The organism is Maribellus sp. CM-23 (genome assembly GCF_021354595.1).
GTDB lineage: Bacteria > Bacteroidota > Bacteroidia > Bacteroidales > Prolixibacteraceae > Draconibacterium.
The window spans coordinates 461,374-519,044 of the sequence record NZ_JADWYJ010000005.1; the positions used below are offsets into that span (position 1 = coordinate 461,374).

The 57,671-nt window shown below is 44.6% G+C and carries 43 protein-coding genes and 1 tRNA gene (2 of these 44 only partly in view); 30 read left to right on the forward strand and 14 right to left on the reverse strand.

The features are described 5' to 3' along the window. The 12 genes from argC to INQ51_RS18235 all read left to right on the forward strand — a co-directional run. Positions 1-541, forward strand: the 3' portion of a protein-coding gene (argC, locus tag INQ51_RS18185; RefSeq protein WP_233379380.1) for an N-acetyl-gamma-glutamyl-phosphate reductase. The gene continues 428 nt to the left of window position 1, outside the view; 541 of the gene's 969 nt are visible here — the last part of the coding sequence; its start codon lies off the left edge, out of view; it ends in the stop codon at positions 539-541. A gap of 87 nt (positions 542-628) precedes the next feature. Then, the gene (locus INQ51_RS18190; protein ID WP_233379381.1) at positions 629-1,783 is read left to right on the forward strand and encodes an aspartate aminotransferase family protein; all 1,155 of its coding nucleotides are present in this window, start codon (positions 629-631) and stop codon (positions 1,781-1,783) included. A 32-nt stretch (positions 1,784-1,815) separates the two neighbouring features. Further along, positions 1,816-2,616 (forward strand): pyrroline-5-carboxylate reductase, encoded by an 801-nt coding sequence (gene proC / locus INQ51_RS18195; protein WP_233379382.1) that lies wholly within the window; start codon positions 1,816-1,818, stop codon positions 2,614-2,616. Between the two features lie 83 nt (positions 2,617-2,699). After that, positions 2,700-3,803 carry a glutamate 5-kinase gene (proB, locus tag INQ51_RS18200; protein ID WP_233379383.1) on the forward strand — a complete coding sequence of 368 codons (1,104 nt, stop codon included), beginning with the start codon at positions 2,700-2,702 and terminating at the stop codon, positions 3,801-3,803. 195 nt (positions 3,804-3,998) lie between these two features. Continuing rightward, positions 3,999-5,249 carry a glutamate-5-semialdehyde dehydrogenase gene (locus INQ51_RS18205; protein ID WP_233379384.1) on the forward strand — a complete coding sequence of 417 codons (1,251 nt, stop codon included), beginning with the start codon at positions 3,999-4,001 and terminating at the stop codon, positions 5,247-5,249. Between the two features lie 30 nt (positions 5,250-5,279). Then, positions 5,280-5,516, forward strand: a complete 237-nt coding sequence (locus tag INQ51_RS18210) for a hypothetical protein (RefSeq protein WP_233379385.1) — start codon at positions 5,280-5,282, stop codon at positions 5,514-5,516. Continuing rightward, a complete protein-coding gene (locus INQ51_RS22760) occupies positions 5,498-5,791 on the forward strand; it encodes a type II toxin-antitoxin system RelE/ParE family toxin (RefSeq protein WP_410796470.1) in 294 nt (97 codons plus the stop codon). The genes INQ51_RS18210 and INQ51_RS22760 overlap by 19 nt, the downstream gene beginning before the upstream one ends. A gap of 95 nt (positions 5,792-5,886) precedes the next feature. Beyond that, positions 5,887-6,834 carry an N-acetylornithine carbamoyltransferase gene (locus INQ51_RS18215; protein WP_233379386.1) on the forward strand — a complete coding sequence of 316 codons (948 nt, stop codon included), beginning with the start codon at positions 5,887-5,889 and terminating at the stop codon, positions 6,832-6,834. 37 nt (positions 6,835-6,871) lie between these two features. Beyond that, entirely contained in the window at positions 6,872-7,603 is a 732-nt protein-coding gene (gene hisA, locus INQ51_RS18220; RefSeq protein WP_233379387.1) for a 1-(5-phosphoribosyl)-5-[(5-phosphoribosylamino)methylideneamino]imidazole-4-carboxamide isomerase, read from the forward strand. Between the two features lie 29 nt (positions 7,604-7,632). Beyond that, a complete protein-coding gene (gene hisF / locus INQ51_RS18225) occupies positions 7,633-8,388 on the forward strand; it encodes an imidazole glycerol phosphate synthase subunit HisF (protein WP_233379493.1) in 756 nt (251 codons plus the stop codon). 36 nt (positions 8,389-8,424) lie between these two features. After that, positions 8,425-9,042: a bifunctional phosphoribosyl-AMP cyclohydrolase/phosphoribosyl-ATP diphosphatase HisIE gene (hisIE, locus tag INQ51_RS18230; protein WP_233379388.1), complete on the forward strand. Its 618-nt coding sequence runs from the start codon at positions 8,425-8,427 to the stop codon at positions 9,040-9,042. Between the two features lie 192 nt (positions 9,043-9,234). Beyond that, entirely contained in the window at positions 9,235-9,915 is a 681-nt protein-coding gene (locus INQ51_RS18235) for a hypothetical protein (protein ID WP_233379389.1), read from the forward strand. An 83-nt stretch (positions 9,916-9,998) separates the two neighbouring features. Here the strand turns inward: INQ51_RS18235 and queA are convergent, their stop codons facing one another. The 5 genes from queA to INQ51_RS18260 form a co-directional block, all read right to left on the reverse strand. Then, complete coding sequence (gene queA, locus INQ51_RS18240; RefSeq protein ID WP_233379390.1) at positions 9,999-11,048, reverse strand: tRNA preQ1(34) S-adenosylmethionine ribosyltransferase-isomerase QueA; 1,050 nt, start codon at positions 11,046-11,048, stop codon at positions 9,999-10,001. A gap of 97 nt (positions 11,049-11,145) precedes the next feature. After that, on the reverse strand, positions 11,146-11,859 hold the full coding sequence (truB, locus tag INQ51_RS18245; protein ID WP_233379391.1) for a tRNA pseudouridine(55) synthase TruB: 714 nt from the start codon (positions 11,857-11,859) through the stop codon (positions 11,146-11,148). Between the two features lie 46 nt (positions 11,860-11,905). Then, on the reverse strand, positions 11,906-12,685 hold the full coding sequence (locus INQ51_RS18250; RefSeq protein WP_233379392.1) for an undecaprenyl-diphosphate phosphatase: 780 nt from the start codon (positions 12,683-12,685) through the stop codon (positions 11,906-11,908). Positions 12,686-12,693: 8 nt separating this feature from the next. Next, the gene (locus tag INQ51_RS18255; protein WP_119436765.1) at positions 12,694-12,951 is read right to left on the reverse strand and encodes a DUF3098 domain-containing protein; all 258 of its coding nucleotides are present in this window, start codon (positions 12,949-12,951) and stop codon (positions 12,694-12,696) included. 29 nt (positions 12,952-12,980) lie between these two features. Then, positions 12,981-13,859, reverse strand: coding sequence for a cell division protein FtsX (locus INQ51_RS18260; protein ID WP_233379393.1), 879 nt, complete (start codon positions 13,857-13,859; stop codon positions 12,981-12,983). Positions 13,860-14,338: 479 nt separating this feature from the next. Between INQ51_RS18260 and rplM the strand changes: the two genes are divergently transcribed. From rplM to tsf, 4 genes are all read left to right on the forward strand, one after another. Next, entirely contained in the window at positions 14,339-14,791 is a 453-nt protein-coding gene (rplM, locus tag INQ51_RS18265) for a 50S ribosomal protein L13 (protein WP_119436767.1), read from the forward strand. Positions 14,792-14,796: 5 nt separating this feature from the next. Further along, positions 14,797-15,183 carry a 30S ribosomal protein S9 gene (rpsI, locus tag INQ51_RS18270; RefSeq protein WP_233379394.1) on the forward strand — a complete coding sequence of 129 codons (387 nt, stop codon included), beginning with the start codon at positions 14,797-14,799 and terminating at the stop codon, positions 15,181-15,183. A gap of 102 nt (positions 15,184-15,285) precedes the next feature. Further along, the gene (gene rpsB, locus INQ51_RS18275) at positions 15,286-16,092 is read left to right on the forward strand and encodes a 30S ribosomal protein S2 (protein WP_233379395.1); all 807 of its coding nucleotides are present in this window, start codon (positions 15,286-15,288) and stop codon (positions 16,090-16,092) included. Positions 16,093-16,129: 37 nt separating this feature from the next. Continuing rightward, on the forward strand, positions 16,130-16,954 hold the full coding sequence (gene tsf / locus INQ51_RS18280) for a translation elongation factor Ts (protein WP_233379396.1): 825 nt from the start codon (positions 16,130-16,132) through the stop codon (positions 16,952-16,954). Between the two features lie 128 nt (positions 16,955-17,082). Here the strand turns inward: tsf and INQ51_RS18285 are convergent, their stop codons facing one another. The 4 genes from INQ51_RS18285 to lysS form a co-directional block, all read right to left on the reverse strand. Continuing rightward, a complete protein-coding gene (locus INQ51_RS18285; RefSeq protein WP_233379397.1) occupies positions 17,083-18,849 on the reverse strand; it encodes a FlgD immunoglobulin-like domain containing protein in 1,767 nt (588 codons plus the stop codon). Between the two features lie 786 nt (positions 18,850-19,635). Continuing rightward, a tRNA-Thr gene (locus tag INQ51_RS18290) sits at positions 19,636-19,708 on the reverse strand. Between the two features lie 115 nt (positions 19,709-19,823). Next, complete coding sequence (locus INQ51_RS18295) at positions 19,824-20,189, reverse strand: lipocalin family protein (RefSeq protein ID WP_233379398.1); 366 nt, start codon at positions 20,187-20,189, stop codon at positions 19,824-19,826. A 673-nt stretch (positions 20,190-20,862) separates the two neighbouring features. Then, positions 20,863-22,569, reverse strand: coding sequence for a lysine--tRNA ligase (lysS, locus tag INQ51_RS18300; protein ID WP_233379399.1), 1,707 nt, complete (start codon positions 22,567-22,569; stop codon positions 20,863-20,865). Between the two features lie 354 nt (positions 22,570-22,923). Here lysS and recJ point away from each other — a divergent pair, with 354 nt between their 5' ends. Then, a complete protein-coding gene (gene recJ / locus INQ51_RS18305; protein ID WP_233379400.1) occupies positions 22,924-24,654 on the forward strand; it encodes a single-stranded-DNA-specific exonuclease RecJ in 1,731 nt (576 codons plus the stop codon). A gap of 1 nt (position 24,655) precedes the next feature. Here the strand turns inward: recJ and INQ51_RS18310 are convergent, their stop codons facing one another. The 5 genes from INQ51_RS18310 to purE form a co-directional block, all read right to left on the reverse strand. Next, a complete protein-coding gene (locus INQ51_RS18310) occupies positions 24,656-25,303 on the reverse strand; it encodes an HAD family hydrolase (protein WP_233379401.1) in 648 nt (215 codons plus the stop codon). Position 25,304: 1 nt separating this feature from the next. Next, positions 25,305-26,447: a 1-acyl-sn-glycerol-3-phosphate acyltransferase gene (locus tag INQ51_RS18315; RefSeq protein ID WP_233379402.1), complete on the reverse strand. Its 1,143-nt coding sequence runs from the start codon at positions 26,445-26,447 to the stop codon at positions 25,305-25,307. A 38-nt stretch (positions 26,448-26,485) separates the two neighbouring features. Then, entirely contained in the window at positions 26,486-28,528 is a 2,043-nt protein-coding gene (locus tag INQ51_RS18320) for a helix-hairpin-helix domain-containing protein (RefSeq protein ID WP_233379403.1), read from the reverse strand. Then, the gene (locus tag INQ51_RS18325) at positions 28,525-29,343 is read right to left on the reverse strand and encodes a hypothetical protein (RefSeq protein WP_233379404.1); all 819 of its coding nucleotides are present in this window, start codon (positions 29,341-29,343) and stop codon (positions 28,525-28,527) included. Before INQ51_RS18325 ends, INQ51_RS18320 begins: the two co-directional genes overlap by 4 nt. 66 nt (positions 29,344-29,409) lie before the next feature. Continuing rightward, on the reverse strand, positions 29,410-29,916 hold the full coding sequence (gene purE / locus INQ51_RS18330; protein WP_233379405.1) for a 5-(carboxyamino)imidazole ribonucleotide mutase: 507 nt from the start codon (positions 29,914-29,916) through the stop codon (positions 29,410-29,412). Positions 29,917-30,023: 107 nt separating this feature from the next. On the opposite strand from purE, the gene hpt reads away from it, so the two are divergent. The 13 genes from hpt to INQ51_RS22655 all read left to right on the forward strand — a co-directional run. After that, entirely contained in the window at positions 30,024-30,566 is a 543-nt protein-coding gene (gene hpt, locus INQ51_RS18335; RefSeq protein WP_119436781.1) for a hypoxanthine phosphoribosyltransferase, read from the forward strand. A gap of 23 nt (positions 30,567-30,589) precedes the next feature. Beyond that, complete coding sequence (locus INQ51_RS18340) at positions 30,590-31,162, forward strand: adenylate kinase (RefSeq protein WP_233379406.1); 573 nt, start codon at positions 30,590-30,592, stop codon at positions 31,160-31,162. Positions 31,163-31,259: 97 nt separating this feature from the next. Next, a complete protein-coding gene (gene obgE / locus INQ51_RS18345) occupies positions 31,260-32,249 on the forward strand; it encodes a GTPase ObgE (protein ID WP_233379407.1) in 990 nt (329 codons plus the stop codon). Continuing rightward, the gene (locus INQ51_RS18350; RefSeq protein WP_233379408.1) at positions 32,249-32,941 is read left to right on the forward strand and encodes a phosphatase PAP2 family protein; all 693 of its coding nucleotides are present in this window, start codon (positions 32,249-32,251) and stop codon (positions 32,939-32,941) included. The genes obgE and INQ51_RS18350 overlap by 1 nt, the downstream gene beginning before the upstream one ends. Beyond that, positions 32,942-34,720: a MutS-related protein gene (locus INQ51_RS18355; RefSeq protein WP_233379409.1), complete on the forward strand. Its 1,779-nt coding sequence runs from the start codon at positions 32,942-32,944 to the stop codon at positions 34,718-34,720. Positions 34,721-35,104: 384 nt separating this feature from the next. Then, positions 35,105-36,940 (forward strand): DNA topoisomerase IV subunit B, encoded by a 1,836-nt coding sequence (locus INQ51_RS18360; RefSeq protein WP_233379410.1) that lies wholly within the window; start codon positions 35,105-35,107, stop codon positions 36,938-36,940. A 49-nt stretch (positions 36,941-36,989) separates the two neighbouring features. Further along, on the forward strand, positions 36,990-39,611 hold the full coding sequence (locus tag INQ51_RS18365) for a DNA gyrase/topoisomerase IV subunit A (protein ID WP_233379411.1): 2,622 nt from the start codon (positions 36,990-36,992) through the stop codon (positions 39,609-39,611). 19 nt (positions 39,612-39,630) lie between these two features. Next, the gene (locus INQ51_RS18370) at positions 39,631-40,131 is read left to right on the forward strand and encodes a shikimate kinase (protein WP_233379412.1); all 501 of its coding nucleotides are present in this window, start codon (positions 39,631-39,633) and stop codon (positions 40,129-40,131) included. A 172-nt stretch (positions 40,132-40,303) separates the two neighbouring features. Continuing rightward, on the forward strand, positions 40,304-41,938 hold the full coding sequence (locus tag INQ51_RS18375) for a thiamine pyrophosphate-binding protein (RefSeq protein WP_233379413.1): 1,635 nt from the start codon (positions 40,304-40,306) through the stop codon (positions 41,936-41,938). Between the two features lie 580 nt (positions 41,939-42,518). Then, positions 42,519-48,269 carry a T9SS type A sorting domain-containing protein gene (locus INQ51_RS18380; protein ID WP_233379414.1) on the forward strand — a complete coding sequence of 1,917 codons (5,751 nt, stop codon included), beginning with the start codon at positions 42,519-42,521 and terminating at the stop codon, positions 48,267-48,269. Between the two features lie 537 nt (positions 48,270-48,806). After that, entirely contained in the window at positions 48,807-49,439 is a 633-nt protein-coding gene (locus INQ51_RS18385; RefSeq protein ID WP_233379415.1) for a response regulator transcription factor, read from the forward strand. Between the two features lie 250 nt (positions 49,440-49,689). After that, entirely contained in the window at positions 49,690-55,374 is a 5,685-nt protein-coding gene (locus INQ51_RS18390) for a T9SS type A sorting domain-containing protein (protein ID WP_233379416.1), read from the forward strand. 168 nt (positions 55,375-55,542) lie between these two features. Continuing rightward, on the forward strand, positions 55,543-57,671 hold the 5' portion of the coding sequence (locus tag INQ51_RS22655) for a helix-turn-helix domain-containing protein (protein ID WP_317207971.1). It continues 322 nt past the right edge of the window; the window shows 2,129 of its 2,451 coding nt (coding positions 1-2,129); the start codon lies at positions 55,543-55,545; the stop codon falls past the right edge of the window.

The following is a 57,671-nucleotide window of genomic DNA, read 5'->3' on the forward strand; positions in this document are numbered from 1 at the left end:
TTTGGCCGAGAGAGGTTTGTTAAAAGACGAAGTACATGTTCAGGCCATTACCGGTTCAACCGGCGCCGGACAAAAGCCTACTTCCACGTCGCATTTTAGCTGGCGTAACAACAACCTGTCGGCCTATAAAATTTTTGAACACCAGCACGAAGGCGAAATTCTTCAAAGCTGGAAACAGTTGCAACCCGGTTTTGAGAGCGGTTTTAATTTTGTTCCGATTCGCGGAAACCATACGCGTGGTATTTTTGTTGCCGCTTATACCAATTACAATGGTTCGCTCGAAGAGGCAACCGAGATTTACAAAAACTATTACGCCGGTCATCCGTTTGTTTTTGTGGTAGACGAAAATCCATCCGTAAAACAGGTGGTGAATACCAATAAAGCCGTTGTTTATCTCGAAAAACACGGTGATAAACTGGTGGTGATTACGGTAACCGATAACCTTTTGAAAGGTGCTTCCGGGCAGGCGGTTCAGAATATGAACCTGATGTTCGGACTGGATGAAAAAGCAGGACTGGGTTTAAAACCTGTTGCTTTTTAGTAAAAAAATGAGAATTAGAAATTAATAATTGGAGGAAGAACTGTTCCGGCTTTGTGCTTTCAGCTTTGTACTTCCAACTTGAAGAATATGAAACTATTTGATGTATACCCGCTTTTTGACATTACCCCGGTAAAAGCCGAAGGGTGTTATGTTTGGGACAAGGATGGAAACAAGTACCTCGATTTGTACGGAGGACATGCGGTAATTTCCATTGGCCACAGCCATCCGGCCTATGTACAAAAAATTTCGGATCAGTTGTCGCAGATCGGATTTTATTCCAACTCTGTTCAGAATCCGTTGCAACACGAGTTGGCGGATAAACTGGGCAAGGTTTCCGGATGCGATGAATACAGTCTTTTCCTTTGTAACTCGGGTGCTGAAGCCAACGAAAATGCCTTGAAGCTGGCGTCGTTTATCACCGGTAAGAAAAAGATTATCAGTTATAAAAAAGGGTTTCACGGCCGGACTTCGGCAGCGGTAGCGATTACCGATAACCCGAAGATTGTGGCACCGGTAAACGAGAGCCCCAACGCGGTAATTCTTCCGTTTAACGATATTGAAGCCACTGAGGAAGTTTTGAAAAACGGCGATGTAGCGGCTGTAATTGTGGAAGGGATCCAGGGAATCGGCGGAATTCGCCTGCCGGATATCGCCTTTTTGCAACAGCTGAAAAAGCTTACCGAAAAATACGTGGCTGCCTTAATTCTGGATGAAATTCAGTCGGGTTACGGACGTAGCGGGCGTTTCTTTGCCTTTCAGTATGCCGGAATCAAACCGGATATCATTACCCTCGCAAAAGGAATGGGCAACGGTTTTCCGATTGGTGGTGTGCTGATTCAGCCCGAAATTGAACCCTGGTACGGAATGTTGGGAACCACTTTTGGGGGGAACCACCTGGCTTGTGCAGCAGCCATTGCTGTGCTGGATGTAATTCAGAACGAAAGTCTGGTAGAGAATGCCGAGAAAACAGGGAACTACCTGATGGAAAGCCTGACGGCGATGGACGGCGATTTTGAAGTGCGTGGAAAAGGTTTGATGATTGGGATGGAGTTTCCGTTCCCGATCGCTGAAATTCGTAAAAAGCTTTTGTTTGACTATGGCATTTTTACGGGTGTTTCGGGGCAAAACATCATCCGTTTGTTGCCGCCGCTTGGGTTAACAATTGCGCAGGCCGACGAATTTTTGGCCGCCTTTGAAGCCGTTTACGCAGATGTTTCAGCTACGTTTGCTGAAAAGAAATAGAATGTAAAACATGAACGACTAATTTGCCGGTTATGAACAACAAAAAAATAGCAATAATAGGTGTAGGAAACATGGGGGGCGCTATCGCCATTGGTCTCGTGAAGTCCGGTTTTGTGCCCGCTTCCGACATCTCGGTTTCCGACCGAAAAGAAAGCACACTCGCTAAATTAGCTGAGTTGGGCGTCAACACTTTTACCGATAACCTGGAGGCAGCCAAAAATGCCGAGGTGGTGATTGTGGCTGTAAAACCGTATCATATCGAAGGCGTGCTCAAAGAAATCAAAGGAGCACTTTCGGCAGAAAAGATCTTGATTTCAATTGTTTCCGGAGTAGGAATGAACGAACTGGCAGAAATGGCCGGGACCGACATCCCGATTTTCAGGGTAATGCCCAATACAGCGATCGCACTGCGCGAGTCGCTGACCTGTATTTCAGCCAACGGAAACACGGCTCCGCATAAAGATTTTGTGGTGGAGATGTTTAACAATATGGGTAAAACGGTTGAAATTCCGGAAGAGTTGATGGCGGCTGCAACCGTTCTTTCTTCCTGCGGAATTGCTTACGCATTGCGTTACATTCGTGCTGCCATGCAGGGAGGAATCGAGATTGGCTTTGGGGCAGAAATGGCCCAGTTTATTACGGCTCAAACCGTAAAAGGAGCTACCGAACTGCTTTTGCAATCGGGTCATCACCCGGAAAGGGAGATCGATAAAGTTACAACCCCGATGGGCGTGACCATTACCGGGTTGAACGAAATGGAGCACAAAGGTTTCAGCGCCTCGCTGATACAGGGAGTACTGGCATCGTACAAAAAAATTGCTCCAACAAAGTAAAGAACAAGGCAGCGGTTCGGTAGAATTGCCGGCCGCCGATAAATAAAATTGGTACCCCTACACCAATTTGGAGATGAAGAAAAATGCAATTTCGATATAAAAAAATAACCATAAAAGTTGGCAGCAATGTATTGGCCAAATCCGACGGGACATTGAATGTGTCTCGCATCGCGCATTTGGTTGATCAGATTGCTTTTCTGCACAAAAATGGAGTGGAGGTTGTGTTGGTGTCTTCCGGGGCGGTGGCTGCCGGACGCGCCGTGATGCAGCCTTGCAAAAAAACAGACGCCGTATCGCAACGCCAGTTGTGGGCTGCCCTGGGACAGGTGAAACTGATCTCACGTTATTCTGATTTTTTTCAGGAAGACGGCCTGGTTTGTGCCCAGGTGCTTACCACCAAAGAGAATTTTTCGAGCCGTGGGCATTACCTGAACATGAAAAACTGTTTCAGCACGTTGCTTGAAAACAAAGTGATCCCGATTGTAAACGAGAACGATACAATTTCGGTTACCGAGCTGATGTTTACCGACAACGATGAGCTCTCGGGACTGATCGCTTCAATGGTGGATTCCGAAGCCCTGATCATTCTGAGTAACATCGACGGAGTTTATAATGCCCACCCCAAAAGTGAGGATGCAAAGCTGATCGAACGAATTGAAATTACAGACAACGAAGCTCAAAATGCGATTTCTTCCGAGCGTTCGAATTTTGGCCGCGGCGGAATGCTGACCAAGTTCAGAATAGCCAAAAAAGTGGCCGGCGACGGAATTGGAGTACACGTGGCCAACGGTACCCGCGATAATGTACTGATTGATTTACTTGACGTTCAGCAATCGTTAAAGCATACCTTTTTTGTTCCCAACGAAAAGCCATCGAGTGGCGTAAAAAAATGGATCGCTTATTCGGATGGCTTTGCAAAAGGACAGATTGTAGTGAATGCTGGTGCGGTTAATGCACTGACTTCGGAAAAGGCAGTTAGCTTGCTGCCGGTGGGTGTGGTGCGTATAGATACCGAATTTAAAAAAGGCGACCTGATCAAAATTCTTGACGAGAAAGGAGAAACGGTGGGACTTGGGAAGGCCGCTTACCATTCAGAAAAATTAGAAAAGGAAAAACTGTCGGAGAAACAACGACCGGTAGTTCATTACGATTATTTGTACCTCGAAAATAAGAACGGGGCAAGTTAAAACTGAATTATAAAAGGACAGATTATATGTAAAAACAGCTCAGGGTAACTTTCAACAAAAGCCGGTTCAACGGCAATCATTCATTCTCCCTTTTTTTGATGCCCTAATTGATAACGTATTCTGAGCTCCCTCTCCCTCCCCCGGGAGAGGGTTATTTCGAAACCAGTGCTTTTTAAAGCCATAATAAATAAAGAAATGAAGATCGAACAACAACTGAAGAAAGTCCTTGAAGCATCGCGTCAGCTCAATCTGGTTGAGAACGATCGCGTGAAGGAAGTGTTGCTGGAAGTAGCCGCTCAGGCCCGGGCAAATACCGCTTATATTCTGGAAGAAAACCAGAAAGATCTAAGCAGGATGGACCCCGAAGATCCCAAATACGACCGCCTGAAACTTACGAAGGAAAGGATTGAAGGAATTGCCTCCGACATGGAGAACGTGGCTTTGCTGGATAGCCCGGTTGGAATAACGCTGAAAGAAATGGATCGTCCGAATGGCTTGAAAATCAAAAAAGTGACGGTTCCGTTTGGGGTGATCGGTATTATTTATGAAGCGCGTCCGAATGTTACGTTCGATGTGTTTGCGCTTTGCCTGAAGTCGGGTAACGCTTGTGTGCTGAAAGGTGGAAGCGACGCCATTGATTCGAACCAGGCCATTGTTTCGATCATTCAGGATGTTCTGAAGAAATTCGGATTAAACGAAAATACAGTTGCTTTGCTGCCGGCGGGCCGCGAAGAAACCAACGAAATGTTACGTGCACATGGTTACATCGACCTGATCATTCCGCGGGGAAGCCAAGGACTGATCAATTTTGTGCGCGAAAATGCCACTATCCCGGTAATTGAAACAGGGGCCGGAATTTGCCATACCTATTTTGATGAGTTTGGAGATGCTGAAAAGGGTCGCGAAATTATTTTCAATGCAAAAACACGCCGTCCGTCGGTTTGTAATGCCTTGGATTGTTTGGTGATTCATGAAAGCAGGTTGAATGAACTTCCGGCTTTTGGTACAAAGTTGCTCGAAGAGAAAGTAGTGATTTATGCCGATGAGCGCTCGTACGAAGTATTGAGAGGAAAGTATCCCCAGGATTTGCTTTTTCAGGCTACTCCCGAAAGTTATGGTACGGAGTTCCTGTCGCTGAAAATGTCGGTAAAAACCGTGGATAGTTTTGACGAGGCCGTTTCGCATATCAGTCAGTACAGTTCAAAACACAGCGAAGCCATTGTAAGCGAAAACGCTGAGCGTATCGGCACTTTCCGAAAACTGGTGGATGCATCGGCAGTGTATTCCAACGCATCAACTGCTTACACCGACGGAGCTCAGTTTGGGCTGGGGGCAGAGATCGGGATCAGTACGCAAAAGCTGCACGCACGGGGCCCGATGGCCCTGGAAGAATTAACCAGTTATAAATGGATTGTTGAAGGAAACGGGCAGGTAAGGCCCACTTAGTTGTAAATAATTTCGTAGTAAAAGTTAAGTATGAGCACATTGGAAATACGACATAATATTGTTGAACAGCTGTTGCGGATTGAAGATGAATCGTTTTTATCAGCTATAAAAACAATTTTAGAAAACAAAACTACGGAAGATAAACGCCAGCTGAACGATTACCAAAAGGAACGGATTAAGGTGGCACGAGAACAGCTGAGACTGAACGGGACGATTTCGCACTACGAACTGCAAAAGGAGGTTGGGAAATGGCTGCACGGGAGATAATCTGGTCAAGAGAGGCAAAAGTCGATTTGTATACCATTCTTGATTATTACAAAAAGAAAGGTTCGACGGCTTATGGTAGTGAATTGAATTCACGGGTTAGCAAATCTCTGCAGAAAATTGCTAAACATCCTTTAAAGGGAAATGAAACAGCTTTACCTACGGTTCGTACTATGACATCGAAGGACTGTCAGATTATTTATGAAATATTTGACAAGCAGATACTGGTGGTTATGCTATGCGATCATTGCCGGAACAATAATGAAGACTGTTGGTAAACAGAAGTAGAAATTGAAAATAAAGACCAAATCATAAGATAGGTAAACACCGTAATTTTAAGTGTTTCCTCAATAAACAAAACAATTTTAAGCACGTGAAAAAGTTTATCTCTGTAAAAGACCTGCCCAGCATTGAGAAAGCGATTGAAACCGCATTTGAAGTCAAGAAAAACCCATACGGATTTCAGCACCTCGGGAAAAATAAAACCATGGTGTTGGTGTTCTTTAATTCCAGTTTACGTACGCGTTTAAGTACACAAAAAGCTGCCATGAACATGGGAATGAATACCATGGTGCTGAATGTTACCGAAGACAGCTGGCAGCTGGAGTCGGAAATGGGAGTTGTGATGGATGGTAAGAATGCGGAACATTTACGCGAGGCAATTCCGGTAATCGGAAGATATTGCGATGTGATTGGGGTAAGGGCTTTTGCGAAGTTCGAAGATAAAGAGGCCGACTATTCGGAGCGGATTCTGAATCAGTTTGTTGATTATGCCGGAGTTCCGGTAGTTAGCATGGAAGGTGCTACCCGTCACCCGCTGCAAAGTTATGCCGACCTGGTGACCATTGAAGAGTTTAAAAAAGTGGATCGCCCCAAAGTGGTGCTTACCTGGGCACCGCATCCGCGGGCATTGCCCCAGGCGGTAGCCAACTCGTTTGTGGAATGGATGCGCGAAACCGACTACGAACTGGTGGTGACGCATCCCGAAGGTTATGAACTGGCGCCCGAGTTTATGGGAGATGTAAAGGTTGAGTACGATCAGAAAAAAGCATTTGAAGGGGCTGATTTTGTGTATGCCAAAAACTGGGCGTCGTACACGCATTACGGGCAAATTCTCTCAAAAGACTTTGGCTGGACGGTTGATGAGGCCAAAATGGCTTTAACCAACGAGGCCAAATTTATGCACTGTTTGCCGGTTCGCCGCAATGTGGTGGTGACCGACGGAGTGATTGACAGCCCCAATTCAATTGTGGTGGAAGAAGCCTACAACCGCCAGGTAACGGCGCAAGCTGTTTTAAAAATGATTTTGGAAGATTTATAAAAAGAAACCTCGCATCTTTGTGGCTTACGAAAAACTAATGAGTAAAAAAATAGAAATCATCCCGGCCATTGACCTGATAGAAGGGAAATGTGTGCGGCTTTCGCAGGGAGATTACAACCAGAAAACGGTGTACAACGAAAATCCCCTGGAGGTGGCGCAGATGTTTGAAGACGTCGGTGTTTCGCGTTTACACCTGGTAGACCTCGATGGGGCAAAAGCCCAGCATATTGTGAACTACAAAGTGCTGGAGACCATTGCCACCAAAACAAAACTGGTGATTGATTTTGGCGGAGGATTAAAAGCCGATAAGGACCTGGAGATTGCCTTTAACTCGGGTGCCACAATGGTTACCGGTGGAAGTATTGCTGTAAAGCAGAAAGAAACATTTTTGATCTGGCTGGAAAAATACGGCAGCGAAAAAATTATCCTGGGAGCCGATGCAAAAGATGGCAAAATAGCAGTTAGTGGCTGGCTGGAGTCAACAGAACTTCCGGTTGTCGGGTTTATAAAAGAGTACCATCAGCAAGGGATTTCAAAAGTAATCTCGACCGATATCAGCCGCGACGGAATGTTGAGTGGGCCGGCTTTTGACCTTTATGAGCAGATAATGAAGGAGCTTCCCAAGGTTGAAATTATAGCCAGCGGAGGCATTGCTTCCATGGACGATATATTAAAATTGGATGAAATGGGCGTGCCGGGTGTGATAACCGGTAAGGCAATCTACGAGAATCGGATAACTTTGAAGGAAATAGAAAGGTTTATACTTTAAACTTTAAACCTTCTTCTTTGAAATTAAGTATGCTGGCAAAAAGAATTATACCATGTTTGGACATCCGCAACGGGCAAACCGTTAAAGGTGTCAATTTTGTGAATATTCAGGAGGTGGGCGACCCCGTGGAGTTGGGAGCAAAATACGCTGCCGAAGGCGCCGATGAATTGTGTTTTCTGGATATTACAGCCACGCATGAAGGTCGAAAAACTTTTGTGGAACTGGTGAAACGCATTGCAGCACATTTGAATATCCCGTTTACCGTTGGGGGAGGAATCAGTGAACTTGCCGATGCCGAAAAATTGCTAAGTGCTGGGGCCGATAAAATTTCCATCAACTCGTCAGCAGTGCGTAATCCGAAACTGATTGACGAACTGGCTTTAAATTTTGGAAGCCAGTTTGTGGTGGTAGCGATCGATGCACGGGGCGATGAGAACGACCACTGGACTGTTACTGTGAACGGCGGTCGTATTCCAACCGACAAGGAGCTTTTCTCGTGGGCCAAAGAAGCGGAAGACCGCGGGGCAGGAGAGATCCTGTTCACCTCGATGAACCACGACGGAACCAAAAATGGTTTTGCCAATCAGCAGCTTTCGCGCATGGCCGACTTGTTGAAAATACCGATTATCGCGTCGGGAGGAGCAGGTAAAAAAGAGCATTTCGTGGATGTTTTTACCGAAGGGAAAGCGGATGCCGGCTTGGCTGCCAGTATTTTTCACTACAACGAGATACCGATCCCTGTACTTAAGAAATATTTAAAAGAAAAAGGAATTGTGGTTCGTTAGGCTTACGATGCTTAACTTCGCAGTAAATATGAATCAATGAAGACGTTAACAGCAGTATCAGCTATCGATTTTAATAAAATGGACGGACTTATTCCGGCCATCATTCAGGATGCCGAAACCCAAAAAGTTCTTATGCTGGGTTTTATGAATGAAGAGGCCCTTTCAAAAACAAAGGAAATTGGGAAAGTGACTTTTTTCAGCCGTACCAAAAATCGTTTGTGGACCAAAGGAGAAGAATCGGGAAACTTTCTGAAGGTGGTTTCCATTGCAATAGATTGCGATAACGATACCTTACTGATAAAGGTAGACCCTGTTGGCCCGGTTTGCCATACCGGCGCTGATACTTGTTTCGAGGAAACCAACACCGGAAACGATATTCAGTTTTTAAGCTATCTCCAGGATTTTATCGATAAGCGCAAGGCCGAAATGCCCGAAGGTTCTTACACCACTTCCTTGTTTCAGAAAGGAACGCGTAAAATTACCCAGAAGGTAGGGGAAGAAGCGGTGGAAACTATCATCGGAGCCATGGCCAACGACGATGAAAACTTTATTTACGAGGCAGGTGATCTGCTCTATCACCTGATTGTTCTGCTTACCCACAAGGGATACCGGATCGAAGATATTGTAAGAGAGTTAAAGAAACGGCATAAATAGAACCGAGCTAACTCTGTCTTTTTATCGGTATTTACCCTGTGTATTTTAGTACCATATGTTCAAATGAAGATGTTGCGTAACATAGTTAAGCAACATAGTTGCAAAACATTGAAAATAAAGGTTTTGTGATTTGGTGTAATTGTTTTGTAGTCCGTAGCTTTGTTATATCTACTAACTACAAAATAACTTTTTATGGAAATTCTAACCGTTTGCCCAACCAGTACGGCCACGATTTTAGCGTGTCAGAGAATTGCCCGAACCTTCAGAGAGAACATTTACGAACTAAGCATTTTGCGGAAAGAATGGGATCCTGAATATGCCACTTCGCTGAATATTTGGATAGATGATACGATCGACAAGCACTATTCAGATAGTCTGGATTCTATTGAAGACGAGCACTACAAACATTGGCACGAAGTAATGGTGGAGGGGCTTCAACATCTGAAAGTGCTTCGTGCTTCCATGAAAGTCGATTTTAAGAAAGACAAGGAGTTCCTGAGAGAGTTTTTTGAGAAGACCGGTTACACCGAGTATTTCAGTGATGCCAAGAACGGCGATCATTTCAGCCTTTATAAATTTCTGAAAACCTTTGCGGGCAATCTTGATGAAGACGCACGGCAGCGAATTACGGATAAAGGTACCATGGATTCATTGTTTGATAAAATCCTGGTTTGTGCGGGGCGTGTGGATGAGTGCGAAGATTGTTTCAAGGCGCTCGAGAGCGATGCAGAGCTCAATAAATATGGACGAATGGAGGTTTCAAGTATTTATTCCGTGATTCAGGATATCTGCCGGATAGCCATTGCGTATTATCAGTTTGATCCGGATAAACGCTGTAAATTCACTTATTATAAAGTGTTGGTGAACTTGTAGAAGTTTCGGGGACTTTGCGGCGACATAAAAAAGCCGCGATCCTGATAAACAGTCGCGGCTTGTATATTTTTCGGCAATGTTAATTAGATAATCAGCATTGCATCTCCGTATGTTCCAAAACGATAGTCTTCTTTTATGGCTGATTTGTAAGCTTCCATTACAAAATCGTAACCGCCAAAAGCTGCTACCATCATCAACAATGTTGAGTAAGGAAGATGGAAATTGGTGATCATCGAGTTAGCCACACTAAAATCGTAAGGCGGGAAAATAAATTTGTTGGTCCAGCCTTCGTAAGGTTTCAAATGTCCTTGTGTTGAAACTGAACTTTCCAGGGTACGCATTACAGTGGTTCCAACTGCACAAACATTTCGCTTGCTTTCCTTCGCATTGTTTACCACGTCGCAGGCTTCCTGGCGAATCCAAATCTGTTCTGAATCCATTTTGTGCTTGGTAAGGTCTTCCACGTCCACGCTACGGAAGTTGCCCAGTCCAACATGCAGTGTTACATAGGCAAAATCAATTCCTTTGATCTCCAGACGTTTCATCAACTCGCGACTAAAGTGCAACCCGGCAGTTGGGGCGGCCACAGCACCTTCGTGTTTGGCAAAAATCGTTTGATACCTGTCTTTATCTTCAGGCTGAACCTGGCGATTGATAAACTTGGGCAGGGGAGTTTCTCCCAAACCGTAAAGTGTTTTCTTGAACTCGTCGTAAGGACCGTCGAACAGGAAACGAAGTGTACGTCCACGCGATGTTGTATTGTCTATCACTTCTGCCACCAGCAGATCGTCGTCGCCAAAATACAGCTTGTTGCCGATACGGATTTTTCGGGCAGGATCAACCAACACGTCCCAAAGGCGTTGTTCGCGGTTGAGTTCGCGCAGTAAAAATACTTCGATTTCGGCACCGGTTTTTTCCTTGTTTCCGTACAAACGCGCAGGGAAAACTTTGGTGTCGTTGAAAATCATTACATCTTGATCATCAAAATAGTCAAGCACATCTTTGAACAAGCGATGTTCGATGGTCCGGGTAGCCCTGTTCAAAACCATCAGTTTCGACTCATCTCGATTGTCGGCCGGATGTAAGGCAATTCTTTCTGGATTTAACTCATACTTGAATTTTGATAACTTCATATGCTTCTCTTTTTAAGTAATTCTTTTTTAAGTGATTGACAAAAATAGTACAGATAATTGGTTTTTTTATTCAGAGTTCCGTTATACGGCTGAAATTTCATTTTGATTCATCTAAAGTTAAGTTTTCCAGAAAAAAATTTACATTAAATGCATCATCCAAACCAAAATCGCCAATTCTTGTTCGCTCCAGAGCGGTTAAATAAGCCCCACAATTTAACTCTTTTCCTACGTCGCGCGCCAGAGACCTGATGTAAGTCCCTTTGCCGCAAGTAACCCTTAGTTTTATATAGGGTAAATCAAACTGCTCTGTTTTGATCTCTTTAATAACAATTTTTTTGGGTTGAAGTTCTAGCTCCTTTCCACTTCGGGCATAATCAAAAGCCCTCTTCCCCTTTACTTTAACAGCTGAAAAGATGGGTGGAACCTGATCGATCTCGCCAATAAATGTCTTTAAAACTTCATCCAGCATTTCAGGAGTTACATGACTGTAGTCGGCTGAACTGTCTTCTTCGGTTTCCAAATCAAACGAAGGAGTTGTGGCGCCTAACTTCAATGTAGCCAGGTATTCTTTTTCCTGGTATTGAATTTCCTCTATTTTTTTGGTGGCTTTCCCGGTACATAAAATCATTAGCCCGGTAGCCAGCGGATCGAGTGTTCCGGCGTGCCCTACTTTTAGCTTTTTAATGCCCAGTTTCCGGCAAAGTTCATAACGGACCTTGTTTACCAGATCAAACGAAGTCCATTTCAAATCTTTGTCAAACAATAAAATCTCTCCGGCAGGAAAGTCATATTTGTTTTTAAATTCGGGCATACGTAATTCTCTGAATTTCAGAGCATTGGATTAAAGTTCTTGAAAATCAAGCTGCAAAGATAGCAATAAGTCCCATAAGCGCGCAATAAACGGCGAAATAAATCAGTTTGCCTCGTTTTACTATTTTGATCATCCAGGAGCAGGCCAGCAAGCCGGAACCAAAGGCAGCTATAAAACCAATTACCAGGTTTTTGATGTTGACTTCTGATACAACCACGCCTTCTCTCAACAAGTCGTAACCCAATGCTCCAAGAATGGGAAGAAGTACCATCAAAAATGAGAAACGGGCGACATCTTCTTTTTTGCCTTTTAATAAGAGACCGATGGCAATTGTAGATCCACTGCGGGAGATACCGGGTAAAATGGCGAGTGTTTGTGCGATGCCAATTATGAATGCGTTTTTGTAGGTGATTTCACCATCACTTTTCTTTACAAAGGTGGTGAGTGTAAGTAAGCCGGCAGTAACCAGCAGCATACAGCCCACTAGTAAAAGGTTGCCGGTAAAAAGACCTTCGATTTGCTTCTTGAAAATGAGACCGATGATTACAATGGGAACCGAAGATAAAAGTAGCTTGGCAATGTACTGGGTTGATTGGTTCCATTTGAATGCAAACAGATCCTGACATAAAACTTTTATGTCTTTTCGGAACACAACCAGTGTGCTTAAAACGGTAGCAACGTGCACGACGAGTACAAACAACAGGTTGTTGCCTTCGTGTATTCCCAGCAAAGCATGCCCCATTTCAAGGTGTCCGCTTGAGCTGATAGGTAGAAATTCAGTAAGTCCCTGGATAATTCCGAGTAGAAGTGCCTGGAGTTCGTTCATCGGGCCGTTTATTCTTCCTCTTTGGGTTTTTTCATAATGGCGTAGATCTCAAAAACAAACCCGATGAAAAGAAGAATCGGTGCCAGTGTAATTCGGCGAAAGCTGAAAATTTCTTCACTGAAAACATTGGGATCATGACTGCCGCCACCGGCCATCAGAATAAAACCTAAAATGATGATGGCAAAGCCAATAGCCATTAACTTATAGTTCTCTTTTCCGAGGGCAAATCCCGCTGTATCTTTTGATTCTTTTGTTCTTTTAGCCATATTTCGGATAAATTGGTGCGTAAAGATAGTTAATAAAATAACTCGTCAAATTTCAATCGCAGGAATTTGTTGAGGGCAAGCCAAGTCGACAACAGGGAGATAATAAAGCCAAGGGCAAAAACAATGGCCACAACATACAGAACAACCTTCAGGTCGTTTTCTGAAATAAGACCGTAAAGTTCTTTTTTGTAAGTGTAGATCCCGGCCAGTAAAATGATGTTGGCAAGTAGCGCGCCAACGGCTCCCAGCCCAATGCTTCTTTTCAGAAAAGGTTTTCGGATGTAATTCCTGCTGGCGCCAACCATTTGCATGGTATTAATTATAAAGCGCTGCGAATAGATCAGTAAACGAATAGTATTGTTGATCAACCCGAAGAAAATAAAGGTAAGCAGTGAGCTTACAATCAGGATGATCAGGCTTATTTTTTGAACGTTGTCATTGATTAAGGTGACCAGGTTTTTTTGGTAGTAAACTTCGGTTACCTGCGGATAGTCGAGGAACTTCTGCTCCAGCATAACCAGGCTGTCGTTTTGTGTGTACGGGGCATAGAGTTTTACGTCGAGCGATGCAAAAAGCGGGTTGTAGCCCAGAAATCCAGAAAAATCTTCGCCCAGTTGCCGGGTTAATTCCTCGGCTGCTTCTTCCTTGTTAATAAAGCGGGTTGACTTTACATAGTCGCTGGCATTTAGTGTCTTTTGCAGGCGAAGGACCTCGGTTTCCTTCAGGTTGTCTTTCAATACCAGGGTGAACCCGATTTGCTCGCGCACATATTCCGACAAGCGGCGGGTGTTCAGTAATATTAAGCTTAGCAGCCCCATCAATACCAAAACCAGTGTAATGCTTACCAGTGAAGTCATCCACGAGTTCATAAATCGCTTTTTCAATTTTCCGGGTCTTTGCTTTCTCATGCTTATCCGTTCATCTGCCGGTCAACAAATGTAAGTAAATTAAAGGGCTGTTTCAGAAATCTTGCTTCGTTTTATTCACATCCTTCTTGTTGTTTCCTGTTTTTTATTTAGAGGATAACGGTCAAAAAACAAGAAGATTATTCGGCAGCTAAATTACTTAGGTTTGGACATTGAGTCTGGTTGTCTCCTAGGTATTTCTTCGTAGAAAGAAGGGTGTATTAATGTTTTGAAAATCAATGGAAGCGTGTTTATGTTAATTTTATACGAAACGATGCTAAGTGCATGAAAATTTGACATTTATTTCTTTGCATTTCCAAAAAAAGAAAATACTTTTGCAGTCCCGATTATTATCCTTATTTATAAGGAGTGTAAGTAATTGATTTTCTTGATGTAAGTGCTGTTGTCGAAAAATTCCGTTGAGGCAATCGGTTAAAGCTGAGGGAAGGTCAGAAGTGTAGAATAAAAAAAAGAAGTTTAAAGTGGACACACTTAGCTATAAAACAATTTCGGCGAATAAAGAAACCGTTAACAAAGAGTGGGTTCTTATTGATGCTGAAGGACTTGTTTTGGGGCGTTTGGCCAGTGAAGTGGCAAAAATGCTAAGAGGTAAAAACAAGCCGAATTTTACTCCGCACGTTGACTGTGGGGATAACGTAATCGTGATCAATGCTGAAAAAGTTGTATTGACTGGTAAAAAAATGAGCGACAAACAATACGTACGTCACTCAGGTTACCCGGGCGGACAGCGTTTTCAAAATCCTCTGGAAATTCTTGCTAAATATCCGGAGCGCCTAGTGGAGAAAGCCGTAAAAGGTATGTTGCCTAAAAACAAACTGGGCCGCAAACTGTACGGTAACTTGCATGTAGTTATTGGTGCTGAACACAAGTATGCTGCGCAGCAACCAAAAATTGTTGATTTAAAAACTAAATAAACAAGATGGAAGTAATTAATTCATTAGGACGTAGAAAAACAGCAGTTGCGCGTATTTACGTTAGCGAAGGTAAAGGAAACATTACCATCAACAAAAGGGAACTGAAAGAATACTTCCCGTCAGAAATTTTGCAGTTCATCGTATTGCAACCACTGAACTTGCTTCAGGTTTCTGAAAAATACGATATCAAAGTGAACCTTGATGGCGGTGGCCCCAAAGGGCAGGCAGAAGCGCTGCGTTTGGCTATCACCCGTGCTTTAATGGAAATTGATCCTGAGTCAAGACCACAACTGAAAGCTGCCGGATTTGTTACAAGGGATCCGCGCGAAGTGGAACGTAAGAAACCAGGTCAGCCAAAAGCAAGAAAACGGTTCCAGTTCTCAAAACGTTAATATTTATATTATTATTCACTTATATGGATCTAAAACGGCTGAGATCTCCGAGGTTTCGGGGCTACCCAGCGGTTGCTTTTAGAACATAGAAAAAGTAAACAGATGCCAAGAACAAATTTTCAAGAATTATTGGAAGCAGGTGCACATTTTGGTCACCTGAAAAGAAAGTGGAATCCCAACATGGAGCCTTATATCTTCATGGAGAAAAACGGAATCCACATCATCGATCTGCAAAAAACAGTAGTTAAAATTGATGAAGCTGCGGCTGCCATTAAGCAAATTGCAAAATCGGGCCGTAAAGTTTTGTTTGTTGCAACTAAAAAGCAAGCCAAAGAACTGGTTTCAGATTTAGTAAAAGCGGTAGGAATGCCTTACGTTACTGAACGCTGGCCCGGTGGTATGCTTACCAACTTCCCGACCATCCGCAAAGCGGTGAAAAAAATGATCTCCATCGACAAAATGATGAAGGACACCAGTTGGGATAACCTTTCAAAACGTGAGAAACTGCAGATCACAAGGCAGCGTGCTAAACTGGAAAAAGTGTTGGGTTCAATCTCTGATCTTACTCGTTTGCCTGCAGCCCTTTTTGTTGTTGATGTATTGAAAGAAAAAATCGCTGTTCGTGAAGCTCAGAAATTGGGAATCCCCGTATTTGCGATTGTTGATACCAACTCGAACCCTGAAGATGTTGACTTTGTAATTCCTGCCAACGACGACGCTTCTCAGTCAATCAAACTGATTGTTGGAGCTATGTGTGATGCTATCCGTGAAGGATTGGGCGAACGCAAAGTTGAGAAGGAGAAAGAAGACGCAGATGTTGCTTCCGGTAAAAAAGCAGCGAAAGCTGTTAACGAAGATTCGGACGACGATGAAGACGTTGATGACGAAGAAACTTCTGACGACGAGTAAGGTTAACATTCTATAAACTTTAAAAAGATTTTATCATATGTCTTTTACAACAGCTGACGTAGTTAAACTGCGTAAAGTATCCGGTGCAGGGATGATGGATTGCAAAAATGCCCTGGCGGAAGCCGAAGGTAACTTTGAAAGAGCACTCGAAATTATCCGCGAAAAAGGAAAACTGATTGCTAACAAACGTGCAGACCGTGACGCTGCTGAAGGCGTTGCTCTGTCGAAAGTTACTGAAGATGGCAAATTCGGTGCATTGGTTGTACTGAACTGCGAAACCGACTTCGTAGCTAAGAACGAAAGCTTTGTTGCATTTGCTGAAAGAATTCTGAATGCAGCACTCGAAAATAAAGTGGAAAGCCTGGAAGCTCTGAAAGCCATTGAGCTTGAAGGAACTGCCATTGAAGCATTGGTAACTGAACAAACCGGTGTAACAGGTGAAAAACTGGAACTTTCGTACTATAAATGTTTGAGCGATGCAGCTGTAGTTGGTTATATCCACCCAGGAAACAAACTGGCTACAATGGTAAGTTTCAACAAAGAAGTGGAAGCTCAGGTAGGAAAAGATGTGGCTATGCAGGTAGCAGCTATGTCTCCGCTTGCAGTTGACGAGTCTTCTATTCCACAAGCTGAAATCGATAAAGAACTTGCTTTTGCGAAAGAAAAATACCGTAACGAAGGTAAACCTGAAGAAATGATCGAAAAGATCGCTATGGGTTCACTGAACAAATGGTACAAAGACGTAACACTTTTGAACCAGATTTACGTGAAAGATGGAAAAATCTCCATCAAAGATTTCCTGAAGCAAAACGATGCTGAATTGACAGTAACAGCTTTTGACCGTTATTCGTTGAATGCTTAATCCGAAGCTAAAGAAATAAATAAAAGGGTTGTCGTTTGACAGCCCTTTTTTTGTGCCTCACTTTTGGAAAAAGAAAGCCTCCCGCCTGGTGGCGAAAGGCTTTTAGCTTTATGCTGTTTGAAGTTTGCCTAGCGATTTAACACCAGGCGTTGTACGTTGGTTACTTTTCCGTCCTGGATCAATCGTACCAGGTAAATGCCGGTTGTGGCTTTGGTGCCGTTGGCTTTGTCTCCTTTCCATACAAATCGATGCATGCCTTCCTGAAGTTCGCCGTTGGTGAGTATCTTGATTTCCTGCCCAAACAGGTTATAGATGCTCAGGTTAACGTTGGAATTCTGTTCCAGTTTAAATTCTATTTTTGTTTGGGAGCTGAACGGATTGGGATAAATGTCAAATGCTGGTTTCTCTTTCGGGATAATATCCACGGTCGTTTTTGAATCGGCCGATTTTACCACAATTGTACTAAAGTGTTCAATTGATGCATAAATCCGGTTTCGGGCAGTATCAATCCGTGCAATCTGATCGTCTACCGAAACAAAGCCGGTATTGTCGGCAAAGAAAACATCCAGATCCATCGGATCAATCCCTAGCGAATCAAGCAGATCTTGCTTGTAAACCAGTTTTAACTCAACAGGAATATTAAACCAATATGGTTCAACAATAGTATCAGAACCTGCCGGCACAACACTGAATTTTACGCCCGTAATAATGTCTTCGCTAAATTCAACCTCCGTGCTGTCTTCGTTCATCTCAGCGTATTTCTCCGGGATGAACATGTAAATGTCAATGTCTTCGCTAATACAGCCAAAAGGGAAATGTAACATCCCTGCATTCAGAATATTCAGCGGGTAGGGAAGTCCGCCTATTTTATAGGATTCTCCTTCTTTGAAATATTTGGGATGCAGTTCGTTTCCGTTAGGCAGAACGCGCCTTATCGAAATGGTGTTTACCTCCAGGTCAACTGTAGAGTCAACAACCAGCAACTCAACCGAAGCCTCAAAATTGGAGTAATTAGCGGTTACCAGTGTCATTCCGGTTTCGCCCGTTAACGTAAGCAGGCCGTCTTCATCAATTTTTGCCACGGTTGTGTCTGTTACGCTCCAGTTGTAGGTCGTATTCTGATGCTTGATCCCGTTTGTTTTGTAGGCTGCAGAATATTGAATTGGGGCGTTTCCTACATAAACCATCATGTCGTCCGGGGTGATGGTGAGTTGTTTTCCCTTGTTGTTTTGTTTGTCTTTTTCCTTCTGGATTTTTTCCTTTTTCTCACGTGTTTCGTACACCGTAATTTTGGCCGTGTCGGCTAAATCTCCCAGGCGGGCTATAATAATTCCTTTTCCCGGTGCTTCGGCTGAATAAAACAGGTTGGGGATCGAGTCGGAAAACATACCAACTTCCATTGGTTCCACCCACCATTCAAAAGTGGTGTCGATTTTGACTCCCGTGGAATCGATATAAAATGCCCGAAGTTCAACCGAATCACTGATTTCAACGCGAATATTATCCGGAACAATTTTGATTTTTGGATATTCATCCTCCATCATTCCATCGTCGTCATCAGGTTTTGGAGTGCCCGTCACCGTCAGCATTACGGTATCCCGGAGGTCTTTGTATTTGGCAATCAAATAACCTTCGCCGGGGTGGCTTGCTACTAATTTTCCGTTCTTGTCAACTTTTCCCAGGTAACCGGGTTCGGTGATCCATCCAATTTTAGCATCCGAAACCAGATTTCCGTTACCGTCGGTATATTCGGCTGTAACAAGGGTGTCCCCCTGCGGATCCAGGGTAATGTCTCCAACGGTAATTACCAGGGATTCCTGGCTTTTGGCTGCGAAGCTTAAAAGTAAAGCCGCGGCGATTAACAGGGGTTTTGTCGATGAGTAAAATTTCTTCATACGTTTTCTTCTTAGTGGTAATTCATAAAATTTGCTCCTTAGCCGGGAGGCTGCCGGAACTGGTTTAAAAGAATAAAGCCTGATTAATTGCTTCCAACAGTATCAGAAAGTTGTATCTCAGTCAAAAAATGCTATTCAATTTACTGAAAATCAGTATAAAAAGCAAGTGAATGCTGGTTTTATCCGGCACCATTGGCAATCAAAAAAGCTAATTAAATTATTTGCGTCCTTCTTAGTAATATTCGGAAATCGGCTAAAAGGTAATCTTCCGAAGGCCTTGTTTTGCTACTCTGGAGCAGCTTTCAGATCATAAATACCGGAGGGTGATGTCTGATTCTTCTCTTAAAGGGAACCTATCGGTATGTGTTCTTCGTATAAGCCAATACGGAAAAACACTAAAAAGGAAGTGTGATGAATGGTTGGAAAAACCTGAGCGTTATTAGGAGCCCGGTTTTTAAGCCGGATGGAAAACGTTTAAAAGGAAAAAGTCATGGGAGCACTTATCGCATACGGTGTCCTGATGGTGATTGTGATTGCAATAGTGTTGTATTTGAGCTATCAGGATGTAAAACATGATGGATGAAAAAGTGTTGGGTTCGATGAATCAGAGATATTTCCCTTTTTTGTCGCTTGGGGTAGTAAGCCGCAGAAAGGGAAGGTCTGCGTTCTTCGGATTTCTTTGTTATAAAAAAGCCTTCATAATGTGAAGGCAGTCGTAAAAATATTTTTGAGCCTCTCACGGGACTTCCCGATTTTCATCGGGACAGGCTTCTCCTCCCGTTCGTGAGCCTCTCACGGGACTCGAACCCGCGACCTGCTCATTACGAATGAGCTGCTCTACCAGCTGAGCTAAAGAGGCTTATTGATGTACGAAGTAAGTAATTTAAGCGAAAATTTACAATAGAAAACTGGCGCATTTTCATCAAAAATGACCGTTTAAAATTAGGGGCCAAGCCCGAGGCTCCGAAAGATTTTTATTTTCGTGTAAATACTAACTTTTCGCCGTCTTCCGTGATCGTGAGCGTATCTCCGGAGACAGAGAAGGTAAGAACAGCAACTTCGCCGCTTTCGGTGATCGTGAGTGTTGAGCCGTTTATGCTGTACGTAAAGCTGGTCGTTTCGCTTTCAGTTTCACCCTCAATAACCATTACCAGTTTTGAGGTGCCGGTGTGGTTGGCATTAAAGGTCATGGTAACTGTCATCGAGAATCCTTCCCACGATTCAACATGTTCCCAGGTTCCGAGAATTGAATCATCGGAGGAATCGTCTTTGTCGCATGCCGAAAGGCTGATCAGCAAAAAAAACATTGTAATGATGGCAAGAAAACGCAGCTGGTTCATGATTTTAGGATTTTGGTTTTGCCTACTCTTATCGATTTTGGGCTTACTCGGATAATATTTGCGTTCAAATAATCTTCCGGAGAATATCAAAATAACGGCTTGGTACCAGGCACTGGATTAAACATGCACTACAAGTTACGACAAATTTATGAACAGCGAATAACGTTCCACAGGCCTTCTGCACAAAGGCTTTTCGGGTTTTTTACGGAAGCATATAAACAGAGGGTGTTTAATAAGTTTCTTGAATACAGGTGCTTGCGTTGGTTGTTTCGTAGTAATTTAAAACAGAAATAACCGACGCGGATCATAACGTGTCGGACAAAACTTAGAGTTATGGTAGCAATTATTACTTATGCAATTCTTTTGCTGATGGTGGTTTCTGTGATGATGTATCTAAGTTACCGGGATGTGAAGCAAAATCGTTAACGTAGTTAGCGAATTTCTGAAAATCCCCGCAGGGTGGACTGAGGCGCGCTGCTCAGTCAAGGAAAGTTTGCCCTCGTATTTTCCAGAAGAATCATCCTTTTCAAAGATTAAATATTCAATGTAAAACTCCCAATTTCCAATAACCAGAAATTGAAAATTTATTATTGATCATTGGAACTTTCCCGGATACAAAAAAGCCCCTCCATCAACTGATGAAGAGGCCCTGCTATTATCTGGTTTTATTTGTCTATAGCAATGAAACTGTCAGTCCGGCTTCGGCATTTTCTACTTTCGCCACTTTTTTGCTCGTCAGCCCTTTAATGGCTTTGTCCCATTTTTTGTTGCTGAGTTCCGATTTCGCTTTTAAGTCGTTCAGGTCGATCGGTGACGTTTCTTTCAGCAGTTCGAAAACCACTTTCTCATCTTCCGACAACTCAACGGCTTTTTTCTCCGGCTTCATTTGCGGGAAGAACAACACATCCTGGATCGACGGGCTGTTGGTCATAAACATAGTCAGACGGTCCATCCCGATGCCCATTCCCGATGTAGGAGGCATACCGTATTCCAGTGCGCGCAGGAAGTCCTGGTCGATAAACATCGCTTCGTCGTCGCCTTTTTCCGAAAGTTTCAGCTGGTCTTCAAAACGTTCGCGCTGGTCGATCGGGTCGTTCAGCTCCGAGTAAGCATTGGCCAGCTCTTTCCCGTTTACCATCAGCTCAAAACGTTCGGTCAGTTCCGGGTTGTCACGGTGTTTTTTGGTAAGTGGTGACATTTCAACCGGGTAGTCAGTAATAAATGTTGGCTGAATGTAATGGTGCTCACATTTTTCACCAAAGATCTCGTCGATCAGTTTGCCTTTCCCCATTGTTTCATCGGTCTCAATATCGAGTTTGTCGCAAATCTCGCGCAACTCAGCTTCCGATTTTCCGGAGATATCGTAACCGGTATGTTCTTTAATCGCATCTGTCATGGTTACACGTGGGAACGGAGCTTTGTAGTCGATAATATGCTCGCCCAGCTGAACTTTGGTTGTTCCGTGCAAAGCCAGCGCCACACGTTCGCAAATCTCCTCGGTGAACTCCATCATCCACTTGTAGTCTTTGTAAGCCACGTAAATCTCCATTACGGTGAATTCCGGGTTATGCGTGCGGTCCATCCCTTCGTTGCGGAAGTCTTTTGCAAACTCGTAAACACCTTCAAAGCCACCCACGATCAGTCGTTTCAGGTAAAGCTCGTTGGCAATACGCATGTACAAAGGCATGTTCAGCGCGTTGTGGTGCGTAATAAACGGACGCGCAGCAGCGCCTCCCGGAATCGGCTGCAAAATCGGAGTTTCCACTTCGTGGTAGCCGTATTCGTTGAACATTTGGCGCATGGTGTTGTAGATCTTTGTACGTTTTACAAAGGTGTCTTTCACCTGCGGATTCACGATCAGGTCGACATAACGCTGACGGTACCGCTGCTCCGGATCGGTAAATGCATCAAATGTTTTTCCTTCTTTTTCTTTAACCACCGGAAGCGGCCGCAGCGATTTGCTTAGCACGGTAAGCTCTTTTACATGAACGGTAAGCTCGCCCATTTGCGTAATAAAAGCAAAGCCTTTTACTCCAATAATGTCACCAATGTCAAGCAGCTTTTTGAATACCTCGTTGTACAGGGTTTTGTCTTCTACTGTGCAAATTTCATCGCGGTTTATGTAAATCTGAATACGCCCTTCCTGATCCTGGATTTCGGCAAATGCTGCTTTCCCCATGATGCGGCGGCTCATCAGTCGTCCGGCAATCACAACATCCTGGAAATTATTGTCTTCTTCCTTGTAGTTATTTTTTATAGCGGCAGAAGTAGCGTTTACATGATACTGTGCAGCAGGGTAGGGCTCAATCCCCAATTCCCGCATTTTTTGCAACGAATTTCTTCTGATTAACTCCTGTTCGCTTAATTCCTGGTGACTCATTTTATAATCTGTTTTTGGTTCCCCTTCTGCCGGAAAATTCAAGCTATTTTGCCGGAGACAAAGAGGTAACTTGCTGAATGTTTGCAAAAATTTCGGCAAAGATAATAAAACAAGTTGCTCGTGCTTTTTCCTGTTTGCGAAATGCCGCCAAAGTTTTTAAACGATAACATAGTGTTCATGAATCGCTTGCCGGTTTTAGCGAGATGAGAACAGAAACGAAACCTGTATTTCCGGATGTATTTGGCTTTGTAGCAGTGTTGAAAAAATAATCGGACAATTTTAGGTTTTTTTTCTATATGAACGGGCATTTTGTATCTTTGCTAACTTCTTTTCAGGAATCAACAAAAACGCGGAATGGAAAAAATCTGGAACTTTAAAAAACAAGGCGACCAAAACGAGGTAAAACACCTTTCCGCTGCGTTGAACGTAAACATGGTAATCGCCCGTCTGCTGGTCGACAGGGGCATTAAAACCTACAACGAAGCCAAAGCTTTTTTTCGTCCCCGCCTAAGTGATCTGCACGATCCGTTTCTGATGAAAAATATGAAAGAAGCGGTGGAACGTCTGGAAAGAGCCATTGAAAAACAGGAGAAAGTAATTGTTTACGGCGATTACGATGTGGATGGCACTACTTCTGTGGCCCTGATGTATCTTTTCCTGAAAGAAAGAATCAAAGAGATTGAATATTACATTCCCGACAGGTACAGCGAAGGTTATGGGATTTCGCCCAAAAGCATTGAATACGCTGCCGAAAACGGAGTGACGCTGATTGTTGCGCTCGACTGCGGAATTAAAGCGGTTGAGAAGATTGAAAAAGCCAAAGAACTTGGGATCGACTTTATTATCTGCGATCATCACAACCCAGGAGAACAGGTGCCAAACGCAACAGCTGTGCTGGATCCCAAACAGCCCGGGTGCGAATATCCTTACAAAGAACTTTCAGGTTGTGGGGTTGGTTTTAAATTACTGCAGGCTTTCTGTATCAAAAACGAGATTGACCATGAAGAAATTTATGACCTGCTCGACTTGGTGGCAGTGAGTATTGCAGCCGACATTGTGCCCATTACAGGCGAGAACCGGGTGCTGGCTTACTACGGACTGAAGAAACTGAATTCGGATCCGGGAGTGGGGCTGCAAACCATTATCAATTTTGCCGGAATCAACGGAAGCGACATCACCATCAGTGATATTGTTTTTAAGATCGGGCCGCGTTTAAATGCTTCGGGAAGGATCGAGCACGGAAAGAAATCGGTGCAAATTCTGGTTTCTGACGATGTGGATAAGTCGGACCTTTTGGGGGAAGAAATTGACTCGTTTAATGAAATCCGGAAAACGCTGGACCGCGACATTACCCAGGAAGCGCTGGATACCATTGAAAACAGTGCGGAGCTAAAAGCGATGAACAGTACGGTTTTATATAATCGAGACTGGCACAAAGGGGTTGTCGGGATCGTGGCTTCGCGTGTTACGGAATACTATTACAGGCCAACGGTGATTCTTACCGAATCGAACGGACTGGCTACCGGATCGGCCCGTTCAGTGCGCGATTTCGATTTGTACGAAGCCATCGGGCAGTGCAGCGATTTGCTGGAGTCGTACGGAGGCCACATGTATGCCGCCGGGCTTACCATGAAAATCGAACACATTCCGGAATTTAAAAAGCGCTTTGAAGAAATTGTGACGCGTCAGATTACCGATCAGCAACAAATTCAGTCGATTGAAATTGACGCAAAAATTACGCTGAGTGAAATCACCCCGCGTTTCTTTCGCATACTGAAACAGTTTGCGCCTTTCGGGCCACACAATATGATGCCGGTATTTGTTACGGAAGATGTTTTTGATGCCGGAACCAGCCGTTGCGTAGGGAAAAACAAAGAACACCTGAAACTGGATTTGGTAGAGCCCGATGTAAATTCCGGTATTTTCCCCGGGATCGCTTTTAACCAGTCGGATGCTTACGACCTGATCACTTCCGGTTCTCCTTTTGATATTTGCTACTCGATCAACGAAAACGAATACCGTGGCAAAACCAGTCTTCAGTTATTTATCCGCGATATCAAAAAGCGCGAATCGTTTGGCTGGTAGTTCAAGGCAGTAATCGGAGAAATTCAGGATCCATCAGATCTTCCAGTTTATCGGCAACAAAGGCTCCGGTGCTTTCCAGTCTTTCTTTCGACTGATGTCCGTTGGCAATCAGGATGCAGGTAATTCCCAGTTTTTCGGCCACTTCGTAGTCGTGAATCGTATCCCCGATCATAACCGCATTTTCTTTTCGAATCTGGTACAATTCAATCAATTGTTCTCCCCGTTCAATTTTAGACGCGGCATAGTGGTCATTTAACCCGGCAATTCCTTCAAAATAGTTGAGAATATTCTGGTGGTCGAGCGTTTCGTGCAGCATGTTTTGTTGCATGGCCGAAAGTACGAACTGCCGTTTCCTTGAGTTTTTGAAAAAGTCGAGGACGGCGTGGGTTTGACTGTGTAAATCGCAGTTTTTCACCCCGTTGTTGTACAAGTCGATAAACTCGCGGGCCGGAATCGAAAAGTCTTCTTTGCTGAAATCGAACCCGATGGTGGTATAATAATCTTTTACGGGGAACGAAAATACATCCTTGTACTGAACGTGGTCAAGCAAATTGAGGCCTCTTTTTTCAAGAAGCTGGTTGATGGTTGAAATACAAAAGTCCAGATCGTTGAGCAACGTTCCGTTCCAATCCCAAATAACAGAACGCATATTAGATATTCTTCACTTTAAGTTTGTTAATCACCGGGTTGGCGTATAATTTCAGAAAGCGTTCCTGGATATCGGTCACCGGAAAATCCACATGAACCATGGCTTGTTCCACCATAATTTCGAATTTCTTTTGCTCTTCGGCCGTGTATTTGTCTTTGAAGCGGTGTTCCTGCATCAGCATGTCGTAAGCAACGTAATTACTGGGCCATAGCTTGAAGTTTTTATAGATCTGCGTATCGATCATTTCGGCAATGTCGCGGATGTATTTGTTACGTTGTTCGTTGTTCTCGGCCGGCGGAAAATGTGTTTCAATCGGGTCGCCAAAGGCAAAGCGCATTCTTCCTTTGGGTGCAAACATTCCCATCGACATACTTTTCAGGTCGTCTTTGCTGGTTTTTAGCTGACCGTAATGTTCTTTTTTGATCAGCTCTTTTAGCTTAGCCAATCCACAGGGTTCAATTTCATAAGAGATGGAAACCGGAACAATGTTGAGCTCATTAAAACCTTCCGAGATCGTGTTTTTGTTGCTCATGTTGAGCATTTTAAGAACACTGTCCTGGGTTTTGTCGTTCCCGTCTTTAGTACGGCCTTCACGCTGGGCGATCCAGATCGACATATTATCCTCTGTAATCGACTTACGGATAAAGTGCGACACTTTTCGCGAAGCAGTCATTAACTCGCGCGGGGCAAGGTTTCTTCTGATGACAAACGAACGGTTGAGTTTTACCGTATGTTCGATCCATTCGTATTGTAAGAGGTTGTCTCCGATAGCAATTTCCGTGGTATTCATCCCGTGTTCAAAAATGAGTACGTTCAGAAGGGCGGCATCCAGAATAATGTCGCGGTGATTGGAAATAAAAAGATAAGGTTTCTTCTTATCCAGTTTATCAATTCCGCTACATTTCAGCCCGTTAGAGGTTTTATCCACCAGCCAATGCAGCAGGTCATAAACAAAAACACCCTGCAGCTGTTTGACGCTTTTGATACGTCGCAGCTGAAATTTCACCATTTCCACTTTCGGACGATTTTTGAACAGGATCATTAGTACCTCGTCAAAAACCCTGTCTTTCAGTAGTAAACGCATCTTTTGCTTTACTTCCGAATCGTAATAAGGACGAATGTCATCGAAATTGTAGCCCGTCATTTTTGATGATTTAACTCAGCAAAGTAACACATTCAAAATTAAAATTTCAACCTGAGCTGCATTTTTACTTCGGTTTTATCTTTCCCGGCTATCTCGTTATATCCCGATCCGATGATGTTACGGTCGGTCCAGTGCGTGTTGGCAAGCTTGAACCAAAGCTCTGCCCGGTCCGAAATTTTGTATTTAAGGTTTAGGTAAGTTCTCCAGCCTTTGCCGAAGAAAGCGGGTACCGAGAAGGTATAAAGCAGGTCGTTCTCGTACGCGTAAATGCGGGCGTCGTAAGTGCTTGTGTTGAAATAGTCAAGCCTGCCTGACAGGCTGAGCGGGATTAATGTTGGTTTGTACAGTAAATCCTGGTAAGCCAGTATTCCGTGTTCTTTTTCGCTGCCACGAAACGAAGAGTGCTCCAGTCGGCTGCTCCATCTCAGCTTTTCGGTGATGAAATATTCAGCATGAAGCCTGATTCGCTGCGTGCGTTCCGATAAATTCACATAAAGTTTCTCTGCTTTGTTTTTCTGGTCTTTTGTTTCTGACTTTACCCGAAGGTAGCATTTGAATTTTTCTGAAAATTGAAAATCTGCCTGTGCAAAAATGTCGTGACCTAACGCAGGACCGGCAGTGGTATAGGAAATCCAGGGCGAGCGGTAAAAATCGGAATAGGCAGCTAAAGTGATCCTTTTGGCCGGAAGAAAGCGGATACCCATGTAAAATCCGGTTTCGTTGGTAACCGTGCTGCTCTCGGAAAAGGCCTGCCCCCATAGTGCGTGGTAGTTTTTGTTGAAATAACGGAATTGCGCTGCTACATTCAGCCGGTCATTCAGATGGATGATGGTTCCCTGCAAAAAGGCTTTCCCTCCCGATTTTGAAACGGCCGCCTCACCAAACAACTGGTACTTACCGGAGCTAAACAGGTAGTCAACTCCTCCGGTGAAATTTTCTGTTCCCTTAAATTTGAATTGATTGTACAATTGATCTCCCGGGGAAAATGGCTTGTTGAAATGCTGGTAGATGAAAGTGGTGCCCAATTTCAGTTTCGAAAAGGTTCGTGAAAGAACAACTCCTGCATTCCTGTATTTAACTGACTTTTCATCGGCGATCTCGCTTTGTGTGCGATGGTATCCCGAAGTTTGCAGGCTGGTAAAAACAGGTGATTCGTTAATATCTGTGTCCAGGTTGGCATCAGCATTCTTTTGCGAAACAAAAAGATGGATCGTATTCTTTTTTAGTTGAATGCTGGTGGCTGCTCCGCGGAAATAAAGATTTTCATCCACTGAAGTATAGGGCCTGATTCCCTGGCCGTATTTCATGATTCCCAGAACATCGGCCGATTTGCCGGGAGAGAAGCCTTGCCAAAGCACCAAACCTTGTCCGCTGCGAACAATAAAATCGCCTACGGTTATCCGCTCAAAAACAGGGTTGATCTTCAGGCTTACATTGCCCGAGTAAAAATCGAAGCCCTGTTTGTTGGAGCCTTTGAAAAATGCTTCGCCCGGATCTTTTTCGGTGGTCAGTCCGGCGGAGAGTTTGTCGCCGGCTTCAAAACGGTAACGGCTGTAATAACGGAAGCGGTTTCCTTCGTAGGGTTTCACTCCTTCGTCGTTTGCCCGGTATCCACGTGCTTTTTGAATCGTTCCGAGGCTTCGTAACAGCAGTTCCTGTCGTTTGTATTTGGTTTCTTCCTTGAATGAGGCGGGGCTTGTTGTCGGAGGACCAAAAACAATAAAAAGCTGCATTTTCTGAAGTAGTTCCGGCGTGAATCCGTCGATGATGGTTAATTCAAAAATGGAATAAACCGGGCCATAGGTATCTACATAGGCCAACAGCTTATTGATCTGAATGCTGTTTAGCAGATACATTTTTGAAAGTTCGTCGGGAGTGGTGGCGTTAATGTTGATTGGATCATTCAACAGTTGTTCCAGATCTTCGATAATCAGCGCTGCGTCGGCCTCCTCTTCCATGTTTTCGAGCTGCGATTCCACAATGGTTTCAATGATCTTATCCGGCGAAATATTCTGGCCAACGGATAAAAACGGAATACCCCAAAGCAGAAACAGGATAATATGTTGGGCTGCTCTTTTCATTGTAAATGAAATTGAATGGAAACGGAAGGAGTGAACCCCAGGTTGCCGTGGTAGCTAAAGGCAAAGTCGGTGGAAATATTTCCAAAAGAATAACCGATTCCGCCCGAATAATTGAAGGGCTTGCCTGAAACTCCCAGCCGAAAGGCAAGATTTTTTACCGGCATAAACTCCAGTCCTGATTTTATTTGAGCCGGAAAATCAGAAGATTTCTGAACTTCGGCACTTAACAGCACATTTCCCGAAAGCTGATAATGGCCTCCCAGCCGATAAGTAAATGGCATTTTTTGTGGGCCGTAGTAGGTTTCAAAGCCATTTCGTACGGGGTTAAAAACATGCGCTCCCAACGCCAGTTCCGGGGTTAGTTGATAAAGCACCCCGCATTCGAAGGTAAAAAAGGCAAAGGCGCCCTCGTTTTCGGGAAAGCGGTTCGAGAAGTAATCGAGTTGAAGCGCGGCGCTTAATCGTTTTGAAAGCTGCTTGGCAAAGGCCAGCCCTAACTTTGATTCTTTGTAGCTTCCTTTGCCAAACTGATAAAAACTTATTCCGGCAGTGCCTCCAAAAACGGGAGACGAGAAGGTTCCGGCAGTCAGCGAGAGTTCTTCCAACATAAAGCGTGATTCGTAGTAGATCCCGGCCGAAAGTTGGGAAACATGGGTAAGTGTGGCCTGGTTGTGAAAAGTGCTCCATGCATCGCTAAGGGAGACACTGGCATGCGAGAGTGCTACCGAACGGGCTCCGGCGGTGCGGTTCTCAGAGGCTATCGACGCAAGCGATAAAAACAGAAACAACAGTTGTATTTGAAAGGGCTTTCTCATACAAAACAAGGCGCAGATAAAAATTACTGCGCCCTGTTAAATGTACGAAAAAATGTTTTGTTAAGCTTAGTTTGTCTTGAACTTAAATTTAACTTCGGCTAACTCCTGGTTGGCCTTTACAATTTTTTTCTTCAGCTCTTCCTTGTATTGTATCATTTTTTGCATCAGTGCTTCGTCGCCGGTTGCCATCATTTGTACGGCTAAAATAGCGGCATTCATGGCACCATTAACGGCGACGGTTGCCACCGGAATTCCGGGAGGCATTTGCAGAATGGCCAGAACCGAGTCGAACCCAGAAAGGCTCGCATTGATGGGAACTCCGATGACCGGAAGCGGCGTCATGGCGGCAATAACCCCCGGCAAATGAGCGGCCATTCCGGCACCCGCTATAATCACTTTTATGCCACGGTCTTTCGCGCCTTTGGCAAAAACTTCCACTTCCTCTGGCGTACGGTGGGCCGACAAAGCATTGATCTCAAAAGGGATTTCGAATTCATCAAATAATTTGGCGGCTTTTTCCATCACATTCAGATCGGAAGTGCTACCCATGATAATGCTAACTTTTGGTGTCATATTTAAGTTTTATTTTCTGATACTCGAATTGTTTTTGTTATTTTGTAGCCCAAATTTTCAAGGCGAATTTAAGGCAATTTAAGTATTAATAAAAATCAAAGATTTTCATGAAGCGGGTTAAAATTCACGATAAAGAGTTCGAGTTATTCATTTCTCACGAAAAGATTCAGTCGGTAGTTGAACAAATGGCTGAAAAAATGAACGCCGAACTGGTAGGTAAAAATCCGCTCTTTCTGTGCATTCTGAACGGATCGTTTATGTTTGCTGCCGAGCTTTTTAAAAGGATAAACTTTGTTGAATCCGAAATTTCATTTGTAAAATTGGCTTCTTATGTAGGCGACCAAACAACCGGTACGGTTAAAGAACTGATCGGGTTGAACGAAGACATTGAGGGGAGAACTGTGGTGGTGCTTGAGGACATTGTGGATACCGGGATTACCATCGACAACATTCAGCAACAGCTAAAACGCATGAATCCGAAAGAAGTATTGGTGGCAACCATGCTTTTGAAACCCGATGCACTTAAAAAGGACGTAGACCTGAAGTATGTGGGAATTGAAATTCCGAATGATTTTATTGTGGGCTGCGGACTGGATTATGACGGGCATGGCCGAAATTTGATTGACATATATTCAATCGTAAAAGAATAACCGAAAAATAACCAAAAATCAACATGTTAAATATTGTATTATTTGGCCCTCCCGGAGCTGGAAAGGGAACCCAGGCTGAATTCCTGATAAAATCCTACGGGTTGATACATTTGTCGACCGGAGAGATTTTACGGAGTGAAATTGCCGCCGGTTCTGAGTTAGGGGTGGAGGCCAAAAAGTTTATGGACAAGGGCGAATTGGTGCCCGACCACCTGGTGGTAAAAATGATTGAAACAATTCTGGAAACCCACAGCGAGGCGCGAGGCTTTATTTTTGATGGTTTCCCGAGAACCGTGGACCAGGCAAAGGCGTTGGATGTGATGCTGGAAGCGCACGAGACCGGTATTGCCGGAATGCTGAGCCTTGAAGTGGAAAAACAGGAGCTGATCAATCGTTTGTTAAGCCGTGGAAAAGTATCGGGTAGGGTCGATGATCAGAATCAGAAAGTGATCGAGAACCGTATCCAGGTGTACCGAGATAAAACACTTCCGTTGATTGAATACTATAAGCCGCAGGGCAAACATTTTGGTATCGACGGAATGGGAAGTATAGAAGAGATTGCCGACAGGTTAAAGCAGGTGATCGAAAAGTTTTAGGCTTCAGTTGAAGCAGCTTAAAAAGGTGGGAATTCTGTATGCTAACCGGATTTCTCACCTTTGTTGGTAAAGTAAAGGAACATTTAAAAGAAGAAAAATGGCCGAGACGAATTTTGTTGATTACGTGAAAATACACTGTAAATCGGGTGCCGGTGGTGCCGGATCGGCGCATTTGCGCAGAGAGAAGTTTGTGGCCAAAGGTGGCCCTGATGGCGGTGATGGCGGCCGGGGTGGACACATTATCCTGGAAGGAAACCAGCACATGTGGACCCTTCTTCATTTAAAGTATAAAAAACACATTAAGGCCGGGAACGGTGAGTCGGGCGGAAAACAACGTAGTACCGGAGCCGATGGTGAAGACATTGTACTGGAAGTACCGCTCGGGACCATTGCCCGCGATGCCGAATCGGGGGAGTTTTTGTTTGAGATAACCCAGCACGGCGAAAGCAAGGTTTTATTGAAAGGCGGGCGTGGCGGTCTTGGTAACGATCATTTTAAATCGGCTACCTATCAGACGCCGCGGTTTGCACAGCCCGGAGAAGAAGGGCAGGAAAGCTGGATGATTCTGGAGCTGAAAGTACTGGCCGACGTAGGCTTGGTGGGCTTCCCCAGCTCCGGGAAATCGACTCTCTTGTCGGTGGTTTCGGCAGCCAAGCCAAAAATTGGCGATTATCCGTTTACCACGCTGGTGCCAAATCTTGGAATTGTGGGGCACCGCGAGCAACGTTCGTTTGTGATGGCCGATATTCCCGGAATTATTGAGGGAGCACACGAGGGGCGTGGTTTGGGACTGCGCTTTTTGCGGCACATCGAGCGAAATTCAATGCTTTTGTTTATGGTTCCGGCCGACAGTAAGGATCATCTGAAAGAATACCGAATTTTAATGGATGAGCTGGAGAAATACAACCCGGAACTACTCGACAAGCAACGTTATCTCGCGATCAGTAAAGCCGATATGCTGGATGAGGAGCTGATGAAAGAGATCAGTCGAGAATTAAAGGGGATTCCGCACATGTTCTTTTCTTCGGTAACAGGGAAAAACATCCAGGTATTGAAAGACAAAATCTGGGAAATATTAAATAGTTAATGGGATTTTTAGACACGATATTGGAATGGGATAAGGAGCTGTTTTTGTACCTGAACAGTTTTCACAACGATTTCTGGGATACGATTATGATGCTGGTTACCCGGCAGGAAACATGGTTCCCGTTTTTTGCAATAATCCTGTTTTACTTTATTAAAAATTACCGTTCTAAAGCCATTATAATCGTTATCGGTTTGGCCTTGGTTGTGCTTGGTGCCGATCAGATTTCCGGTTTGATGAAAGCCGGGTTTCAGCGCTTGAGACCGGTGCACGATCCGTCGATCGAACACCTGGTGCACAATGTATTACGCAAAGGAGGCATGTACGGATTTGTTTCGGCACATGCAGCCAATTCGGTGGCCATCCTGGTTTTTACGTCGCTGATTTTTAAGCAAAGAGGCTACACGCTGCTGCTTTTCTTGTGGGCGGCTGTCTTTAGTTATTCGCGTATTTATTCTGGTGTTCATTATCCGTTTGATATACTGGGAGGTACATTGCTGGGTGTAGGCGTGGGGCTGCTTGTTTTTAAGCTGACCATGTTTGTGGAGAATCATTTTTTTTACACCCGGTCGCCTAAGATCGAAAAAACAGCGCTGCGTGGCGAAGAATCAGGCATTATCTGGCTGGTGTTTACTGCGCTTGTGGCAACCGTATTTATTGTTACGTATCTCCTGCATCGTTATAATTATTTGTAAATGAACAACGCCCGCACATTTAACCAGGAACAAAACAAGCTTTTTGAAAAAGAACTAAAAAACCTTATGCGAAAGATCAGGTGGCTGGCCTGGTACCGGCTGTCGGTTTTTATTGCGCTTTTCTTTCCGTTTTCGTTTCTGGAATTAAGTTGGGTTACAGGATTGCTGACCCTGGGTTTGCTTGTTTTGTTTTTCTACCTCATAAAAGTGAACCTCCGGCTCGACCGGCAACGGAAAAAGTGTGCCGTGTTAAAACAGCTGACGGAGGATGAATTGCTGGCACTGGATCATTCGTTTCTGCACTTTAAAAACGGCGCTGAATTTCTCGATACCAACCACTTTTTTTCGTACGACCTGGATTTGTTTGGCGACGGGTCGCTTTACCAGTACCTGAATCGCACATCCACAATTGGCGGGGCGAAAAAGCTGGCCTCGTGGTTTATAAAGTCATCGACAAACAAAGAAGAAATTGAAAGCAGGCAGCAGGCGGTACGCGAGCTTTCAGGAAAGAGGGAGTGGCGTTTGCAGTTTTTAGCTGAAGGAAAGCTTTTTGAAGAGACCGAAGCACTGAGCCGGGAAATTACCGGTTGGTCGGAAACTGAGTTTGACCTCAGAAGTCCGGAAGCAACCAAATGGATCATTCGGCTGATTCCGGCTTTAACATTGCTCGCAATCATTCCGGCGGTTCTGGGAATTTCCAATACATATTTGGTGCTCGCCATTTTTACTCAATGGCTAATGGTGTATTTCTACCGGAAGCGCATCTCGCATTATTTCAGCTTCTTTGGCCGGAAATCGCGGTTACTTTCCAAATACATGCTGCTGCTGGATCAAGTGGAGCAGCAGGATTTTCAATCTGCCTATCTTCAGAATCTTCAGCAAGCTATCAAGCATCCTTCGGCGGGACAAACATTCAGGCAGCTAAAGAAAAGGGTGGAGGAGTTTGAGTACCGTCAAAATCTGTTGGTGGGCTCTGTTCTGAATTCGTTCTTGCTGTGGGACATTCGTTGTGTGTTTGAGCTTTGGCGCTGGCACCGGGAGCACCACCAAAGCCTGGTAAAATGGATAGATGTTGTTGCCGAAGTGGATGCGCTAATCAGTTTGGCCAATTATGCCGACAATCATCCCGATTTTGTATATCCGCTTATCAACGACGACGATTTTGTTCTTGACGCAAAAGAGTTGGGGCACCCACTCATCCGGCAGGAAAAGAGGGTTTGCAACGATTTTGGGATTGATGGCTGGTCGAAAGTGATGATTGTAACCGGGGCGAACATGGCCGGGAAAAGTACCTTTTTGCGCACGCTCGGCGTAAATTTGTTGCTGGCACAGTCGGGTGCATCGGTTTGTGCGCAAAGTATGACGGTAACGCCCATCGATCTTTATACCAACATGCGGACAACGGATTCGTTGTTAAAAGATGAGTCGTACTTTTTTGCTGAATTGAAGCGTATTAAAGGAGTGCTGGACCGCCTGCAGAACGGTGACCGTATTTTCGTGATTTTGGATGAAATGCTGAAAGGTACCAACTCGGTCGACAAGCTGAACGGCTCAAAAGAACTGATTCGGAAGCTGGTGCAGTATCAGTCGGTTTCGCTGATTGCTACCCACGATCTTAAACTAAGCGAGATGCAACAGGAATTCCCCGAACAGGTATTCAATAAGTGTTTTGAAATCAGGATTGAGAACGACGAACTGGTGTTTGATTACAAACTATCGGACGGGTTTACCAAAACCATGAATGCTACTTTTCTGATGAAAAAAATGGGGATTATTTAGAGTTGTATCTGGTTTGTTTGCGTAAGCAGATATTCCGAAAAATCGGTATTTCCTATAAACTTTTGCTTCTTTGAGTATCGTTTCGATTGCCGCTTTGGCAGCAGTTGAATAAATTATCAAGAATGGCGGGGAGCTTTCCTTTTAATGCGACTCTTTCTCTTATTTTCTCTTTATTTGAGTGCTTTTCAGGAGGATTCTTATTCACTATTTTTCAACTAATCATTGTTAGTTAATGAAGCCGCCAAAAAGGCAAAATACAGGTTGATTTAATTATATTTGTGGCAATCCGGTGAACTCCGCAGTTATTTGAAATACAGCATTCCCCAGATAAATTTCAATAATGTCGGCGTTCTGTATCCGGAATATAAATCTGGAAATTAGGTTATGAGCGCAAACTACGACGAAGGAACTATTAAAACCTTAGATTGGCAGGAACACATCCGGAGGCGTCCGGGTATGTACATTGGGAAACTTGGCGACGGGTCATCAGCCGACGATGGTATTTATGTGCTGTTGAAGGAAGTGATGGACAACTCGATCGATGAGTTTATGATGGGCTTTGGTAAAAAGATCGTGGTGAATGTGGATCAGGACAGGGTCACCATTCGCGACTATGGCCGTGGCATACCTCTCGGAAAACTGGTGGACGTGGTCAGTAAAATGAATACCGGAGCCAAATACGACAACAAGGTTTTCAAAAAATCAGTAGGATTAAACGGTGTTGGGATTAAAGCAGTAAACGCGCTTTCGTCCGATTTTACGATCAAGGCCGTTCGCGAAGGGGTAGCAAAAGAAGTTTATTTCAGCAAGGGCATCAAGCAGGGTGAAAAAGATCTTCAGGGTGTTCCGGAGGAAAACGGAACAGAAGTAACTTTTATTCCCGATGTAACCGTGTTCAAAAAGTACCGCTACATCAGCGACTACATTGTGAACATGATGAAAAACTATACTTTCCTGAATTCGGGACTTTCTGTGGAATTCAACGGAGAGCGTTTTTATTCGCGTAACGGGCTGCGCGACCTGTTGGAAGAGAACATGGACCATGACCCAATTTACCCAATTATACATTTAAGAGGAGAAGATATTGAGGTGGCCATAACGCATGGAAACCAATATGGGGAGGACTATTATTCGTTCGTTAACGGACAACACACGACCCAGGGGGGAACCCACTTACAGGCTTTTCGCGAGGTACTGGTAAAAACGATCAGAGATTTTTACAAGAAGGAATTTGATCCGTCAGACATTCGTGCATCGATTGTGGCGGCCATCAGTATTAAGGTTGAGGAGCCTGTATTTGAGTCGCAAACCAAAACCAAACTTGGTTCCAGAGATATTGGTCCCGACGGGCCTTCGGTAAGAGCACACGTCGGTAATTTCTTGCAAAAGGAACTGGATAACTTTTTGCACAAAAATCCGGATACGGCAGAAGTGCTGCACCGCCGGATTGTGGAGTCGGAAAGAGAGCGAAAAGCCATTTCCGGGATTAAAAAACTGGCCAAACAACGGGCTAAAAAGGCCAATCTTCACAACAAAAAGCTGCGCGATTGCCGGGTGCATTTCAACAGCTCTCACGAACAGAAAGAAGCTTCGAGCATTTTTATTACCGAGGGTGACTCGGCCAGTGGTTCCATTACCAAATCCAGAAACGTAAATACACAAGCCGTATTTAGTTTGAGGGGTAAGCCATTGAATACTTTTGGCTTAACCAAAAAAGTGGTATACGAAAACGAAGAGTTTAATTTGTTGCAGGCCGCGCTGAATATCGAAGACAGCATGGAAGACCTTCGTTACAACAAAGTGATTATCGCAACCGATGCCGACGTTGACGGAATGCACATCCGTTTGCTGCTGATCACCTTCTTTTTGCAGTTTTTCCCGGAACTGATCAAAAAGGGGCACGTGTTTATTTTGCAGACTCCTTTGTTCAGGGTGCGAAACAAGCAAAAAACCATTTACTGCTACTCGGAAACCGAGAAACAGGCAGCCATTGATCAGTTGAGAGGAAAACCGGAGATTACCCGCTTTAAAGGATTGGGAGAGATTTCGCCCGACGAGTTCCAGAATTTTATTGGCGATGACATTCGCCTGGATCCGGTGCAGATGAAAAAGCACGAATCGGTATCGCAAATGCTGGAATTTTACATGGGAAAAAACACACCCGAGCGTCAGGACTTCATTATTGATAACCTGTACGTTGAAAAAGACGAAGTGGCTTAAAAAAATAGATTGGCCCGCGAGGGCAGACCGCTAATTTTGAAGAGAAAGAATGTCAGAAGAGAATTTGAATCAGGAAGAAATTCAGGACGATAACACGCCGGAGGAAATCACTTATTTGTCGGGGATGTACCGCAACTGGTTTCTCGACTATGCTTCGTATGTAATTCTTGAACGTGCCGTCCCTTACATAAACGACGGACTGAAGCCTGTGCAGCGACGTATTTTGCACGCCATGCGCGAGATGGACGATGGTCGTTACAACAAGGTAGCCAACGTTATCGGGCAAACCATGCAATATCACCCCCACGGAGATGCTTCCATTGGTGATGCAATCGTTCAATTGGGGCAGAAGGAACTTTTGATTGATACGCAGGGAAACTGGGGAAACATCCTAACGGGCGATGGGGCTGCTGCTCCCCGATACATTGAAGCACGTTTGTCGAAATTTGCGCTCGAAGTTCTTTTCAATCCAAAAACAACCGAGTGGAAGCTTTCGTACGATGGGCGTAAACGCGAGCCGGTAACACTTCCGGTGAAGTTCCCGTTGTTGCTGGCACAGGGAGTAGAAGGTATCGCTGTGGGGCTTGCCTCCAAGTTGTTCCCGCATAACTTTAACGAACTGCTGGATGCTTCTATCTGTTACCTGAAAGGTCAGGATTTTGTGCTTTATCCTGACTTTCCGACAGGTGGCTCGGCCGACTTTAGTAAATACAACGATGGAGTTCGCGGAGGTACGATTAAAGTACGGGCGAAAATCGAAAAACAGGACAACAAGACCCTGGTTATTACCGAAATCCCTTTCAGTAAAAATACCACTTCACTGATCGAGTCGATTATCAAGGCCAACGAAAAAGGTAAGATTAAGATCAAGCGGATCGACGATAATACGGCAGCAAACGTTGAGATCCTGGTGCATCTGGCTCCGGGTGTTTCATCCGATAAAACCATTGACGCGCTGTATGCCTTTACTGATTGTGAGGTTTCGCTGGCGCCCAACTCCTGTATCATCGAAAACGACAAACCGTTGTTTATTGGCGTTTCCAAGATATTAAAACGATCGGCCGACAGCACCCTGGAACTTCTGAAACTGGAGCTTGAGATCAGGAAGTTCGAACTGGAAGAACAATGGCATTCTTTGTCGCTTGAGAAAATATTTATTGAAGAGCGCATTTACAAGGATAAGAAGTTTGAAGAATCTGAGAACATGGACATGGCGATCGCACACATCGATCAGCGTCTTGATCCGTGGAAACCAAAGCTAAGAAGAGAAATTACGCGTGATGATATTCTTAAGCTGATGGAAATCAGGATGGCGCGTATCCTGAAATTCAATACCGACAAAGCCAACGATCAGCTACAGGCCATTGAAGACGAGATTGCAGAAGTGCTGAACGACATTGAAAACATTGTACCGTTCACCATCAAATGGTTCCAGCACCTGAAAGATAAATACGGGAAGAACTTTCCGCGAAAAACCGAAATCCGGAGTTTTGAAAGCATTGTCGCGACCAAAGTGGTAGTGAACAACGAAAAACTCTATCTCGACAGGAACGAAGGATTTATTGGAACTTCGCTGAAAAAAGCAGAATACGTTTGCGACTGTTCCGATATCGACGACATCATTGTGTTCCACCGCGATGGCAAATATTTCATCTCGAAGGTTTCAGACAAAGCCTTTATCGGGAAAAATCCATTGCACGTGGCAGTTTTCAAAAAGAACGACAAGCGTACCATTTACAACGTGGTTTACAAAGACGGTGAGTCGGGTGTTTTTTACATGAAACGCTTTTCGGTAACCGGTGTAACCCGCGACAAAGAATACAATCTGACCAAGGAAACTAAGGGATCGAGGATTGCTTATTTTTCGGCCAACCCCAACGGAGAAGCTGAAACATTGCGGGTGGTGTTAAAACCCAAACCGCGTATTAAAAAGCTGATTTTTGAAGTCGACCTTGGGGAGCTGGCCATCAAAGGCCGTCAGTCGATGGGGAACATTCTTACCAAGTACGATGTCCATAAAATCTCGCTGAAGGAAAAAGGTGTTTCTACTCTGGGTGGCCGCAAGATCTGGTTCGATCCCGATGTTTTACGTTTGAATGCCGATAGCCGCGGAGTTTTCCTGGGCGAGTTCTCGGGAGAAGATGAGATCCTGGTTATCTACAAAAACGGGGAATTCCAGTTGTACAATTACGATCTGAGCAACCACTTTGGCGATAATATTCTCACCATCGAAAAATTCGACAAACGGAAAGTCCTTTCTGCGGTTTATTTTGACGCCGAACAGCAGTTTTACTATGTGAAACGTTTCGAAATTGATGAACCGGAAGGGAAGCTGGTCCGTTTTATCGGTGAACATCCCGACAATAAACTGGTTAGTATTACCTGGGTGCATTATCCGCGTTTGGAGATCACCTTCGGCGGGAAGAATGAAGAGCGGGAAAATGAAATTATAGAAGTGGCTGAGTTTATTGGCGTAAAATCGTGGAAAGCAAAGGGGAAACGTCTGTCAACTTACGAAGTAAAGGACATTACGGAGCTTGAACCGGTAATCAAGGATGAGGACGATCGTCCTGAGCCTGATGAGATTAACCAAGATATTGACGATATTCCGTTTGAGGTAAACCAGCCGAAGAAGGAAGACGACAATTCAAACCAGATGTCACTTTTCTAGTTCAACTAAATTATTTTGGATGAGAGTTTATTTGATCGGATACATGGGGAGTGGAAAATCCACGTTGGGCAGAAGATTGGCGAAGCATCTGGGCGTGCAGTTTGTGGATATGGATCATTACATTGAAGAAAGAAACTGCAAAACCATTCCGCAAATTTTTGAGGAAGAGGGAGAAGCTGAATTCCGCAAAAAGGAACGAAAAGCCCTGGAAGAACTTTCTGAGTTCACCGACATTGTGATTGCTACCGGGGGAGGAGCGCCTTGTTTTTTCGACAACATCGATCTCATGAACAGCACCGGTAAAACCATTTATCTGAATATTGACCCAACCATTCTTGCGGATCGTTTGCTTCATTCGAAAACCGAGCGCCCGCTAATTAAAGGAAAATCGCGCGACGAACTGGTCGCTTTTATCGATGATACCTTAAAAAAGCGAAACGAGTTTTATATGCAGGCAAAATATCAGATTACCATTCCTGATGTAGAACTGGCTTCGGTGGAAGAACAGTTGAAGGCTTAAATCGGATTATTTTAAATCCATCGTTTCGGGTACTTTGGTTAAGCGAAGAAAGTAATCCCCACACCTGTTGGAACGTAAATACATAAGAAAATAAATAGGAAAGGTTCTTTTAAAAGAGCCTTTTTTCTTGCCCTCATTTATTGTATATTCCATGATTGAAAATGAAACTCTTATGCCAACGGTAGCACAGCAATTTGCGCACACCTTACGCGATATAGGCGTGCGTTATGTATTTGGCGTTCCCAGTGGAAACATGATTGATTACATCGAGGCTCTTCGGGAGGAAGAGGGGATCGATTTTGTGTTAGTGGGACACGAGGCTACAGCAGCCATCATGGCTGATGTTTGCGGGCGGATCACCGGAATTCCGGGAGTGTGTTTTGCCACTTTCGGGCCGGGGGCCACTAACTTAAGCACCGGTGTTGGAGAAGCCTTACTCGACCGCTCGCCGCTTCTTGCTTTTACCGACGAGATGCCCGATCATTTATTGAACCGGGTGGTGCAAATGAATGTCAATCATCAGCAGTTGTTTTTTCCGCTTACAAAACACAGCACGCGCATGAATGCCGGCAATGTGGAAGATATTATTTTGAAAGCGGCCGGCATTGCCACTTCCGATGTTCCGGGGCCGGTTCATATCGGAGTCCCCGCAGGTATCGGAGCACAGCTGGTTCAGGAGACTGGAACCGAACTGGAGTACCTGCGTGTGGAGAAAAAACGATGGTCTCCTTTGGTGCCCGAGCAGGTCCGAAAAATAGAAAGGCTTTGGAGGAAAAGTGAAAAGCCGGTTTTGGCTGTAGGAATGGCAGCGGTGCGGGCCGGGGTAAAGGATTTGATTGTTGAGTTGGCAGAGAAAAACAATATTCCGGTGGTATTAACTCCCATGGCAAAAGGCATTTTTCCTGAAGATCATCCTCTTTATGCTGGAGTGCTGTTTCATGCTTTGTCGGATGTGGTTGCGGAAACGCATGGCGAAGCTGATTTGGTTGTCGGGATTGGTTACGATCCGGTAGAGTTTAACTATGAAGATTGGATGCCGGCGGTTCCCTTGATTCATATTGATGAAAAAGAAGCCGATGTAGATACCGGAAAACTTCGTGAGGTTTTGAATGTAAGCGGAAACATTGAGATGGCTTTGCGGGAGTTGCTAAAACTAAACAGCCCATCAAAAAAGTGGGACCGGGATGAATTGGCAGAACGAAAACGCAGGATGTTTCAAAAGTTGTTGCCGCCACCTGAAACTTTTGGGCCGCGGGCAATTCTGCACGAGCTAAGAGAAACCTTGCCCCCGGAAGGGATTTTGACCGTGGACGTTGGGGCTCATCTGCATTTGCTGGGGCAGCAGTGGAGAACGCCCTCACCCGAAAAATTGTTGATGACAAACGGATGGTCGGGGATGGGATTTGCGATTCCCGCGGCCATGGCTGCCAAGTTGAATCACCCTACGCTTCCGGTGGTCGCTTTGTTGGGCGATGGGGGTTTTTACATGACCGTTGGCGAGTTGGCAGCGGCAAAAAGGCTTCGTCTGAATATTGTGTTTGTAGTGATCTACGACCAAAGCCTGTCACTCATCCATATCAAACAGAAAAAGAAAGCTTACAACCCGCATTATGGAACCGATCTGGACTTGCTTGCCGAAGTATCCACCAACCATTATTTTGGAGTACCTGTTCTTCGGGCAACGGATCTTGGCACCTATAAACAAGCGCTCGAGACGGCATTTAGTACACAAGGACCGGTCGTGCTCGAAGTATTTGCCGATGCGGGCGAATACAGTGATTTGCTGCTTCGGCCAAATCGAAGGTAAATGACAATTTCCTGTCAACGTAAATACTACATCTTTTACGGGATAGCCTCCGTTTTCCTTTATATGATGAGGTTCTCAGACCTTACATTAAGTGGGTTTTAAGTCACACGTATGTACGTAATTTCCTTTTAACTTATACGGAAAATTACGTACAGTTTGTTTGTAGCTTGGGTGCATAAATGCGCATTCTCTTAAAGTCAGCGAGATCAAAGAAACATTTCAAAAAACAGACTATTTACTCCTTTTTGCGGCAGTCTGTAACGTTTTTCATTTTCTGAGAGAACCATTTGGAATATAGACTATCCGTAAATTAGTGTTGGTCGTTGTGAGAAAATGTTCAATTATGAATAAAATGCAAAAAGGTGTTTAATTGGTATTTTTTTCTTGCATTAATTGCGTAGTAAACCTGATTGACAGCGGGGACACCCGTGTTGTAACTTGCTTTAACGAGAATTGAACCGGAAGCAGAACTTGAATTTACCCCGTTTATACTGCATAACCCGTTGCCTGATACTGTATTTGGACTATGTTTGAAGTGATCTGATACTGTTAAAACGAACTTATTTTAATACATCAGATTATGAAACAAAATTACCTGGAACTACCAGACGCACAAATGTTGCGATCTGGACTGTTGAAGCGAACACTGGACTGGTGTTGTCGCTTCTTTCTTTTGGCATTTATTGTCGGCTATTCAACCCTTTCTGTCTCCAGTCAGATTGTTACTGAGGGGGCAGCTGTAAAAGCGAATTTTGGAATAGATGCGGATGTTTACACGAACTATTTATTGGATCCTTCACTTTCAGGAACTACAGCTAGTGGTACAGACGACTGGTTTGAGAATTTGTTGCTGTATCCCGGGAACGGATCACCGGTTTTTACACCATCTCCTGCATTTATTAATGCGATCATTGCCCAGATGGCAATTGATGAGAATTTCAGTTTTACAATTAGGATGGGTGTGCCGAGAAACTCCAAATTGGAGATTCCTTCATCTCCCGGAGATTCAGTATTATGGATCGACGGCGTATACGCGAGAGACAACAATACTGCCGGAAACGGGAAAGACAGTACTGCTTTTGCGGGGACCTCGGATAAAAACTTTCAGGATCCTTCAACATGGAATGTTGGTATTAAAGATCCCTATCAAAAAGGAGACCTAATTGATGTTTATGGTCATATGCGAGAGGACCCTGGCGGAGATGTTTGGGGAATCGGGGCTTTTTCGACCCGGTCGACTTCAGGATCTGTTCATGCTGATTTTGAGTTCTTTGCCAATCAGGTAGGATATGATGGATCACATTTTACCAATACCGGCACGGATCACGGTCATACTTCATGGACGTTTGATGCAGATGGGGTAGTATTAACAGCCGGAGACCTGATTGTGAGTATAGATTACGAAAAAGGTGGTGGTGACCCTGTGGCCAGTATACGTGTTTGGGTAAGCGAAACTGACTACACGAACGGGCTGGCAAATTTCGATGCTGGTTCATCTTTCAATTTTACGGGAGCTTTCACTACTGAATCTGGTGTTGGTTTTGGCTATGCAGAAATAGAACCCGCAGTGGCAGGAGGAGATCCGGCTGCCTGGGCAGTGGTAAACATTGACAGTGTTTCACCTGCACCGCCTTGGGGAACTATAGAAGGTCCGCAAGCCGATGTAAACGATGAGTATCTTCCGCTTCAATTTGCTGAATTTGCGATTAACATGTCATTTTTAGGACTGGATGCTTTTGGTGGAGATGCTTGTAACAAAACGTTGGGAAGCCTGTTGGTGAAGACCAGAAGCTCGCCAAGTTTTGAATCTGAGATGCATGATTTTGTTGGGCCATTGCTTTTTGGATATGATCTGGAAACCAAAATTGTGGCAATGGATCTGGATTCTTGTGATGATGGATTGAACCAGTTTGATTTAATGACAGCTGTAGACAGCTTTGGCGACGGGAATGTAACATTTTATGCTTCGAGTGCGGATGCATTTGCAAATCCACCTGTAAACGCGATTTCCTCCAACCAAACTCTGCCAGTAGGCGACACCATGTTTTGGGCTCGAAGCTCAAATCCTGATGATCAGGGATGTTTTGCGGTAGATTCGTTTATGGTGACAGTTCACGATAATCCATCCTGTAGCGTTGCGGCTACGGATCAGACTAACTTTTCTACTACAAATGGAACAGCCAAGGTTACAGTTACCGGAGGAGAAGGACCATTTACTTACATATGGTCAACCAACAATGGATCAATTGGAGGAGGACAGGGAACTGACAGCATATATGGTTTGAGTATTGGAAGATACTATGTTAATATAGTGGATGCCAACGGATGTACAACATCGTGTAATGACTCAGTTGGATGGGCTCCTACAGCCCCAACTTGTGAGCTTTTTACAGCTGATGTTGAATGTTTTGGAGCAGAAACTGGTTATGCCTGGGCCGTAGTGACTCCAACCGGACCGGATAGTTTCCCTCCATATACTTATTATTGGTACAAAGGGACAGGATTCGACCAGGTATTTTTAGACTCGACTGTAACAAATAGCATGGTTGACACCATGTTTGGCTTGGGTGCTGGAGTTTACGTAGTTGAGATAAAAAACAGCGTTGATCCGAATACTACGACTTGTGGAGATACAATCAAAGAACCTCCTTATAATCCTGTTGTAGTCGAATGTTCAAGTTTAACACTTGACTCATGTATGGACCAGTCCGCGGTAGATCTGGCTTTTGCCAATTGGTTGGATACTGCTTTTATGGTAAGCGGTGGAACTGATCCACTTGATACAATATATAAAGTAGATGATATTATAGCAGATTTAGATACCGTGGATGCACCATCGGCATGTGGAGGCCTTGTGACAATTAAAATGATAGTTACAGACTATTGTGGACTGATGGATAGCTGTGAAGCTACTTTCATGGTAGAGTACGCACCAGCTTTGGCGGTAACCTGTCCGGGAGACCTGACGCTAAGCAGCTGTCTGACGCAGGACTCAGTAACTACTGCCTTTAATGCATGGCTTGCAGGGTTTAGCTCAGATGGAGGTTGCAATGCGGAAGAAACCGATTTGAGCAATGTAGCAACAGCACTTGCCTGTGGTGATTCGATCACGATCAAGTTCAAGGCATGGGACAGCTGTGAACAGGCTGACAGTTGTATGGCCACCTTCAAGGTAGACTATGCCCCTGAGCTGGAAGTTACCTGTCCTGGAGACCTGACACTGAGCAGCTGTCTGACACAGGATTCAGTAACCACTGCATTTAATGCATGGCTTGCCGAGTTTGGCTCAGAAGGAGGTTGCAATACCGAAGAAACCGATCTGAGCAATGTAGCAACAGCACTTGCCTGCGGTGATTCTATCACGATCAAGTTCAAGGCATGGGACAGCTGTGAACAGGCTGACAGTTGTATGGCCACCTTCAAGGTAGACTATGCCCCTGAGCTGGAAGTTACCTGTCCTGGAGACCTGACACTGAGCAGCTGTCTGACACAGGATTCAGTAACCACTGCCTTTAACGCATGGCTTGCCGAGTTTGGCTCTGAAGGAGGTTGTAATACCGAAGAAACCGATTTGAGCAATGTAGCAACAGCACTTGCCTGCGGAGATTCTATCACGATCAAGTTCAAGGCATGGGACAGCTGTGAACAGGCCGACAGTTGTATGGCCACGTTCAAGGTAGACTATGCACCGTTACTGGAAGTAAACTGTCCTGGAGACCTGACACTGAGCAGCTGTCTGACACAGGACTCAGTAACTACTGCCTTTAACGCATGGCTTGCCGAGTTTGGCTCAGAAGGAGGTTGCAATACCGAAGAAACCGATTTGAGCAATGTAGCAACAGCACTTGCCTGCGGAGATTCTATCACGATCAAGTTCAAGGCATGGGACAGCTGTGAACAGGCCGACAGTTGTATGGCCACGTTCAAGGTAGACTATGCACCGTTACTGGAAGTAAACTGTCCTGGAGACCTGACACTCAGCAGCTGTCTGACACAGGACTCAGTAACTACTGCCTTTAATGCATGGCTTGCCGGGTTTAGCTCGGAAGGAGGTTGTAATACCGAAGAAACCGATTTAAGCAATGTAGCAACAGCACTGGCGTGTGGCGACTCGATCACGATCAAGTTCAAAGCATGGGACAGCTGTGAACAGGCTGACAGTTGTATGGCCACGTTCAAGGTAGACTATGCTCCTGAGTTGGAAGTTACCTGTCCGGGAGACCTGACACTGAGCAGCTGTCTGACACAGGATTCCGTAACCACAGCATTTAATGCATGGCTTGCCGAGTTTGGCTCAGAAGGAGGATGCAATACCGAAGAAACTGATTTGAGTAATGTAGCAACAGCACTGGCCTGCGGTGATTCGATCACGATCAAGTTCAAGGCATGGGACAGCTGTGAACAGGCCGACAGTTGTATGGCAACATTCAAAGTAGACTATGCACCTGAGCTGGAAGTTAACTGTCCGGGAGATTTGACACTCAGCAGCTGTCTGACACAGGATTCAGTAACCACTGCGTTTAACGCATGGCTTGCCGAGTTTGGCTCAGAAGGAGGATGCAATACGGAAGAAACCGATTTAAGCAATGTAGCAACAGCACTTGCCTGCGGTGATTCAATCACGATCAAGTTCAAGGCATGGGACAGCTGTGAACAGGCCGACAGCTGTATGGCCACGTTCAAGGTAGACTATGCACCTGAACTGGAAGTTAACTGTCCGGGAGATCTGACACTCAGCAGCTGTCTGACGCAGGATTCAGTAACCACTGCGTTTAACGCATGGCTTGCCGAGTTTGGCTCAGAAGGAGGATGCAATACAGAAGAAACCGATTTGAGCAATGTAGCAACAGCACTTGCCTGCGGTGATTCTATCACGATCAAGTTCAAGGCATGGGACAGCTGTGAACAGTCTGACAGTTGTATGGCAACATTCAAAGTAGACTATGCACCTGAGCTGGAAGTTAACTGTCCGGGAGACCTGACACTGAGCAGCTGTCTGACACAGGATTCAGTAACCACTGCATTCAATGCATGGCTTGCCGAGTTTGGCTCAGAAGGAGGTTGCAATACCGAAGAAACCGATTTAAGCAATGTAGCAACAGCACTTGCCTGCGGTGATTCAATCACGATCAAGTTCAAAGCATGGGACAGCTGTGAACAGGCTGACAGTTGTATGGCCACGTTCAAGGTAGGTTATGATTTGGATGCACCTGTTATTACAATCAACATTTTGCAGGATTCAACTTGTAACGCTGATCCGGACGCCACAGCAACATATGTCGACTGTCAGGGAGAAGGTAATGCAACTCTTCAATCACTCAATAAAGTGGCAGTTGATCCATCAGATCCAAACAAGTGCGATGAATATTGGATTTATACATTCTACGCTGAGGACAATTGTGGAAACTCTTCAACAGCAACGGATACTCTGTACCGGTTTACCGAATCTGAAGGCGATTGTGAAACGGCGTTTGCCCGCTTCCCGGAACCGGATTTGGGACCTGCACCTTATACGACCGAAATTGGTGCAAGATGCTTCCTGGATGAACCGGATACAGCTGTATTTAACAGATGGGGATGGACCAATAGGGTCAAAGTTGGTCAGGATTCTGTTTACACGCTGGATGTTTATGCCGGAGCCGGACAATGCGACCTGAGCAAAGGTACCTGGGTTGGAACCGTTACTTTAACCTTTAGTGGTTCTACCATGAACGTGCTGTACGATCTGGAGGAAGGATATGTAATTAGTGAGGCGCATATTTATGCCGGTACCAACATGTATCCAACATGGAGAAATGGTAAGCATAAAGGTGAATACACCGTTGCTCCCGGTCAGTATACAGTAGTTTGGGAAAACGAACCACCGGCAACCGGTCTCGACGTTCAACTAACAGGTGTATCAAATGGTGATTACATTTTTGTAATCGTTCATTCAGTGGTATGTATACCAACTTGCGATTGTCCGGAAACGGTTAGGACTGATGTCTCATTAGCGTCGGCAACTATACTAACCACAAGAACAAATGGTAAGAAAAGTGCCGAAATCAAAGAAGTTGGAGTTGTTTCCGAAGGACAGCTGAAGGTTTATCCGAACCCGTTCACCAGCAAGGTAACTTTCGAATTTGTATCGCCTGTTGATGCATATGGAACACTTGAACTGTACAACATTACCGGTCAACGTGTGGCCCGGTTAATGGATCGTTTCGTTACTGGCGGAGAACTGAATAAAGTTGAGTTCCAACCATCCAACGAAGTCTCAGGTATCTATCTGTACAGACTTGATTTGGACGGTGAGATTCAAATTGGAAGGGTTATTTACAAAAGGGAGTAATAACCAGGAATTGTAGACCCTTATTTTTTATCTGATATACATTCAGGGGAATTCTGCCAAGGGCAGGGTTCGACAAAGGGGCTGATCGAAAATCAGCCCCTTTTCTGTTTCCTGATTTATTCCTGGCAGGAAGGTTCCCGCATAAAAAAGTAATGTGTAAACATGTGTAACTGTATATATTTTAGTATGTAATAGCTAATACTCCTGTTTTTTGAAGGTGTTCTGTCAATTCGTCGTTTAGATTGATCAGGTGCAACGGATTGATTATTTTGCTTGCTTACGTACTCTCATCATATATGATTAAGGATATTTACGGATTGACTTATATACGATTTTATACGTAAATTGTACATGGAATTGCAGAACCTTGCCCTTTGCAAAATAGATTTTAAATGGCTTTTAAAAGTTGACTGATGAATGGATTTTATAGTTGATTATTAACCTTCTGTCTGGGGTGTAGATTGAATCAGAAAGTATGGCGCTAGGTCAGCTGTAGAGGAATGAACCATTTATCATGAATCTGAAAAGTTAAAAGCCATGTGTAAAATCGCGATTTTGGAACGGTTTACCCTCCTGGGCGCAGGAATAGCATCCATTCTTAACGGTGAAAAACAATGTGATGTAGTAATCGTTGCCCAAACAAAAGAAGAGTTGATCAGGCAGTTGGGCAAATCCATTCCGGATGTAATTATAATAGATGTTATTCATGGAGATAATTCCGGGATGAAGTCAGTAAAAAGAATTCGCCGCTCATTTCCTACTACCCCGTTACTGCTGATAGTAAGTGCCAACTACGCCGATTGTTTTGAAGAGTACATTCGCCTGGGAGTTAAGGGCTTTGTTTTTAACAGTTCGGATGGAAAAGAACTGGTAAAAGCCATAAAAAAATTGAAAGAAGGTGAAGAATATTTCAACAGCAAGGTTTGGAGGATATTCAAAAGTTCCATCCAGTCGCGAAAGCACAAGGTTCAGGATCAGCGGCTAACCGACAGGGAAGTGTCTGTTTTAAAGCTTTTTTCAAGTGGAATGACTTACAAGGAAATAGGTTCTGAATTGAATATCAGTCCGCGTACCGTGGAAACTCATAAGCGAAATATTCTGTCAAAACTAAAGATCAATACTACTGCTGATATGGTAAAGTATGCCTACCGGCATCATATTCTTACGTAATTTTTCATTCACCCAAAATCTCATTTTAGGGGATTACTTGCCAAGAAATGAGTATAAATCCTGATTGACTACGCCCCCTTTTCTGTTGTACCTTTTACCTTGTTAAAATTGATTAGAGGCAGAACTTATTATTCTCTTTACCCCGCCAATTATTAGAGACAAGAAACCACAAGAGAGTGCTGTAATTAAAGGAGTTTATTTGACGGTGATCTGATAAGCGATTAAGTTTTTAACTTAAAACTTTCAGATTATGGAAAAGAATTACATGACGCGCACGGGATTAAAAAGATTTCCCGTTTGGGCGAGGTTTGCGTTCCGATATTGGTGCCGCTGCCTTGCCTTTTTATGTTTTATCCTGATCGGTACTTCATTTGCCCACAGTCAGATCGTTACGCAAGGAGCGTCCGTTCAGGCCAATTTTGGTATTGATGGGGATCTCTATGCAAACTATTCCTGGTCTCCGGGTATTGCTTATGTAGGAGTTGATGATTGGTTTGTTAGTGATAGCATCTTTAACATTCCTTATCCCGGTCCTGGACTAGGTGTGATTGATCAATCGAAGCAGGATTCTCTGATTGCTGCATGTGCGGCAGACAAGAATGCTTCCTTTACACTCAGGATGAGTATGGAGCGAAATACCCAGGTCGGAGATATCACTTGGATTGATGCGGTTTATTACCGCGACTGGAATGCAACCCAGGGAAGGGTGGACTATCTAACGTTTACTACTACCCAGGATAAAAACGGAGATAATCCGAAAACCTGGAATGTAGGAGAACATGGCGTTCCGCAAAAGAATGACCTGATAGATGTAATGGGATTTATGTGTATGGATACCACTACTGATGAACTTTGGGGAATGGGAGCATTTAGCACGATTTCTCCGGATGGTAATTCACATGCGGACTATGAATTTTTTGCCAATTCAGACGTTCATTACAATGGCGTCGATTCATTACTGGGGACTGGAGATGAAGGCGGTCATACCGCCTGGCAATTTGGTCCGGAAGGGCAGGTACTGTCAGCAGGTGATTTAATTGTTTCAATCGATTACACAAAAGGTGGAACCAATCCGGTTGGCCATGTAAGGGTATGGATTTCAGATGCAGACTATGCTTTTCTTATGACTATGCCGGATTCATTGGAATTTGAATTGACCGGTCCGTACGATTCGGGCGAAGATGCTGATGGTTGGGGCTATGCCGATATTCAACCCGTTGGTGGAGGTAATGATCCTTCTGTTTATGCTGTTATAAATATTACCACGCCTCCTGATCCTCCTGCACCTCCATGGGGAACTCAGTTAGGCTCGCAGGCAACCCAAAATGATTATTACGAACAATACCAGTTTACCGAATTTGCCATTAATTTGACACATCTGGGACTGGATGCATTTGGGGGAGACGCTTGTAATAAAAGACTGGGATCATTGATCGTTAAAACACGGTCATCGTCCTCATTCACGGCAGAATTAAAAGACCTTGCCGGTCCGTTCCTTTTCGGATTCGAACTTATTACCGGCGTTGAGGTACAAAATCTTTCTGATTGCGAAAATGGAGACGATACGCAAGAATTTAACCTGAATGATGCTGTGACAGATAGCCATAATGGCAATATCTTTTTTTACGATAATTCAGCAGCAGCTTATCTGGGTGGAGCAGGTTTAGATACCATGCAAACGGTTAATGTGGGAGATACCATGTTCTGGGTTCGTAGCGAAAACAAAAAAGATCCGTTGTGTTTCGCCGTTGATTCATTTACAATAACAGTTCATAATAACCCGGAATGTACCGTTGTTACGACCGATGAAACACATTATCTGGCCTTCGATGGAACTGCTACCGTAATCGTTAATGGAGGTATGCCTCCCTATACTTTCGAATGGACCGCAGGCGGAGGAGGTTTCGTTCCCGATTCTGTTAAAAATGATAGTATCTTAACTGTACTTTCCGGTGGTTCCGGGGCTCCGGGTTACGGAGTTTACTATGTTACGGTAATAGATTCTTTTGGCTGTGAAACAAGTTGTAATGATACAATCAGGTGGACACCAACTGCTCCAACATGTCAGGCTTATTCTATCAACATTGATTGCTTTGGTGCAGCCAATGGTGTTGTATGGGCAGAAATTACACCGAATCCAAACGGTGCATACCCGCCTTATTCCTATTATTGGACGAAAAACGGAGCTCCGTTTGATACAACCATAACGGCAAGCCTGACAGATACATTATATGGTCTGGAACCGGGAATTTATTCCGTGGAAGTTTATGATTCATTCGATCCAAACGGATCGGGGTGTGGTGCCGAGGTAACACAGCCGGATTACAATCCTGTTTTTGTCGAATGCTCCAACATAACGGTTGAATCGTGTCTTTCTCAAACCGAAATTGAAACAGATTTCCTGAATTGGTTGGATACTGTATTCTTTGTACACGGAGGAACTGATCCGCTCGACACTATTTACAAGGTGGATGGTATAATCGTTGATTTGGATACGATTAATGAGCCCGATAAATGTGGAGGGAGTATAACCATCGAAATGATCGTTTCTGACTACTGTGAATTAAGTGATACTTGCTTTGCTACCTTTACCGTTCCAACACCGGAGCATGTCGACGTAGTTGGTCCTGGTATGGTCAATAAGTCAAGTTGTGACTTTGCTGACCAGGTAGATTTAGATACCACCTTTGCCAATTGGTTGGCCGAATTTAAAGTTACAAACGATGGCGGTTGCGGAGCTCAGGGAGTGGGTACAGCCGGTTTAAATCCACCAATTTTGTGTGTGGGTGACACCATCAACGTTGTTTACACGATTGACGATGGGTGTACAACAGATACTGCCAGAGCTACCTTTGGTGTAAGTGGAGTATTGGATCTGGTGGTAAGCGATCCGTCCAGTGAATACCACAGTTCATGTGAATACAGCGACCAATCAGGCGTTGAATCTGATTTTGATGACTGGTTCGATGCTATTACCCTGGCTATTCAAACCCAGGTAGATCTGCAAGGCTGCGATCCACAGGTGTCTGATGACTGGAACGATGTCTACCCGATGATTTGCGAAGGCGATACAGTACTTGTAACCTGGACCGTTACCGATCTGTGTGATACCACAATGGTAAGTGCCAGCTTTGGCGTAAGTGCAGTGCTGGATCTGGTAGTAAGCGATCCGTCCAGTGAATACCACAGTTCCTGTGAATACAGCGACCAGTCTGGCGTTGAGTCTGACTTTGATGACTGGTTCGATGCTATTACCCTGGCTATTCAAACCCAGGTAGATCCGCAAGGCTGCGATCCACAGGTATCTGATGACTGGAACGATGTCTACCCGATGATTTGCGAAGGCGATACAGTACTTGTAACCTGGACCGTTACCGATCTGTGTGATACCACAATGGTAAGTGCCAGCTTTGGCGTAAGTGCCGTACAGGATCTGGTAGTAAGCGATCCGTCCAGTGAATACCACAGTTCCTGTGAATACAGCGACCAGTCTGGCGTTGAGTCTGATTTTGATGACTGGTTCGATGCTATTACCCTGGCTATTCAAACCCAGGTAGATCTGCAAGGCTGCGATCCACAGGTGTCTGATGACTGGAACGATGTCTATCCGATGATTTGCGAAGGCGATACAGTACTTGTAACCTGGACCGTTACCGATCTGTGTGATACCACAATGGTAAGTGCCAGCTTTGGTGTAAGTGCTGTGCTGGATCTGGTGGTAAGCGATCCGTCCAGTGAATACCACAGTTCCTGTGAATACAGCGACCAGTCTGGCGTTGAGTCTGACTTTGATGACTGGTTCGATGCTATTACCCTGGCTATTCAAACCCAGGTAGATCCGCAAGGCTGCGATCCACAGGTATCTGATGACTGGAACGATGTCTACCCGATGATTTGCGAAGGCGATACAGTACTTGTAACCTGGACCGTTACCGATCTGTGTGATACCACAATGGTAAGTGCCAGCTTTGGCGTAAGTGCCGTACAGGATCTGGTAGTAAGCGATCCGTCCAGTGAATACCACAGTTCCTGTGAATACAGCGACCAGTCTGGCGTTGAGTCTGACTTTGATGACTGGTTCGATGCTATTACCCTGGCTATTCAAACCCAGGTAGATCCACAAGGCTGTGATCCGCAGGTATCTGATGACTGGAACGATGTCTACCCGATGATTTGCGAAGGCGATACAGTACTTGTAACCTGGACTGTTACCGATCTGTGTGATACCACAATGGTAAGTGCCAGCTTTGGCGTAAGTGCCGTACAGGATCTGGTAGTAAGCGATCCGTCCAGTGAATACCACAGTTCCTGTGAATACAGCGACCAGTCTGGCGTTGAGTCTGACTTTGATGACTGGTTCGATGCTATTACCCTGGCTATTCAAACCCAGGTAGATCCACAAGGCTGTGATCCGCAGGTATCTGATGACTGGAACGATGTCTACCCGATGATTTGCGAAGGCGATACAGTACTTGTAACCTGGACTGTTACCGATCTGTGTGATACCACAATGGTAAGTGCCAGCTTTGGCGTAAGTGCCGTACAGGATCTGGTAGTAAGCGATCCGTCCAGTGAATACCACAGTTCATGTGAATACAGCGACCAGTCTGGCGTTGAGTCTGATTTTGATGATTGGTTCGATGCTATTACCCTGGCTATTCAAACCCAGGTAGATCCGCAAGGCTGTGATCCACAGGTGTCTGACGACTGGAACGATGTTTATCCATCGATTTGTGAGGGAGATACAGTACTTGTAACGTGGACCATCACTGATCTGTGTGATACCACAATGGTAAGTGCCAGCTTTGGCGTTACAGCCCGTGATTCAATAAAAGTATCATGCAACAATACGCTTCTGCAATGTGGAAGTACGGATATTCAGGGTGCTTATGACGCCTGGGTAGCTGGATTTACTTACGAAGGAGGTTGCGCCGGAATGGTTCAGGATAATATAGCTGAAGTTCCGCCGTTATCAGGTATCAATCTTTCAACAGGAGGTACTCTGACCTTCAAATATTGGGCTTCAGATTATTGTACCAGCGATACGATAACTTGCACATTTACTTTGCCTGCTTGTGAAGAATGTGGAACTGCGTATGGAGTACGTGCTGATAGTGTATGCTTCATGGAAAACGATGTTGGCTACACATTTAGCAACTGGGGATGGGCTAACTGGATTGTTCCTGCTGTTTCCGGCGGAGACTCAGTTTACACTTTAGATCTTTATGAAGGTAATTCCAGTTGCTTAATTGTCACACCAAAAATCGGTGAGGCTGTAGTGACCTATGCTGCCAATGGCGATATTATTGTAGAATACACCACTTTTGGTCCGTACTACATGAGTCAGATTCATGTAAACCTGAATTGTGAAGGTTATCCGTTTGCAATAACAGGTAGCGGTTCTGCAAGCGTATCTCCCGGTCAATATTCAGTAAATATTACCGGCCTGAATATGGTAACGCATTACACCATTACTATTCCACACGAACTGATTGATTTCAGTGGAGATGGAATGTGGTTGATTGCGCATGCAGTTTCTTGTCATATTCCTGGTACTTTGACAACGGACTATGTTAGTGGTAGTTATACTTACGATGATGAGTTGATCACCTGTAAGGTTCCGAGTAAGAGTGCTGAGATTGTAACATTGACCGAGACTAAATTGGCTCCAAGCAGTCTGAAGGTTTACCCGAACCCGTTCACGGAGAAAGTGACATTCGAATTTGTTTCAGCAGTAGATGCTTATGGAACCCTTGAAATTTACAACATCACAGGACAACGGGTAGCCAGAATTCTGGACCGTCAGGTTCTGAGTGGTGAAATGAACAGGGTCGAATACGAACCTACTCACGATGCAACAGGCATTTATCTGTATAAACTCAATCTGGATGGAAAAATTCAGGTTGGAAGAATTATTTACCGAAGTAGCTGGTAATGGCACCCTTATTTTTATCAACTATAAAAACTAAAGTGTTCTGCTTTAGGTTGAGGTAACACTCAATGGGATTCTCGAAGAGGCTGACTGGCTGGGTCAGCCTCTTTCTTTTATTTCAAAAATACCCGGAATTCGATATCTTTATGCAGGTTTAAAAAAAGACAACCAATGCAAACCAACAAACAACTCGAGCTGGCTTTTGATTTTATTCAGTATACCGGGCAGAATGTTTTTCTGACAGGTAAGGCAGGAACCGGCAAAACCACTTTTCTGAAAAATCTGAAACTTCGTTCGCCCAAGCGCATGATTGTAGTTGCTCCAACGGGCGTGGCGGCCATCAATGCAGGAGGGGTAACCATTCACTCCTTTTTTCAGCTGAATTTTGGCCCGCAGATCGGGCAACCGGGAGAAGACAGCCGGCAAATGCGCTTTAGCAAGGAAAAGATCAATATCATTCGCAGTCTCGATCTGTTGGTGATCGACGAAATAAGTATGGTGCGGGCCGATGTTTTAGATGCCATCGACCGGGTGATGCGTCGCTTCCGGAACCGGCAAAAAGCTTTTGGCGGTGCCCAGGTATTGATGATTGGCGACTTGCAGCAACTGGCGCCGGTGGTAAAAAGAGACGAATGGGAATTGCTAAGGGCCGAGTACAACACTGTGTACTTTTTTAGCAGCAAGGCACTCCGCGAGACTTCGTATGTCAGCATCGAGCTTACCCAGGTTTTCAGGCAGCAGGACGATAAATTCATTTCAATTCTGAACAAGGTGCGTGAAAATTTGCTGGATGAAGCGGCGCGGACTGAACTTAACAGCCGTTGCAATCCGCATTTCAAACCAACCGACGAGGAAGGCTACATCACCCTTTGTACACACAATGCACAGGCACAACGCATGAACGAGCAGAAGCTGCGCAGTCTTTCGTCAGGAGAGAAAACGTTCGATGCCCGCATTGAAGGCAATTTCCCGGAGTATTCTTTTCCCACCGAAGCGAGCCTGCGCCTGAAAGAGGGCGCCCAGGTAATGTTTGTTAAGAATGATCCGGAAGCAGAGAAACGTTTTTTTAACGGTAAGATCGGGCGGATTACTAGTTTTGATGAAGATACGGTGCGGGTTCAATGTCCCGGAGAAGAAGACGAAATTGAAGTGACCCCACTTTTGTGGGAGAATGTAAAATACACCATCGATAAAGATGCCGCGGAAATTAAAGAAGAGGTGGAGGGCTCGTTTTCGCAGATACCGCTGAAGCTGGCCTGGGCCATCACCATTCATAAAAGCCAGGGGCTTACGTTCGATAAGGCGATTATCGACGCCGAAGCTTCGTTTGCGCACGGGCAGGTGTATGTGGCGCTTAGCCGCTGCCGCACGCTTGACGGGCTGGTACTTCGGACTCCGATTGCCGGCCGCAGTATTATTTCTGACAAAACGGTGAACGGCTTTATTCAGGAAGTGGAAGCAAACCCGCCCGGAGAAAAGGAACTGGAAGTGGCGAAACAGGCTTTCCAGCGCGAACAACTGGGTGAACTTTTTCGCTTTTACCGCGAAATGTACCTCGTTAACCAGATTTTAAAAACCATCGATGAAAATGCCGGGAGTTTTACACAGCCCGTGATTAACGGTTTCCGGGAGATGAAGTCGCTCATTCAAAACGAACTGATTGAGGTGGCTGAAAAATTTCAAATACAGATCGACCAATATTTAAAAGCGAATCCCGATGTAGGGAAAAATGAAAAGCTGGACGAGCGCATTAAAAAGGCAGCCGACTATTTTGAAACAAAAGTCCAGGCGATTATTGTGGATGCGCTGGATGAGCTTGATCTGGAAGTGGACAACCGTGCCCTTCGGAAGCAGATCACCGGCCGCGCCGATGATTTGAAAGCCGAAGCATTGATAAAGCTGGCGGCTTATGCCGTTTGTAAGGAAGGATTCTCAGTAAAAGAAATAATGGAAGCGCGGGCTCATGTGCTCATCGACACTGCCAGCGTTAAGCGAAAGGCCTCGAAAGCCAAAGAAGTTCTTTCTTCCGAACATATTCCGCATCCCGACCTATACAATCATTTGAGGGCCTGGCGCTACGAGAAGTCGGTGGCAGAGGGTATTCCTCCGTACATGATCTTTGCTCAGAGATCTTTGCTCGAGTTGGTGCATTATCTTCCAGTGGATAAAGCTTCCCTGAAACTTATCAATGGAATGGGACCCAAAAAGATTGAGCAGTTCGGGGCTGAGATCATCGAAGAAATCCGGGGCTACTGCGAGGAGAACCATATCGATCGCGGAGAAATTCCGCTAAAGGAAAA

What these genes read in the sequence shown, in the direction of transcription:
- INQ51_RS18190 (WP_233379381.1), top strand. Translation starts at nt 629, where the DNA reads ATGAAACTATTTGATGTATACCCGCTTTTTGACATTACCCCGGTAAAA.
- proC (WP_233379382.1), top strand. Translation starts at nt 1,816, where the DNA reads ATGAACAACAAAAAAATAGCAATAATAGGTGTAGGAAACATGGGGGGC.
- proB (WP_233379383.1), top strand. Translation starts at nt 2,700, where the DNA reads ATGCAATTTCGATATAAAAAAATAACCATAAAAGTTGGCAGCAATGTA.
- INQ51_RS18205 (WP_233379384.1), top strand. Translation starts at nt 3,999, where the DNA reads ATGAAGATCGAACAACAACTGAAGAAAGTCCTTGAAGCATCGCGTCAG.
- INQ51_RS18210 (WP_233379385.1), top strand. Translation starts at nt 5,280, where the DNA reads ATGAGCACATTGGAAATACGACATAATATTGTTGAACAGCTGTTGCGG.
- INQ51_RS22760 (WP_410796470.1), top strand. Translation starts at nt 5,498, where the DNA reads ATGGCTGCACGGGAGATAATCTGGTCAAGAGAGGCAAAAGTCGATTTG.
- hisA (WP_233379387.1), top strand. Translation starts at nt 6,872, where the DNA reads ATGAGTAAAAAAATAGAAATCATCCCGGCCATTGACCTGATAGAAGGG.
- hisF (WP_233379493.1), top strand. Translation starts at nt 7,633, where the DNA reads ATGCTGGCAAAAAGAATTATACCATGTTTGGACATCCGCAACGGGCAA.
- hisIE (WP_233379388.1), top strand. Translation starts at nt 8,425, where the DNA reads ATGAAGACGTTAACAGCAGTATCAGCTATCGATTTTAATAAAATGGAC.
- INQ51_RS18235 (WP_233379389.1), top strand. Translation starts at nt 9,235, where the DNA reads ATGGAAATTCTAACCGTTTGCCCAACCAGTACGGCCACGATTTTAGCG.
- queA (WP_233379390.1), bottom strand. Translation starts at nt 11,048, where the DNA reads ATGAAGTTATCAAAATTCAAGTATGAGTTAAATCCAGAAAGAATTGCC.
- truB (WP_233379391.1), bottom strand. Translation starts at nt 11,859, where the DNA reads ATGCCCGAATTTAAAAACAAATATGACTTTCCTGCCGGAGAGATTTTA.
- INQ51_RS18250 (WP_233379392.1), bottom strand. Translation starts at nt 12,685, where the DNA reads ATGAACGAACTCCAGGCACTTCTACTCGGAATTATCCAGGGACTTACT.
- INQ51_RS18255 (WP_119436765.1), bottom strand. Translation starts at nt 12,951, where the DNA reads ATGGCTAAAAGAACAAAAGAATCAAAAGATACAGCGGGATTTGCCCTC.
- INQ51_RS18260 (WP_233379393.1), bottom strand. Translation starts at nt 13,859, where the DNA reads ATGAGAAAGCAAAGACCCGGAAAATTGAAAAAGCGATTTATGAACTCG.
- rpsI (WP_233379394.1), top strand. Translation starts at nt 14,797, where the DNA reads ATGGAAGTAATTAATTCATTAGGACGTAGAAAAACAGCAGTTGCGCGT.
- rpsB (WP_233379395.1), top strand. Translation starts at nt 15,286, where the DNA reads ATGCCAAGAACAAATTTTCAAGAATTATTGGAAGCAGGTGCACATTTT.
- tsf (WP_233379396.1), top strand. Translation starts at nt 16,130, where the DNA reads ATGTCTTTTACAACAGCTGACGTAGTTAAACTGCGTAAAGTATCCGGT.
- INQ51_RS18285 (WP_233379397.1), bottom strand. Translation starts at nt 18,849, where the DNA reads ATGAAGAAATTTTACTCATCGACAAAACCCCTGTTAATCGCCGCGGCT.
- INQ51_RS18295 (WP_233379398.1), bottom strand. Translation starts at nt 20,189, where the DNA reads ATGAACCAGCTGCGTTTTCTTGCCATCATTACAATGTTTTTTTTGCTG.
- lysS (WP_233379399.1), bottom strand. Translation starts at nt 22,569, where the DNA reads ATGAGTCACCAGGAATTAAGCGAACAGGAGTTAATCAGAAGAAATTCG.
- recJ (WP_233379400.1), top strand. Translation starts at nt 22,924, where the DNA reads ATGGAAAAAATCTGGAACTTTAAAAAACAAGGCGACCAAAACGAGGTA.
- INQ51_RS18310 (WP_233379401.1), bottom strand. Translation starts at nt 25,303, where the DNA reads ATGCGTTCTGTTATTTGGGATTGGAACGGAACGTTGCTCAACGATCTG.
- INQ51_RS18315 (WP_233379402.1), bottom strand. Translation starts at nt 26,447, where the DNA reads ATGACGGGCTACAATTTCGATGACATTCGTCCTTATTACGATTCGGAA.
- INQ51_RS18320 (WP_233379403.1), bottom strand. Translation starts at nt 28,528, where the DNA reads ATGAAAAGAGCAGCCCAACATATTATCCTGTTTCTGCTTTGGGGTATT.
- INQ51_RS18325 (WP_233379404.1), bottom strand. Translation starts at nt 29,343, where the DNA reads ATGAGAAAGCCCTTTCAAATACAACTGTTGTTTCTGTTTTTATCGCTT.
- purE (WP_233379405.1), bottom strand. Translation starts at nt 29,916, where the DNA reads ATGACACCAAAAGTTAGCATTATCATGGGTAGCACTTCCGATCTGAAT.
- hpt (WP_119436781.1), top strand. Translation starts at nt 30,024, where the DNA reads ATGAAGCGGGTTAAAATTCACGATAAAGAGTTCGAGTTATTCATTTCT.
- INQ51_RS18340 (WP_233379406.1), top strand. Translation starts at nt 30,590, where the DNA reads ATGTTAAATATTGTATTATTTGGCCCTCCCGGAGCTGGAAAGGGAACC.
- obgE (WP_233379407.1), top strand. Translation starts at nt 31,260, where the DNA reads ATGGCCGAGACGAATTTTGTTGATTACGTGAAAATACACTGTAAATCG.
- INQ51_RS18350 (WP_233379408.1), top strand. Translation starts at nt 32,249, where the DNA reads ATGGGATTTTTAGACACGATATTGGAATGGGATAAGGAGCTGTTTTTG.
- INQ51_RS18355 (WP_233379409.1), top strand. Translation starts at nt 32,942, where the DNA reads ATGAACAACGCCCGCACATTTAACCAGGAACAAAACAAGCTTTTTGAA.
- INQ51_RS18360 (WP_233379410.1), top strand. Translation starts at nt 35,105, where the DNA reads ATGAGCGCAAACTACGACGAAGGAACTATTAAAACCTTAGATTGGCAG.
- INQ51_RS18365 (WP_233379411.1), top strand. Translation starts at nt 36,990, where the DNA reads ATGTCAGAAGAGAATTTGAATCAGGAAGAAATTCAGGACGATAACACG.
- INQ51_RS18370 (WP_233379412.1), top strand. Translation starts at nt 39,631, where the DNA reads ATGAGAGTTTATTTGATCGGATACATGGGGAGTGGAAAATCCACGTTG.
- INQ51_RS18375 (WP_233379413.1), top strand. Translation starts at nt 40,304, where the DNA reads ATGCCAACGGTAGCACAGCAATTTGCGCACACCTTACGCGATATAGGC.
- INQ51_RS18380 (WP_233379414.1), top strand. Translation starts at nt 42,519, where the DNA reads ATGAAACAAAATTACCTGGAACTACCAGACGCACAAATGTTGCGATCT.
- INQ51_RS18385 (WP_233379415.1), top strand. Translation starts at nt 48,807, where the DNA reads ATGTGTAAAATCGCGATTTTGGAACGGTTTACCCTCCTGGGCGCAGGA.
- INQ51_RS18390 (WP_233379416.1), top strand. Translation starts at nt 49,690, where the DNA reads ATGGAAAAGAATTACATGACGCGCACGGGATTAAAAAGATTTCCCGTT.